Below are 57671 nucleotides of genomic sequence, written 5' to 3' on the forward strand. Positions count from 1 at the left end.
CCTGGTGGTGTTGGTTTTGTCGCTTACACACAGGTTCGGCGATTTTTTTCTGTTTCCTTCTATAAATTTTTTCTACACATAAAAAAGGGGCTGTCCCGTCGATAATATCGACTTATGGGACAGCCCCTTCTGTTTGATCGCAATTCGTTTTCGGAAATGGGCGATCGTTTATGTTGCAGGGGGAGAAGCTGCGACATGAGGACATCTGAATCCTGTATTGACGGACCGGGTCTGTTTCCCTATAATGCAGAGAGCTGTTTACTCTGCGGACGAAAGGAGCCTGCTGTTGAACTATTTTGTAAAACTTGCCATTATTGTTGCGGCTTCCATCCTGCTGGGATTTGCCTTCAACGTATTTTTACTGCCGCATGAAGTGCTGACAGGAGGAGTAACGGGTGTGGCCATGATCTTTGGTCTCATGACACCCGTAAATACGGGATTCTGGATTATTATCCTGAACATCCCGATTGTCATTTTGGGCTGGATGAAACTCGGAAAAGAGTTTATTATAAACAGTATTATCTCTGTCGCGGTCACATCGGTTTCGATGCTGTATATCCCGATCGTACAGATCACCGAAGACGCGCTGCTTTCCTCCGTGTGGGGCGGCGTTCTGACAGGTGTGGGCATCGGCTTGATTATCCGCTACTACAGTTCAACTGGTGGTTTTGACGTAGTCGGGATCCTGCTGATTAAAAAGTGGGACATTCCGCTCGGAGGGCTGATCTTTGCACTGAACTCCGGTGTCGTTGTCCTCTCCGGCTTTTTCTTCGGCTGGGAGCTGGCGCTTTACACGATGCTGTCGATTTATATTACCGGTATCGTGATTGACCGGATCCATACGCGCCATGTCAAACTCAATCTGATGGTTGTAACGAGTCACGGAGAAGAACTGCGCCGCGCCCTGCTGGAGAATCTCGTCAGAGGAATCACCGTGATCGACGGCCAGGGAGCGTATTCCCGAGAAGAGAAGAAAGTGCTGTATACGGTCATTACGCGCTATGAGCTGGAAATCATCCGAAATGTACTGAAAGAGATCGATCCGGATGCGTTTGTCAGCATCAGTCAGTCGATGCAGGTCATGGGGAATTTCAGAAAAGACGATTAGACCGGCAGCAAAGCCGGCATACAAGAGGGGGGAGTACCGGTGGAAGCTATCTCATCGGTTCAGAATCCACGAATTAAAGCATGGAAAAAACTGCAGAAGAAACGGGAGCGGGACCGTTCCGACCTCTTCCTCGTTGAGGGTGAGCATCTTGTTGAAGAGGCGCTGAAAGCTTCTGTAAAAGTAAAAGTGATCATCATCCGCGAAGACCGGGACATTCCTAAACGCTGGCTTGTAGAAGACGTGGAGCTCGTTTACGTAACGGAGCGGGTGATGGCAGAGCTCGCCGAAACGGAAACACCTCAGGGAATGATTGCGGTCTGTGAAAAGCCGGCCGCAGAAAACATTTTATTTGAATCCGGACGGTACTTGCTGCTCGACCGGATTCAGGACCCGGGCAACCTTGGCAGCATGCTCCGCACGGCAGAAGCTGCCGGGCTTGAGGGCGTTATTTTCGGTGAAGGCTGCGCGGATCCGTTTAACGGAAAGGTCGTGCGCTCCACGCAGGGAGCGATCTTTTACATTGATGTGCAGCAGATGGATCTGCACGATGCGGTGGACCGCTGCCGGGAAAACGGCGTACCCGTTTTTGGAACGAGCTTAAACGGCAGCACCTTTTCAGCGATTGAGCCGCAGGAATCATTTGCCCTGCTTATGGGAAATGAAGGGGCCGGGGTGGAACCGGGCCTTCTGGAGAAAACGGATCAGAATCTGTATATCCCGATTTATGGCGAGGCAGAGTCCCTGAACGTCGGGGCGGCAGCCGGTATTTTAATCTACCATCTGCGCGGAGATTAAAAAGCGATTGAAAAGCGTCCGCGATCCTTATATAATGAACATCAGATCGACTTATAGAGCGCGATGATGGAACGTAGTAAACGGATCTTTCTTTTTGCCAGGGAGACTGTGCCCGAGACTGCAAGCACAGTTCAAAAAGAACCGTTGAATTCACTCCTGAGCAGGTGCCGGAGTAAGCTGATCAGCTGAAAAGGCAGCCCGGAAGGAAGACCGTTATCTTCCTGTTTGAGAGAACAGAAGCGCCTGCTTCTGTTAACTAGGGTGGTACCGCGAAGTCTTTTCGTCCCTCGGTCCGGGGCGGGAAGGCTTTTTTTCGTGGAAGGACCGGCGGCAGAACAGGTGACTTGGTTTATATTTGAAGGAGGTAATGACAGCATGCTGGAACGTCTGCAGGAACTGCACGATGAAGCAGTAGTAAAAGTAGCAGAAGCACAGGATCTTGATTCCCTGCAGCAGGTACGGATATCCTACCTCGGGAAAAAGGGACCGATTACAGAAGTGATGAAAGGAATGGGCAAGCTCTCCAATGAAGAGCGGCCGGTTGTCGGCGCAAAAGCCAACGAAGTGCGTCAATCGGTTCAAAAGCTGATCGAGGAAAAGGAGCGCACGCTGCAGCAGGCAGCAGTTCAAAAGCAGCTTGCAGAAGAAAGCATCGACGTAACGCTTCCCGGCCGTCCGGTAGCACGAGGGGCCCGTCATCCGCTGACATCGGTCGTGGAAACGATTGAAGACATTTTCACGGGCATGGGCTTCCAGGTGGCAGAAGGTCCGGAAGTGGAAACCGATTATTATAATTTTGAATCACTGAACCTGCCGAAGCACCATCCGGCACGGGACATGCAGGATACGTTTTTCGTAACACCTGACCTGCTGCTGAGAACGCAGACGTCCCCGGTTCAGACGAGGACGATGGAGAAGCATGAAGGGAAGGGGCCTGTTAAAATCATCTGCCCTGGTAAGGTGTACCGCCGTGATGAAGATGACGCGACACACTCCCATCAGTTCATGCAGATTGAAGGCCTTGTCGTCGATAAAGGTATTCGCATGAGTGATCTGAAAGGCATGTTTGAAGCGTTCGTAAAAAGCTACTTTGGAGAAGACCGGAAAATGCGGCTTCGTCCAAGCTTCTTTCCATTCACAGAGCCGTCTGCTGAACTGGATGTTTCCTGTGCGATGTGCGGCGGAGAAGGCTGCAGAACGTGCAAGGGCACCGGCTGGATTGAAGTTCTGGGATCCGGTATGGTGCATCCGAACGTACTGAAAATGGGCGGATTCGATCCGGAGGTGTATTCCGGATTTGCTTTTGGCATGGGCGTTGAACGTTTTGCCATGCTGAAATACGGCATTGACGACATTCGTCATTTCTATACGAATGATACCCGATTTTTGGAACAGTTTATCAGAGAGTAGAAAACGGAAGGAGGAAGCAGCGTGCTTTTATCATATAAATGGCTGAGTGAATATGTAGATTTATCCGGAATCACGCCGGAAAAACTGGCTGAGGAGCTGACTCTCCACGGGGTGGAGGTAGACGCAGTCCAGGAGCTTGGAGCAGGTATTACAAACCTTGTTGTCGGTAGAGTTGTCTCCTGCGAGCAGCATCCTGATGCAGATAAGCTGAAGGTCTGCCAGGTCGATGTCGGAGAAGAAGAGTCCGTGCAGATCGTATGCGGGGCTCCGAACGTAGCGGAAGGGCAGTCAGTTGCCGTTGCCCGCGTCGGCGGCAGGCTTCCCGGGGGCATGAAAATCAAGCGTGCCAAGCTGAGAGGACAGGTTTCAGAAGGGATGATTTGTTCCCTGCAGGAGCTTGGCTTCGAAGGAAAGGTCGTTCCGAAAAAATACAGTGAAGGCATTTTCGTTTTTCCGGAGGAAGTCGTGCCGGGAACCGACGCAAAGGAGCCGCTCGGACTGGATGATACGGTGCTGGAGCTTGATCTGACACCGAACCGTTCTGACTGCCTGAGCTATCTGGGGGCTGCTTATGAAGCTGCGGCTGTTCTTAACCGGGACGTGTATATGCCGGAGCCAAGAATCGTTCCTGCAAAAGACCGGACGGAAGAATTCGTGAAGGTTAAGGTACAAGCAGATGAGTGGAACCCGTACTACGGTGCAACGATGATCCGCGGCGTCCAGGTGAGTGAATCACCGCTCTGGCTGCAGACAGCGCTCATGGCAAGCGGCGTCCGTCCGTTGAACAACGTTGTCGATATCACGAACTACGTGCTGCTTGAATACGGTCAGCCGCTGCATGCGTTTGACTTTGACCGGTTCGGATCCGACGAAGTGGTCGTCCGCCGCGCGGAGCAGGATGAAAAAATGACGACGCTTGACGGTGAGGAGCGTACACTGAGTGCCGAGCACCTTGTGATCACGAACGGCATCCGGCCGACTGCGCTCGCGGGCGTCATGGGCGGAGCAGACTCCGAGGTGGAATCAGCCTCCGAAAACCTGCTTTTGGAATCGGCATACTTTAAGCCGGAAACTGTCCGTAAAGCGCAAAAAGACCTTGGCATCCGCAGTGATTCCAGCATCCGTTTTGAAAAAGGGGTTGATCCAAACCGCGTGGCTTCAGCTGGTGAGCGAGCGGCATCGCTGATCCAGCAGCTGGCCGGCGGGGTCGTGTTAGCCGACCCGGTCGAGCATGATACGCTGAACCGCGATGAGCTGAAACTGGATGTGGAAGCAGACCGTATCAATGCGTCACTCGGAACCGACATGTCGGCGGCCGACATGTCGGCTGTGCTGGAACGTCTTCGATTTGGGGTGAAGGAAAAGAAGGGAACGCTTCATGTGACGGTGCCGACACGCAGGCAGGACATTTCGATCGAGCCTGACATCGTGGAAGAAGTCGCGCGTCTCTACGGGTATGATCACATCCCGGTGACGCTTCCGAATACGCCGTCTACGAAAGGCGGTCTGACTACCGCGCAAAAGCGGAAACGCCGGATCCGCCGTTTCCTGGAAGGAGCGGGCATGCACGAAGCCGTGAGCTATTCATTAACGACGGCGCAGAAGGAAGCGCATTTCCGCAGCGAAGAGGATCCGCGCGTCTCGGTATCACTACCGATGAGCGAAGACCGGAGCAGCCTGCGCACAACGCTGATTCCGCATCTTCTGGAAGCGCTGAGTCACAACCGCAACCGGAACCTGTATAACGTTTCGCTGTTCGAGCTTGGTTCTGTATTTCATACGGCTGAAACCGACGTAACAAAGCAGCCGGAAGAGAAGACGTATCTTGCAGGAGCGTTTACCGGAATGTGGGAAACGCATGAATGGCAGGGAGAAAAGAAGCCGGTTGACTTCTACGTCGTAAAAGGGGTAGTGGAAGGTCTGCTTGCTGAATTGAAAGCAGATGTCTCGTTTGAAAAAGCCGAGCGCCGCGGGCTGCATCCGGGGCGAACAGCTTCTGTCATTATTAATAACCGTCCGGCTGGTGTCATTGGCCAGCTTCACCCGGAAACGGCAAAGGCATTTTCGCTTGCGGAAACGTACGTGGTGGAGCTGGATCTCGATGCCCTGCTCCAGGCAGAAGAAAAGGCTGTGCGCTATCGTCCTATTCCGCGCTATCCTGCCGTCGACCGTGATATTGCGCTCGTCGTCGATCAGGCAGTGAGTGCCGCGGAACTGGAAGGAATTATTACAGAAAGCGGACAGCCGCTCCTGGATCGCGTTCATCTGTTTGATCTGTATGAAGGAGAGCATATTGCTCCCGGGAAAAAGTCGGCAGCCTTTTCACTGCGTTACCTGGACCGTGAAAAGACGCTTACCGAAGAGGACGTAGCTGCCGTGCATGGAAAAGTGCTCGACGCTCTGGAGAAAAAAGCCGGAGCACAGCTGCGCCAGCAGTAAAGACGGACTAGACAACTATAAAAACTTGCAAAGAGGGCTCTCCAATGCGGAGAGCCCTCTTTTCAAATCTTTAGCTTATCTATCTTTCTGCGGCAGATAAAAAATTATGAACGAATGACGCGGTCCGTATTGGAGAAGTGCCATTTCACGGACTGGCGCAGTGTTTCTTCACCGTGAAGGCGCAGGACGTCGCGGGCAGCCTGATCGACTCTCGGGCCTGCACCTTTGGGAACTGGAACACCAAGCTTTTTCGCCAGTTTGTCCATTTCCTGAAGGAACGCATAGCGTGCGAGGATGGAGCCCGCTGCGACAGCCGGGTGCATGTCTTCTGCTTTTGTTGCAAAATAGATCGGAATCGAATCAGGCCACTGCTTGCCGCTTTGCTTTAAATAGTTAAAATAGCCTTCCGGTTTGACGAACTGATCGATAAACACACCGTCATAAGAGATGCTGCTTTCCTGGAGCTTCCGGATCACGCCTTTGATCGCTTCGTGGTGAAGCAGTGCCTTCATCCGCCCCTGATTCATGCCCTGCTGCTGGAGCTCGTTGTATTTTTCATTTCGCAGAATCGTCAGGCTGTAGGTGCATTGCTTAAGCAGCTTTGGAGCGGTTTGACGGATTTCGGGGTCGGTAATCGTTTTTGAGTCGCGCAGGCCGAGTTCTTCTGTGTGCTGCAGCTGCTCTTTCGTTAAATGAACGGCTACGACCGTCATCGGTCCGAAATAATCTCCTGTTCCCGTTTCATCGCTGCCAATGACAGACATCGAACGAATGTCAGCCGGAGGCGCCCAGCGATGTGAGACCGGCGCCGTTTTTTTACGAACGGCTCCCGAGGAAGACCGTCCCCATTTTGAAGCTTCCGCGTCTGCCCGCTTTCCCTGAAACAGGACTTTGCCGGATTGATAGGCGGTCACCGTACAGCCGGATGTCTTCGCCTGAAAGACAGCGCCCTGAGGCGGTGACTGAATCGAGCCGGCATAATGCTTCTCCATGCTGCGTAAAAGCTGCCGGTCTGCTTGTATGACCTGCTGTCCCATGTATGTAACCCCCTTGATTGATATACCTTTTCGATTGTACCAGAAAGGCCGGCAGTGGATTCACATGAATTTATTTTTCATCTGTGCCACTGTCATGTTATGATAACAGATAGTCTATGCTGTCATGTCAGGGGGGACTATTGTGGAACAGGATGAGGAAAAAATCCGTACGATTGTGAAAATAGCGAATCAAACGTATACGGTTATCGGAAAGGAATCATCGGACCACGTGCGGGAAGCTTCCGAACTGGTTGATGCAAAAATGAAGCAGCTCCGCGAGTCCAATCCTTATCTGACATCGACACAGCTGGCTGTACTGGCTGCTCTTAACATCAGCAATGAATACGTATCGCTGAAGCGCCAGCAGGAGAACGAGACGAAAGACGAGGATGGGACAACATGATTCTGAGTTTATTTTTACTGCTAATGCTTGCCGTAAGCTTTTCTGTAGGATACCGGCGGGGTTTCATGCTGCAGATCGTACATATTGCAGGACTGGCAGCGGCGTTTATCGTCGCATGGCTGTACTATGAGCCGTTTGCAGAAATGATTCAGCTGTGGATACCGTTCCCCCAGCTGCCGGCTGAAAGCTCCCTTGAACTGCTGAATGAAGCATTCGGCACTGAAAGGGTTTATTATAACGGCATTGCATTTGTGATTATTTTTATTGTCGTCAAGATCATTGCGCAGATCATCGGTTCTCTGTTTGATTTTATTGCAAACCTGCCGATTCTGCACTTTTTCAATAACTGGCTCGGGGCTGTGCTCGGTCTGGTGGAGGGTCTGATCATCATCACGATTCTGCTTCATCTCGCTGCACTGATTCAGGTTGATTTCCTACAGGAAATTCTGCAGTCATCGTCAATTGCCCAATGGATTTTCTATTACACGCCGATCGTTTCCAATGAACTTCGCGAGCTCTGGCTCCAGGGAAGCTGGGACTGATAGGATGTCAAAAAAAGCCTGTTTTTCTGCGTTAGCGTAGGTGAAACAGGACTTTTTTATGTCGGGAGGAAGAAACCATGAATAAAAAAGATATCATTAAGACGCTTGAAACGATCGCCGTTTATCTGGAAGTAGAAGGTGCAAATGCCTTTAGGGTGTCTGCCTACCGGAAAGCAGCCGGCGCGCTGGAACGCGATGAGCGCAGTATGGAAGAGCTTGATGATCCCGCAGCATTATCCGGAATCGGAAAAGGGACAGCAGGCATCATTAATGACCTTCGGGAAACAGGTACTACCGAACTGTTAGAGGAGCTTCGGGAAAGCATACCTGAAGGCCTGATCCCGCTGTTAAAGCTTCAGGGCCTCGGCGGTAAAAAAATCGGCCGCCTTTACCGGGAGCTAGGTGTCACCAATGCCGCAGAATTAAAGGAAGCGTGCGAAGCGGGCCGGGTGGAAGAACTGAGCGGCTTCGGGAAAAAATCCCAGGAGAAAATTCTCGCCGCCGTCGAAGACATGGGAAAACGGCCGGAACGGCTGCCCGTAGCCGGTGTCATGAATGCTGTGCATGATCTGCATGCGAGGCTGCAGGCCGCAGATGCGGTCACCCGTTTTGAACTCGCTGGCAGCTTTCGAAGAGGCCGCGAAACGGTGAAGGATCTGGATTTTATTATCAGCACGGATAAACCGGAAGCAGTGAAGGAACTGCTGCTCGGACTCGGCAATATCCATGCCGTCATCGGCAGCGGGGATACGAAAATATCGGTTGAACTGTCGTACGATGATACGATTGTTCCGGCTGATTTCAGGCTTGTAGAGGACGGCGCCTTTGCCACAACGCTTCATCATTTTACAGGATCGAAGGATCATAACGTGCTCATGCGCCAGCTGGCAAAGGAACGCGGTGAAAAAATCAGTGAATACGGGGTGGAGGACGCTGACGGAAACGTGAAGCAGTTTGACACGGAGCAGGCCTTCTTTGCCCACTTTGATCTTCCGTTTGTGCCGCCGGAGCAGCGCGAAGGCAGAGATGAACTGGAGCAGTCGTTTGACGATCTTGTGGCGCTTGAAGACGTGAAGGGTGACCTGCACATGCACACGACGTGGAGTGACGGAGCGCAGTCGATTCAGGAAATGGCGGAAGCGTGCATCGCAAAAGGGTACTCCTATATGGCAATCACCGATCACTCGAAGTTTCTGCGCGTGGCAAACGGATTAAATGAAGAGAGACTGGCCCGGCAGCACGAAGAAATACGTGCAACCGACGCAGACATACAGATTTTTACCGGTACGGAAATGGATATCCTGCCTGACGGAACGCTCGACTTTGAAGATGCTATTATCGAAAGCGTCGACATGGTGATCGCCTCGATTCATTCTTCTTTTCAGCAGTCAGAGGAAGAAATCATGAAACGTCTGGAGGCTGCGTGCCGTAATCCTTACGTGACGATGATTGCACATCCAACGGGAAGGCTGATTGGTAAAAGAGAGGGGTACAAAGTCGACATGCAGCGACTGATTGAGCTGGCTGCAGAAACTGCCACCGTGCTGGAGGTAAATGCGAACCCGAGCAGGCTCGATCTGTCTGCAGAGCATCTGCGCATGCTGCTCGATTCTGATGTCCGTATCGCTATCAATACAGATGCGCATCATTTTGATATGCTGGAAGATATGGAATCCGGTGTGAAAACGGCTCGACGGGCAGGAATACCGGCTGAACGAATTATTAATACGTGGAGTGCAGACGATTTGAAGGCTTTTCTTCAAACATTCTGCACGCAGTCATAAGGAGAGAAAACCATGCAGGAACGCGTTCTACGAGTGTTGGAATACGACAAAATGAAAGAACAGCTGCTTCCGCACGCTGGATCGTCGCTCGGCAAACAGCGTGTCCGCAGTCTGAAGCCTTCCTACAGTCTGGAAGAGGTACAGAAGGAGCAGAGCCGCACGGCAGAAGCGGGAAAAGTGCTCCGGTTGAAAGGGAGTGCACCGCTCGGGGGCATCCGGGATATCCGGGCCTCCGTCAAGCGTGCAGAAATCGGCGGCAGCCTGAACGCTTCCGAACTGAATGATATTGCCTCCATGATCTATGCATCCAGAACGTTTAAAACGTTCGTGCAGCAAATGGTTGAGGATGAAATCGAATTGAATGTTCTGCCCGAACTGACAGAGGAAATCGTGCCGCTTACCGACCTTCAGCGCGAGATCAATCAAGCGCTCGATGACGATGGCCGTGTGCTCGATTCCGCCAGTGCTGAGCTGCGCACGATTCGCCAGCAGATCCGCTCTCATGAATCAGCTGTCCGCTCACGGCTTGAAGGCATCACCCGGTCTGCATCAGGCAGAAAGATGCTGTCAGATGCTATCGTGACGATCCGGAACGACCGCTACGTTATTCCCGCGAAGGCGGAATACCGGTCGCATTTTGGCGGGATCGTGCATGATCAGTCCGCTTCCGGGCAAACGCTCTTTATAGAACCGGAAAGCGTTGTGCAGACGAACAATCAGCTGCGTGAAGCAAAGACGAAGGAAGCGTATGAGATCGAGCGTATTCTGCAGGCTCTTTCAGCTTCTGTGAGCGGGTATACGTATGAACTCAGCTCGATTACAGATGTCATGACTGAAATCGACTTTATGTTTGCAAAAGCATTATATGCCCGTTCGATCCGGGCAAGTGAACCAAAGCTGAACGAAAACGGAAAGCTTCAATTAAAAGAGGCCCGGCATCCGCTGATTGCCGATGAAGAAATTGTTCCTATTGATGTATCCCTCGGGGAAGACTTTACGTCTCTTGTTATCACGGGACCGAACACGGGAGGAAAAACCGTTACACTGAAGACAGTCGGGCTTCTGACGCTGATGGCCCAGTCCGGACTGCAGATCCCTTGTATGGAAGGCTCTGAAGCAGCGGTGTTTGGAAGCGTGTTTGCCGACATCGGCGATGAGCAGTCCATCGAACAGTCGCTCAGTACGTTTTCTTCCCACATGACGAATATCGTCTCGATTCTGGAAAATGTGCGGCACGATTCTCTCGTCTTATTTGACGAACTCGGTGCAGGAACGGACCCGACTGAGGGGGCAGCGCTTGCTATTTCCATTCTTGACTTCGTTTACAGCCGCGGTGCCAGAACGATTGCGACGACGCACTACAGCGAGCTGAAAGGATACGCTTACAACCGTGAAGGCGTTATGAATGCAAGCGTGGAATTCAACGTGGAGACGCTCCGCCCGACTTACAGACTTCTGATTGGCGTGCCGGGCCGGAGTAATGCGTTTGCGATTTCAGAACGTCTCGGGCTGAGCCGGGAGGTCATCGACGCTGCTAAAGCCCAGATTTCCACGGAAACGAACAAAGTGGAAAACATGATCACCTCGCTTGAAGAAAGCCGCAAGAAGGCCGAACAGGAAATGGAGTCGGCAGCAGCGATCCGCATCGAAGCTGAACAGCTTCATCAGGAGCTTCAGGAGGAAGTCAGCCGCTGGGAAGCAGAAAAAGACCGGCTCCTGCAGAGCGCTCAGGATAAAGCATCCGGCTATGTACAGCAGGCGCGCGAGGAAGCAGATCTGATCATTGGTGAACTGCGGGAAATGCAGAAAAACAATCCTTCGATTAAAGAGCATCAGCTGATCGATGCGAAAAAACATCTGGAAGAAGCAGAGCCGGAGATAGCAAAACCGAAGCCGAAGCCAAAAAAGACAAAGCCGTCCGTTGATACGCTGCAGCCCGGGGATGAAGTAAAGGTAGAGAGCATCAATCAGAAGGGTCACATTGTAGAAAAAGCAAACGACAAGGAATACACGGTCCAGCTCGGTATGATGAAAATGAAGGTAAACAAAGACAATCTGCTCTACATCAGCCGGCCAAAGCAGGTGGAAACAAAGCCGCTTACAGCAGTCCGCGGCCGCAGCGCGCACGTAAAGACGGAGCTCGATCTGCGTGGAGAGCGGTACGAGGATGCCATGCTGCAGGTGGAAAAATATTTGGACGATGCTGTCCTGGCAGGCTATCACCAGGTTTCCATTATTCACGGTAAAGGAACTGGCGCGCTGCGTAAAGGCGTGGAAGCGCTGCTGAAAACACACCGGAACGTAGCAGAAACGAGACTCGGTTCACAAGGTGAGGGCGGCTCCGGGGTGACGATCGCCCAGTTAAGGTAGGTGCGCTATGACCGATTTGTTCAGCCATCCTTACATTTATACGGCAGGCTTGTACAGCCTGACGACGGCTGCCATTGTGTTTTCGCTCGTTATATTTGAACTTGTAACCAAGTATCAGACGTGGGAAGAAATTAAGCGGGGAAATGTCGCAGTGGCACTTGCCTCGTCAGGGAAAATATTCGGCATCGCCAACATTTTCCGCTATTCGATCGAAGCGAATGATTCCGTCATTGACATGCTCGGCTGGGGATTGTTTGGATTTCTGCTTCTGCTGCTCGTCTACTTTATTTATGAATTTTTAACGCCGGCATTTAATGTGGACGAAGAACTGGCAGCCGGGAATCGCGCCGCAGGACTAATCTCCTTCGTTCTCTCGGTGTCGCTTTCGTTTGTTATCGGAGCAACCATTTAACCCGGAGGTAATAGTATGGAACGACTTGCAAAGATTTTAATGGTATTCTGTGCCGTGTTCATGCTCGGCGGCGTCATCTACTGGCTCTTCTTTATTTAGGGGACCGTCGGCACTTCGGGCAGCGCGGCTGTGCACGAAAGGAAGAAACATTTTTAACGAATGCTAACCAGGAGCCGGCGATCGGATATGTGATCGCCGGCTCTTCATTATTCATGAAGTCTCCTAATGAGCTTACAGGCTGATGCTTCTGCCTTCGAAGGGCGCTTGCTGGAAGGAACGGGGCCCGGCTCTCTTTTCCTGCTTAAGAAGGGAGTCGCGGAGGGCTATGAAGGCTTCTATGTCTGTCTGGATGAGAGCAAGATCATCCTTGCCAGCCCCACAGGAGCGACGTTTTGGCGATACAGCGGGAATCCAAGCGCTCGAAGGGTATTTCAAAGGCAAAGCCTACTACTTAAAAGCTACCTAAAAAAAGCTCGATGATCATGTCTGACGCCTAGAGAATGAGTGTTCATTCATTTTTTTGACTGAATTTATGAAATCTTGTTTCTTTTTGGATGCGTTTTCATTACAATATTAGTAAGAGAGAATGTTTGACTATTCTGTGACAACAGAATACGGTCAGTGTCCGGCTGACAGGGAGAAGATAGACAAACAGGGAGGGAACTATCATGACTACATTGACGCAGAAGCCGTGGCTGGAGTCGTATCCGCAGGAAATACCGCATTCGATCCAGTACGAGGAAAAGACGCTGCAGAGCTATCTGAAGCGTGCTGCCGATGAGTTTCCTGATAAAGTCGCGTTCCATTTCATGGGGAAAGAAATGGCGAACAAGGCGGTTTATGAGGAAGCACTGAAGCTCGCAAACGAACTGCGCACACTCGGTGTGGAACAGGGAGACCGAGTCGCGATCATGCTTGCCAACACTCCGCAGGCTGTCATCAGCTACTACGGGGCGCTTTTGGCAGGCGCAGTCGTTGTACAGACGAATCCGCTTTACGTAGAGCGGGAAATCGAACACCAGATGATCGACTCCGGCGCCAAAGTAATGATCTGTCTCGACCTTGTCTATCCGAGAGTGGCGAAAGTAAAAGACCGGACGCCGCTGACGCATATCATCGTCACGGGAATCAAAGATTACCTGCCGTTTCCGAAAAACATGGTGTATCCGTTTATCCAGAAAAAGAACACGGGCATCAAAGTTGATCTGACGTATTCGGATACGCTCTTGTCCTTTACGTCGCTGATTGACAAAGGAAAAGCTGAAGAAATCGAGCTTTCAATTGATCCTAAGCAGGATCTGGCGCTTCTCCAGTACACTGGCGGAACGACCGGACCGGCGAAAGGGGTTATGCTCACCCACTACAACCTGACCGTCAACACGCAGCAGTGCGAGGAATGGATGTATAAAATGAATCCGGGTGAAGAGGTCGTCATGGCGGCACTGCCGTTCTTCCACGTCTATGGGATGACGACCGTAATGAACCTTGCTGTCCGCATGGCATTTAAAATGATCATCATGCCAAAGTTTGATCCTAAGGCGATTTTGAAATCGATTGAAAAGCATAAAGCAACGCTCTATCCGGGAGCACCGACGATGTATATCGGACTTCTTAATCACCCGGATATGAAAAAGCATGATTTATCCTCCATTAAAGCGTGCATCAGCGGATCAGCGCCGCTGCCTGTGGAAGTGCAGACGAAATTTGAAGAGCTTTCGGGGGGAAGTCTGGTAGAGGGTTACGGTCTGACAGAAACGTCTCCGGTTGCCATCGCAAACTTTATCTGGGGCCGGCGTAAGCAAGGCTCGATCGGCGTGCCGTGGCCGGATACCGATGTGAAGGTGCTCTCTGCTGAAACGGGAGAGGATGCTCGTCCGAATGAAGTCGGCGAGCTGATGATCAAAGGGCCGCAGGTGATGAAGGGCTACTGGAACCAGCCGGAAGCAACCCAGGCTTCTTTCCGGGAAGACTGGTTCTTAACGGGTGATATGGGATACATGGATGAAGAAGGCTTTTTCTACATTGTGGACCGTAAAAAAGACATGATCATCGCGGGCGGCTTTAATATTTATCCGCGTGAGGTCGAAGAAGTGCTGTACGAGCATGAGGCCATTCAGGAAGCGTGCGTCATCGGCGTTCCAGATCCATACCGTGGGGAGACGGTGAAGGCATTTATTGTGCTCAAAGAAGGAGCACAGGTGTCCGAAGAGGATCTTGATGAGCACTGCAGACAGGAACTGGCATCATTCAAGCTGCCAAAATACTATGAGTTCCGCGACGAGCTGCCAAAAACAATGGTCGGTAAAATACTGCGCCGCGTTCTGGTAGAAGAAGAAAAAGAAAAGCGCAACAACTGATCGGCCATGTTCCGGAGGAGTCATGCTCTTCCGGAACAGCTGTGAATGAGAGAATGTGATGCTGCCGGAAAGTCATCAGGGGGAATAGAGATGCTCACCGAAACGATTACCCAGCCTTGGCTGGAGCAGTACCCGCCAGAAATTCCGGCAAAGCTCGATTATGAGCGAAAGCCGCTTGAACAGTACTTAGCAGATGCGGCATTTGAAACACCGGATAAAGAGCTGCTCGATTTTCTTGGGAAATCGATGACCTTCCGCGAAGTGTACGAGGCAGCTGCTCGTTTTGCGGCTGCGCTGCAGCGAATGGGATTGAAAAAAGGAGACCGGGCTGCGATTATGCTCGCTAACACGCCGCAGTCCGTTATCAGCTATTACGGCATTCTGCTGGCAGGCGGCGTTGTCGTGCAGACAAATCCACTTTACGTGGAGCGGGAGCTGGAGCACCAGCTCGTCGATTCAGGTGCCGAGATTATCGTTTGTCTTGATCTTGTTTATCCGAAAGTAGAGGCCGTTAAGGAAAAGACGTCTCTGCGTCACGTGATTGTGACACGGATTAAAGACTACCTTCCGTTTCCGAAAAACATGATTTACCCGTTCATTCAGAAGAAGAATACGGGAATGAACGTGAAGCCTGCATATAACGAAACGTGTCATGACTTCGTCAAGCTGATCAAACAGGCGCCGGCGAAGCCCGATCCTGTAGAGGTAGATCCGGAAGAGGATCTCGCGCTGCTGCAATATACCGGAGGCACGACAGGAGCGGCAAAAGGGGTCATGCTCACGCATGCGAATCTCGTGGCGAATACAACGCAGTGTATCCGCTGGATGTATAACATTAACCACGGAGAAGAGGTCATTCTTTGTGCTCTGCCGTTTTTCCACGTTTACGGCATGACTGTCGGCATGAATTTTGCTGTAATGGACCGATCGAAAATGGTCATTCTGCCGAAGTTTGATACGAAACAGACGCTCGAGGCGATTCAAAATCAAAAAGTAACGATTTTCCCTGGAGCGCCTACGATGTACGTCGGGTTAATCAATGACCCGAACGTGTCGAACTACGATTTAAGCTCAGTCGAGGTTTGTATCAGCGGTTCGGCTCCGCTCCCTCTCGAAGTCCAGCAGAAGTTTGAGGAAATGACCGGCGGTAAACTGTCCGAAGGTTTCGGACTTACGGAAGCGTCACCGGTCACGCATTTTAATCTGATGTGGGGAAAACGGCCTCAGGGAAGTATCGGGCTCCCGTGGCCGGACACAGATGTAATGATACTCAGCGCCGAAACGGGAGAGCCTGCTGAACCGGAAGAAGTGGGGGAACTGCTCATCCGTGGCCCCCAGGTGATGCAGGGCTACTGGAACAGACCGGAGGACACAGCGCAGACACTTCAAAACGGCTGGCTTTATACCGGTGATATGGGCTACATGGATCAAGAAGGCTATTTCTACATCGTGGATCGCAAAAAAGACATGATCATCGCCGGCGGATTCAACATCTATCCGCGTGAAATCGAAGAAGTGCTTTACGAGCATGAGGCGGTCAAAGAAGCTGTGGCTGTCGGGATTCCGGATCCGTACCGAGGTGAAACGGTGAAGGCTTATATCGTACTGAAGGACGGCCGGGAAGCCGACGAAGCAGAGCTGGACACGTTCTGCCGCTCGCAGCTGGCGTCCTACAAGGTGCCGCGCTTGTATGAATTCAGGGAAGAGCTCCCGAAGACGATGGTTGGAAAAGTACTGCGCCGGGCCCTCCAGGAAGAGGAAAAAGCAAAGCATGCTGGTCAGACCAGTTCAAATAAGGTATGATACTGATAGAAAGAATTTCCGCTCCGGTCATTGACACACGGAGCGGAGTTCGATATGATTTGATTATGAATGAACAGTCATTCATTTTTGGCGGAGGAGTCGAAAGCCATGGCTAAAAAGCGCGGATTGAAATACGACAAAATTATAGATGCTGCCGTTAAAGTGATCGCACAAAATGGCTATCATCATTCACAGGTTTCCAAGATTGCGAAAGAAGCCGGCGTAGCAGATGGAACGATCTACCTCTATTTTAAAAACAAAGAGGACATTCTCATCTCGCTGTTTGAAGAAAAAATGGGTCAGTTCGTCGACTACATTAAGCATAAGCTGGAAGGTGTTACCTCAGATGAAGAAAAGCTGGCGATTTTAATTAATATGCACCTTGCTCAGCTTGAAAAAGACCATAACCTGGCACTCGTTACCCAGCTCGAGCTCAGGCAGTCGAATATCTCGATTCGCTTTAAAGTGAATGAAGTGCTGAAAGGCTATCTCGGTCTGATCGATTCGATTATCGAACAAGGGAAAGAGAATGGCTCATTTGATGAAGCAATCGACACGCGGATGATGAGGCAGGTCATTTTCGGATCAATCGATGAAGTGGTGACGAACTGGGTCATGAAGGATCACCGTTACGAGCTTGCCCCTTTGGCTGAGCCGTTGCACGCCTTTTTAATGAAAGGCATGATATCCCCGAAACGACTGGAGGAAAAACGATGAGCAGCTGGCAGTATGTTTCAGTAGAACAAGATGACTTTACAGCAGTGATTACGATGAACAAGCCGCCTGCCAATGCGTTGTCTAAAGACATGATTCAAGAGCTTGGCAGTGCAGTGGAGCAGATAATGGAAGATGACAGCGTTCGCGCGGTCGTGCTTCACGGCGAAGGTCGTTTTTTTGCAGCCGGAGCTGACATTAAAGAATTTACGGAGATTAAGCATGGGAGTGAGTTTGCGGACCTCGCGAGGGACGGCCAACGGATCTTCCGGCAGATTGAAACAGCTCAGAAGCCTGTTATTGCCGCGATTCACGGAGCCGCGCTTGGTGGCGGACTGGAGCTCGCAATGGCTTGTCACATGCGGATTGCCTGTGAGAACGCAAAGCTCGGTCTCCCGGAATTGAATCTGGGACTTGTCCCGGGATTTGCGGGCACGCAGCGGCTTCCCAAGCTTGTCGGAAGACCGAGAGCGATGGAAATGCTCCTCACTGGCCAGCCGCTGACCGCAGCTGAAGCAGAAGCGTGGGGACTCGTTAACCGGACTGTTCCGGAAGGAGCCCATCTGGATGAGGCTAAAAAGCTTGCAGAAGCAGCAGCCGGTAAAAGCGTCCGTTCCGTGCAGGCAGTCATGGAACTGCTGCAAAATGCGGAAACCGATCCAATTGAGCGAGGTCAGGAGAAAGAGGCCGTCCAATTTGGTGACGTTTTTGAAACAAAAGATGCAAAAGAGGGGATCACTGCCTTTCTGGAAAAACGAAAACCGAGCTTTAATCAACGATAATAAAGCTGTTCTTACAGCTTTTTTATACTAAAATTAATGAAAGCGCTTCACTGCAGCGCAGTATAAACAGGAGGGAAAACCATGAATATTTTTGTAGTTCTAAAGCGCACGTTTGACACGGAAGAGAAGATTCAGATCGAAAACGGCAAGATTGTGGAAGACGGTGCTGAATTTATTATTAACCCGTACGATGAGTACGCTGTTGAAGAGGCGATCCAGCTTCGGGATGAGCACGGCGGAGAGGTCACGGTTGTAACCGTTGGGGAAGAAGAGGCAGAAAAACAGCTTCGCACCGCACTTGCGATGGGAGCAGATAAAGCGGTATTAATCGAAGATGAAGATATCGAAGACGGAGACACGTTCACGACACAAGCGCTTCTCACGGCATACTTTAAAGATCAGGAAGCAGACGTGATTCTCGGCGGGAACGTAGCGGTAGACGGCGGTTCCGGCCAGGTCGGACCGCGGCTTGCCGACCAGCTCGGCATCAATCACGTGACATCGATTGTAAAGATTGATATCAGTGACGGGCGTGCCGTTATCGAAAAGGACGTGGAAGGGGACCAGATGATCGTGGAAGTACCGCTTCCGGTTCTCGTGACTGCTCAGCAAGGGCTGAATGAGCCGCGCTATCCGTCGCTGCCGGGTATTATGAAGGCGAAAAAGAAGCCGCTTGAAACACTCGACCTTGATGATCTGGACCTTGATGAAGAGGATGCAGAGCCGAAGACGAAGACGGTGGACCGCTATCTCCCGCCTGAAAAGCAGGCTGGCCGGATTCTCGAAGGTGACGTGGACCAGCAGGTTTCTGAACTCGTATCTCTTCTGAAAAACGAAGCGAAAGTTATATAAACGAAAAAAAACGGACAGGAAAGGGTGACTGGTAATGGCAAAATTTCTCGTGATTGGTGAAGTAAAGGACGGCGCGTTCCGTAACGTATCGTTTGAAGCAGTCGGAGCAGCAAAAATGATCGATGAAAGTGCAGAAACGGTAGGAGTTGTACTGGGAAGCGGAGTTACTGACGCAGCAGATACGTTTTACCAGTATGGCGTGGACCGCGTGCTTACAGTAGACGACGAGAAACTGGAAAACTATACGCCTGAAGGATGGACGCAGGCACTTTTGACCGTGATTGAGCAGGAAAATCCGGACGGCATCGTGATGGGACACACGTCTATCGGCCGTGATATTACACCGAAGCTTGCAAGCCGTCTCGGCTCCGGTCTCGTATCCGATGTCGTTGCAATCGAGGGCGGAGCGACGTTTATCCGGCCTATCTACTCCGGTAAAGCGTTTGAGAAGGTAGAAATCGAAGACGGTCTCACGTTTGTCACGATACGCCCGAACAATATTCCGGCTCCTGAGCAGGACAGCTCCCTTAACGGTTCCGCTGAAGCAGTTCAGGCAGAGATTAAGGATCTGGACACGGTTATTAAAGAAGTCGTGAAAAATACGACATCCGGCGTGGATCTTTCAGAAGCCTCGGTCATTGTAGCCGGCGGCCGCGGAATGAAAAATGAGGAGAATTTCAAAATACTCGACGAACTTGCTGAGGTGCTGAATGGCGCAGTTGGTGCGTCCCGTGGAGCATGTGACGCAGAATACTGTGACTACGCGCTGCAGATCGGACAGACAGGGAAAGTTGTTACACCGGATCTGTATATTGCAGTCGGTCTAAGCGGTGCTATTCAGCACGTAGCTGGTATGTCCAACTCCAAAATTATTGTCGCGATCAATAAGGATCCGGAAGCTGATATTTTCTCTATCGCTGACTACGGCATCGTCGGAGACTTGTTCGACATCGTGCCGAAACTCACCGAAGAATTTAAAAAAGCAGTCGTCTCAGGCTGATTATATGACCGGCCCGCATCGGCACTTTCTGATGCGGGCTTTCGCATTCTCTGAAAATCTATGTCGAATCAGTCCACATAGAACAAGCAGTTTTTTTGCATTTGAAAATATGGTACGCTACTATTGATGACAGCGAACCGGGACATCTGTGAGCAGACTGTTTTTCAACCCCGGGGAGTATCCGTTATACTGGATTTAACAGCTCAGGCTGATATATGAAGGAGGAGTTTTGAAATGGCAATTACAAACGTTACAGATGCAAACTTCGGTCAGGAAACAAGTGAAGGTCTCGTTCTCGCAGACTTTTGGGCACCTTGGTGCGGACCTTGTAAGATGATCGCGCCTGTTCTGGAAGATCTTGACGGCGACATGGGTGACGAAGTGAAAATCGTCAAGCTCGATGTAGACGAGAACCAGGAAACAGCAAGCAAGTACGGTGTGATGAGCATCCCGACGCTTCTCGTCATGAAAGACGGCGAAGTAGTGGACCAGGTAGTCGGCTTTAAGCCAAAGGAAGAGCTCGTAAACACACTGAACAAGCATAAGTAAGCATGGATAAGAATCATACGGCTGTCCGTCTTCCGAGACGGCAGCCTTTTTCTTTCCAAAAATCTCTGCGCAGGAGAGGAGGATGACGATGGATCCGCTTAAAGAAAAGCTGCAGCTGCTTCCGGATCAGCCCGGCTGCTATTTAATGAAAAATAAACAGGGCGGCATTATTTACGTCGGAAAAGCAAAGGTGCTCCGGAACCGGGTCCGGTCGTATTTCACCGGTTCCCACGATAAGAAAACACAGCGGCTCGTCAGTGAAATCCGTGACTTTGAATACATTGTCACCTCCTCTGATCTGGAAGCGCTCGTGCTTGAACAAAATTTAATAAAGAAGCATGAGCCCCGCTACAATATATTACTGAAGGACGATAAATCCTATCCGTTTCTGAAGATCACGAAGGAAGAGCACCCTCGTCTCATTACGACACGCAAGGTGAAGAAGGACGGGGCCAAGTATTTCGGACCGTATCCGAACGCGTCTGCAGCGAACCAGACGAAAAAGCTGCTCGACCGTCTTTATCCGCTGCGAAAATGCCGGACGATGCCGGATCGGGTCTGCCTGTACTACCATATCGGCCAGTGTCTGGCACCGTGCGAATTCACCGTGACGCAGGATCAGAATCAGCAGATGATTAAGGAAATTACCCGTTTTCTGAACGGGGGTCATCAGGAAATCAAGCAGAACATCGAAGCGAAAATGTATGCTGCCTCTGAAGAAATGGATTTTGAACGGGCGAAGGAATTTCGCGATCAGATCAAGCATATTGAAGCTGTTATGGAAAAACAGAAGATGACGTTGACCGAGCAGACAAACCGGGACGTTTTCGGATACTACGTTGATAACGGCTGGATGTGCGTCCAGGTCTTTTTCGTCCGTCAAGGAAAGCTGATTGAACGGGATGTTTCGATGTTTCCGGTTTATCAGGACCCTGTGGACGATTTTTATACGTTTCTTGGTCAGTTTTATCTCGAGGAGCATCACAAGCCGCCAAAGGAGCTGTTCATTCCTCAGGAGCCGGACGCTCAGGTTGTCGAAGAGTTTCTGCAGATAAAAGCGGTGCAGCCGAAGCGTGGACAGAAGAAAGAACTCGTCGAGCTGGCTGTAAAAAACGCAAAAATGGCTTTACGTGAAAAGTTCCAGCTGATTGAACGGGATGAGAAGCAGACCGTAGTCGCCGTTGAGAAGCTGGGGCAGGCGATGCACATCGACACACCGCACCGGATAGAAGCATTCGATAATTCCAACATTATGGGCGTTGACCCCGTCTCGGCGATGGTCTCGTTTCTGGACGGCAGGCCCGACAAGAAGAACTACCGTAAATACAAGGTTCGCTCTGTTCAGGGGCCCGATGACTATGAATCGATGCGTGAAGTGGTCAGAAGACGTTACAGTCGTCTTCTGAAGGATGAAGAACCGCTTCCGGATCTGATCGTCATTGATGGAGGAAAGGGCCAGATCAGTGCCGCTCAGGAAGTCGTGGAGCACGAGCTCGGGCTGGCCATCCCTGTCTGCGGTCTGGCAAAGGATGACCGGCACCGTACGTCACAGCTGATGATGGGAGATCCGCCGGTTGCTATCGAGCTTTCACGCACGAGTGAAGAGTTCTATCTTCTGCAGCGGATTCAGGATGAAGTACACCGGTTTGCAATCAGCTTTCACCGTAACGTCCGGAAAAAATCGATGTTTACCTCTGTTCTGGATGATATTGAAGGAATTGGAGAAAAACGAAAACGTATGCTGTTAAAGGAATTCGGCTCACTCAAACGGCTGAAAGAGGCGTCAGTGGAAGAAATCGAGAGAGTAGGCATCCCTCAGCCAGTTGCCCGCTCCTTAAGAGACCGTTTACAGGAAGATACCGCTAAATAGAGCTTAAAACGATTTGTCAATAAATCTGCCCTTTGTTACGCTTTTAAAGGTGTGAGAAATACCTGAGCAAAGGCGCAAATTCAGGTTTTCTTTTGGTGTAAAGCAGGTATTTAATAATCGAAGCTTTACGGCTTTAAAATTTGAAGGAGGCGTAAACTATTGGCTACGATCGTTCAGAAGTTCGGTGGTACTTCCGTCGGAGATACCGACAAAATTAAGCGAGTTGCAAAACGGATCAAGCAAGGTATGGATGAGGGACACAACGTGGTCACTGTCGTATCTGCGATGGGGAAATCAACCGATAAACTGGTGGAGCTTGCGGATGAGATTACAGACAATCCGGACCCACGTGAAATGGACATGCTTCTGACGACCGGTGAGCAGGTAACAATTTCGCTGGTGGTTATGGCGCTGAAGGAACTCGGCGTGGACGCTGTCTCCCTGACAGGCTGGCAGGCAGGCATCGTAACGGAAGAAGTTCATCAGGATGCACGAATTACCGATATCAACACGTCAACGCTGGAAGGACACCTCAATGACGGCAAGGCAGTTCTCGTCGCCGGCTTCCAGGGTGTCAGCGAAGATGGAAACATTACAACGCTTGGACGCGGCGGATCCGATACAACTGCCGTGGCACTTGCGGCTGCGCTGAAAGCAGAATCATGCTCGATCTTTACGGACGTGACTGGTGTGTATACGTCCGATCCCCGCTACGTAAAGAAAGCGCGGCAGCTCGGCAGCATCTCATACGATGAAATGCTGGAGCTCGCCCATCTCGGTGCAGGGGTGCTGCATCCCCGGGCAGTGGAATTCGCAAAAAACTATAATGTAAAGCTGGTCGTCCGCTCCAGCATGGAAAATGTAGAAGGAACGATTGTGGAGGAGGAAGCAACTATGGAGCAGAATTTAACAGTACGGGGCCTCGCGTTTGATAAAAACATCACGAAGGTCACCGTCGAACGTCTGCCAAATCATTACGACACCATGTCCAACCTGTTCAAGCTTCTTGCAGAGGAAGGCATTAACGTCGATATAATCATCCAGCAGATGACGGCGGATCACGGAGTAAACGTATCGTTCTCGATTGACTCCGGGAACCTCGGAAAAACGCTGGATCTGATTCACGGAGCGAAGGAAACACTGTGCTACAGCGAAGTCCGTCATGAAAGCTCTCAGTCAAAGGTGTCGATCGTCGGCTCGGGCATGATCTCTAATCCGGGTGTCGCTGCAGACATGTTCAAAGTTCTGGCTGAAGAAGAAGTCGCGATTAAAATGGTAAGCACGTCTGAAATCGCTGTTTCGGCTGTCGTACCGGAAAAGGACATGATCCGGGCTTCGGAAGCGCTGCACACGTATTTCGGACTCGACGAAAAGGAACAGGAAAAAATCGAACTTGCCAAGCAGGCATAAACAAAACCTCCGTCTTTCAGCAGACGGAGGTTTTCGTTTTGGTATGAAATGCGCAGGGGGGATAAGGTGCCCGTGCTGCGATGTTCGCTCTCGTTTCCCTCATGCCGTCTAATATCGAGCAGCTATGAGGCTTTCTTTGTCTGCACCGACTAGTCCGTTACTTCTTTTCCGGCGGCTTGAAGGGAAGCCAGTTGCTTTCACCGAATAAACGCACCATGAGCGGAATGAACAGCGGCAGCATGACGAATGCATAGAGCAGCAGGCCGGTCAGCACGAGCGTGCCGATTTGCACGAGCGAAAGGACACCTGAAGGCATCATGGCACCGAACGTTCCTGCGAGTATGACGGCCGCGGAGAGAATGACTGTACCGATCTTTGTCATAGCGTTTACGAGTGATTCCCGAACGTCCATCGTGCGCATGTTTTCCGTAAATCGTCCCATCAGGAAGATGGAATAGTCAACGCCGAGCGCCATGAGCATAACGAAGCCGAAAAATGGCACGGCCCAGCTGATGCCCGGATATCCGAGAATGGTAATGAAAATAAATTCTGTCACGGCCATGGAAATAATATATGTTCCGATCAGTGATGCGAGAATGTAAACCGGCATGATAAACGAGCGGAGCATGATAATCAGCACGATAAATATACCGCTCAGCATGATTAAAGCTGTTCTGTCAAAGTCCTGATCGGAGATGTCAGATAAGTCGGCGTTTACGGCAGGCAGCCCGCCGATGGAAAAAGTGACATCGTCCCAGTGGCTCAGTGCAGCCGCAGTCTGCTCATTTATCTCATCCGTAATCGCCATCGCTTCGGTGCTGTAAGGATCGACTGCGAGCACGATTTCCAGCACGGCGGCCTGACGGTTCGGTGACAAAAATGCATCGATCAAGTCATCTGTACCGTCTTCATTCCACGTTTCCTCCGGGACGTAAAAGCCTTCCAGCGGATGAGCAGGCTGAGAGGCTATTTCATCCAGCAGGTCGTGCACCTCTTCCAGTCCTTCCCGGATGTCCTCTACACCTTCGGCAAGGTCACCAGCAGCCTCGCCGATTTCATCAAATGCTTCAGTGGCTTCATCGAGCGCTTCAATTAACTCCGCCTGACCTTCCGCAAGCTCAGCCTGCCCGTCAGCTGTCTGCTCCAGACTCTGCTGCAGCTCTTCCTGACCGTCTGCGAGCGAATTTGTACCCTCAGCTGTTTCAGAGAGAGCTGCGGAAAGTTCAGCTAATCCGCCAGCACTTTCCGCCAGTAACCCAGCCGTTTGATCATCAAGTGCCGGATTCGCGGCGGCTTCTTCCAGTCCGGTCTGCACAGAGGAAAGCTCTCCGGCAATTTCCTGCTGAGCCTCCGCCAGGTCGGAAGCAGCTTCAGCTGCCTCCCCGGCGCCATCTGCCTGAGCCCGGATCCCGTCCTCTAATTCCACGGCGGCATCGGTCAGCTCAGAGGTGTCTTCGTCCGGCGTATCTGCAAGATCCTCCTCGAGTTCACGGAGTCCGTCTTCAATTTCCGTCAGGCCGTCATCTATTTCTTCCACGCCGTCGCGCAATTCACCTGCGAGCTCAGGGATCCGGAAATCCTCAATCCGCTCGCCGTCAGGTCTCGAAAAGCTGCGTACTTCTTCGACTCCCTCGAGCTGAGCAGCCTGCAGCGACACGTATTCGATAATTGGTATCCGGTCGGACTGATCCCATGCTTCCTCAGACTCAAGCACGATTTGAGCAGGGAAGGCAAAACCGGTGCCGAAACGTTCTCCTACAAGTTCAACAGCCTCAACCGATTCGTAGTCGCTGCTGATTTCATCAAGAGATTCAAACGACAGGCGCTGATCGTAAAAGAGGAAAGCGGGAACGAGCAGCACAAGCAGCAGCAAGGATGTCCAGCCAGGGCGGGCAATAGAAAAGACGCCGAGCCCTTTCCAGATTTTACTGTCAGTCGCATCCAGCGCCCGTTTGCTCGGCCAGAAGAGCTTTTCACCGAGCAGCAGCATCGCAGCTGGTACCCAGACACCGAGCGCAATCACGAGCAGCACGATTCCGACAGCTACACCGGAGGCCGACTGATAGAGATCAAAATCAGCCAGGCCGATCGCGGCGAAGCCGATAAAGCCGGTAAGGGCGCTGGCGAACACAGTCGGTCCGACTGCCCGGTACGTGCGGATAACCGCAGCTGTCCGGTCCGGTGAAACGGCAAGCTCCTCTTTGAAACGGTTCATGAGCAAAATGCAGTAATCCGTCCCAATCCCGAACAGGATGGCGACGATAAAGATCTGAGTGAAGTTTGAAACAGGGAAATCGACGCCTTCAATCAGGAAGGAGACAATGGGAACGGTCATAATATACGTCGCGCCTACTGTCAGCAGCGGCACAAATGGAGCGACAATCGAACGAAACACGAGCAGCAGGATACTGATGACGAAAATGACCGTGATGATTTCAGTCGTCTGCAGCCCTTCTTCCGAGCTGATAATGACATCATCCTCGATGATAGGCGAGCCGCTGACGAGCGTCCGGATGCCGTCCGCTTCAACGGCTTCTTCAATATGACTGCGAACGGCCGGGACATCATTCAGCGTCATATCAATGGTCAGCACCGTCATCATCGTCGTGTTGTCATCGCTGCGCAGCGCATCACCCCCTTCCCCGTCAAAAGGAGTCGCCGTGTCTTCAATGGCGAAGCCGTTCAGCTCGTCAGGAAGCGATGCGAAAATCTGCTCTACTTCCTCTTCCTGCTCCGTTGTTATCCCGTCTTCATCGAAGTAAACGACAAGTATTTCCTCTCCGGCAGCTGCTTCATTGCGTTCCAGGATGTCTGCCGTAACAGCGGTCGGATACGTATCCGGAATATCAAACTGGCCTCTTTCGCGTACAAGCTGGTCCAGATCCGGACTGACAACTGTAAGCCAGACCGCGACCACAGCCCAGATGAGCGGCAGTACATAAAAAAGTCGCTTCATGACAGTTCCTCCTTGAGCATGCGGTTTAATTTGCTGTAAACGCGCAGGAAGACTTCCAATTCGTGTTCATCGAGCTTGGAAAAATAAGGCGCGGTAAAGGCGATAATGGTCTTCATCCCTTCTGACAGCGCTTCTTCACCGACAGGGGTAAGGGCAATCAAAACGCTGCGGCGATCGCTGCTCTGGACGGTCCGCGTCACAAAATTCCGCTCCTCCAGACGTGCTACCTTTGCGGTGACGGCACTTTTATGTACATCTGTTTCTGCAGCGACCTGCTTGGCGGTCATCGGTCCTTTCTCATGAAGGACACGCAGGATACCGAACTGCTCCAGAGAGAGAGGCATCGCCTGATTGACAAGCTCACGGTCGAGCCGGGTCGTCGCAAATAAGTATACGTTGGCATATTCTTCTATAAGCTGGTGCAGTTTTGTTTCATTCATCGTTGTACCTCCAGTCAGCAATATGTAAGTAGTTTACCCTGTAAACTAAAAAGGAGCAATAAAAAAACCTCTCCATGATTAGTATAGAGAGGGTGGAGTGAAATCAGTCATCGCTGCCGGGAGCGGTAGGATCCTTTTTATCCCATTTCACCGTGACATGAAACGTCACCGGCTTTTTCTTTTTAATTTCATAGTTGGCTTCAGCAAGAAGTCCTTTTTCCAGCTCGGTTATTTGAGCAAGAAAACCGGTCTCCAGTGAATACGGCCGCTTTGGCTCGTAGCTGCTGGTCGTCACTTCGTAAATACGCTCAGCACGCTTTTCTTTAATGAGGCGGAGGTTTCCCCACTGCGCCGTACGAAACCATCGGACAAGCGCTTCTTCATCCGTCGTTTTTTTCTCGCGGGCAAGGCTTTTCCCGGCCCAGTATAATATGACTTCTTCATCTTCACCGAGAATAATCGGAAGGAGCTCGTGCCGCATGACATCATAGCCCGCTGCTGTTTCTGCTTGCTGCTGTTCTTCAGACATGTATCTCATTCCTTCTCTGCTGATTAAGTATGCTTTCAGTCTATCACATTTCGAAAAGGGAAGGTACGGGAGCATGGAACAGGTGCTGTAAAACAGCATAGAAGATTATGGGAGAACGTGATATACTAAGGCGCGATATGATTTGACTGGAAAGCCGGGTGTTTTGTATGAAGCTGGGCATGACGAAATTTCTCACGCCTTTTCGCGTTATTGTAATCTCTTATGTGGCAGCGATGTTTGTCATCAGCCTGCTGCTGTTTCTGCCATTCTCCACTCAGGATGGCATCTCCATTACATATGATGAAGCACTGTTTACCGCTGTGAGCGCCGTCAGTGTTACGGGCTTAACGGTCGTAAACGTGTCAGAAACCTACAGCTGGGCAGGTATTCTCTTTCTGGCGCTCGGTATTCAGCTTGGCGGAATCGGTGTCATGACGCTCGGAACGTTCGTATGGATGGTGCTGGGCCGTAAAATTCCGCTGTCGCAGCGGATGCTGATTATGGTTGACCAAAACCAGATTTCGTTTTCCGGACTCGTGCGGCTCATGAGGGGCATACTGCTGGCAGCCCTCGTCATTCAGCTGATCGGGGCTACTATACTTGGTACGTACTATTTAAACTACTTTGATACGACATTTGAAGCGTACTATCAGGGTGCTTTTTCTGCGATGACAGCCTTTACAAACGCAGGCTTTGACATAACGGGGCAGTCGCTTGTACCGTTCGTCGATGATTATTTCGTTCAGCTCGTCCACATGCTGCTTATTTTTGCCGGTGCGATCGGGTTTCCGGTGCTGCTGGAGCTGCGCGAGTATTTCTCGCCGAAAAATCCAAACTTCCGCTTCAGTCTTTTCACGAAAATTGCCACGTCAACGTATTTCATTGTTTTTGGGATCGGTGTAGCAATGCTGTGGATCTTCGAGCGGAACGCTTTTTATGACGGAATGCCGTGGCACTCCCAGCTGTTTTTCTCGCTGTTTAACTCTGCCACAGCGAGAAGCGGCGGTCTGTCCACGATGGACATGAATGAACTGACGCTTGCGAGCCTGCTTCTGATGTCCGGTCTTATGATCATCGGCGCGAGCCCCTCCAGCGTGGGGGGAGGGATCCGGACGACGACGCTTGCCGTCATGTTTCTGACAATTCGCAGCTTCGCCCTCGGACGTGATGACGTGAAAGTATTCGGACGCGAAATTCACGCGGAGGATAAACAGAAGGCCTTTATCGTCCTTTCGGTGTTTGCAGTCGGACTGTTCGGTGCGATCATGATGATCGCCGCCTTCGAAGGAACCGGAGAATTTGTACTGATGGCGATTTTATTTGAAGCAAGCTCCGCCTTCGGGACCTCCGGACTGTCGATGGGCATCACACCGGACCTGTCATTTCCGAGTCAGGTCGTGCTGATGATTCTCATGCTAGTGGGGCGGGTCGGACTCGTAGCCTTTCTCTTCTCGATCCGGGCGCAGGAAAAGAAAACGACGTATAAACATCCTACCGAGCGTATTATTATCGGATAAAAAGGTATTGCAAAAAAGCAGCGTGTGCATCGCTGCACAGTACCGGAAGGAGCTCGCCTCCTTCCGGTCTTATTTTTCGCGTATACGCCTGATCTCTGCATGATTCGACAAAATCAACGTCCGTTCAGGGACGTTCAGCTCGATTTGGATATATTTTGAGAAAACCCTTAAACCGTGTCGAAATTGTGGTACAATTTTATACGTTACATACGGAACGGCTGAATACGGAAAAACGTTTTTCTCTAAAAGCTTCTGTGAATCCGCTTTCTTGACTATGGCGCGAGCCGGGAGTAAAATGAAAATTGTCAAAAACCTTCTGACACCTTGGGGCGGCAAGACATCACGAGCTAAAGGAGGACAATGGACTTATCCGACTTCATCGTTCGAAATCATCGTTTTAGGGGGAAAGACAGATGTCATCTAACCGTGAGTTTTTGTACCGCAGACTTCATTCTCTGCTTGGAGTGGTGGCCATCGGGGCCTTCCTGGTCGTTCATCTGACAGTCAACTGGTTTGCTGTCCGCGGAGAGCAGGAATACAACCAGGCAGCAGCGTTCATGGAGTCGCTGCCATTTCGCTACGCACTCGAAATCTTTATTATTTTTCTTCCACTGATCTTCCACGCTGTCTACGGACTTTACATCGCATTTCAAGCCCGTAACAACACTTCCCGGTTCAGCTATTTCCGCAACTGGATGTTCCGCCTGCAGCGGATCTCAGGTGTTCTTGTTCTCATATTTGTCACCTGGCACGTCTGGGAGACACGGATCGCAGCTGCATTCGGCGCAGAAGTAAACTTTCAGATGATGGAAGAGATTGTAGCCAACCCAATCGCACTTATCGCATACATTATCGGTATCACAGCGACAACGTTCCATTTCGCGAACGGTCTGTGGTCATTCGCAGTAACCTGGGGGATTACGGTAACACCGAGATCCCAGCAGATTTCGACGTATGTGACAGCCGGTGTATTCCTTGCTCTCACATTTGTTGGAATCCGATCCATCCTGGCATTCGTAGGGGTATAGCATAAAAGAAGGAGTGACCAACTATGAGTAAAGGCGATATTATTGTTGTCGGCGGCGGCCTCGCCGGTTTAATGGCAACAATCAAAGCTGCCGAAAAAGGCAAGCACGTTAAATTATTTTCAATTGTTCCTGTAAAGCGTTCCCACTCCGTGTGTGCACAGGGCGGCATCAACGGCGCTCTTAATACAATGGGAGAAGGGGACTCGACGTGGGAGCATTTCGATGATTCCGTATACGGCGGGGACTTCCTTGCCAATCAGCCTCCGGTTAAAGCGATGGCAGATGCTGCACCAGGCATCATTCATCTGCTGGACCGAATGGGCGTTATGTTTAACCGTACGCCGGAAGGGCTTCTCTCCCTGCGCCGCTTCGGCGGGACGCAGCATCACCGTACTGCCTATGCTGGTGCGACGACCGGTCAGCAGCTGCTTTATGCTCTCGATGAGCAAGTGCGGCGCCACGAAGCAAACGGGCTCGTAACGAAGTATGAAGGATGGGAGTTCCTTCATGCGGTGCTGGATGACGATGGAGCCTGCCGCGGAATTACGGCGCAGAACCTCAACACGTCCGACATTGAATCATTCCGCTCAGATGCGGTTATTATGGCGACCGGCGGACCTGGTATCGTATTCGGCAAGTCAACGAACTCGATGATCAACACCGGCTATGCGGCGGCGGCTGTTTACGAGCAGGGCGTCTACTATGCAAACGGTGAATTTATTCAGATTCATCCGACAGCTATTCCTGGTGACGACAAGCTCCGTCTCATGAGTGAGTCTGCGCGCGGGGAAGGCGGACGCGTCTGGACGTACGACGAAGACGGCAAGCCTTGGTACTTCCTTGAAGAAAAGTATCCAGCTTACGGAAACCTTGTTCCGCGAGATATTGCGACGCGTGAAATTTTCCACGTCTGCGTGGACTTGAAGCGCGGCATCAACGGTGAAAACATGGTATATCTGGACCTTTCCCATAAAGATCCGAAAGAGCTTGACATCAAGCTCGGCGGCATCATGGAAATTTACGAGAAGTTCATGGGCGATGACCCTCGCAAAGTACCGATGAAGATCTTCCCGGCGGTGCACTATTCCATGGGCGGACTCTGGGTTGACTACGACCAGATGACAAATATCCCAGGCCTGTTTGCTGCAGGTGAAGTAGATTACTCGATTCACGGCGCTAACCGCCTCGGAGCAAACTCTCTTCTGTCATCCATCTACGGCGGTATGGTGGCAGGTCCGAACGCTGCCAAATATATCGACGAGCTGGAAACGTCTGCCGATGACCTCCCTGATTCTGTTTATGAGCACCAGGTGAACGAAGACAAAGCGTTCTTCGATCAGATCCTGAACATGAACGGCTCGGAAAATGCGTTTGAAATCCATCAGGAGCTCGGCCAGCTAATGACGGAAAACGTCACGGTTGTGCGTGAGAATAAAAAGCTCAAGGAAACAGATGAAAAAATTCAGGCACTCCTGGAGCGCTTTGATAACATCAACCTTGCAGATACGGCGAAATGGACCAACCAGAGTGCCATGTTTGTCCGTCAGCTGAAGTCGATGCTGAACCTGGCCCGCGTAATCACGATCGGTGCTTACAACCGTAACGAAAGCCGCGGCGCCCACTATAAGCCGGAATTCCCGGAACGTAACGACGAAGACTGGCTCAAGACAACGAAAGCGAAGTATAATCCGGACACGAAAGATCCGGAGTTCGAATATGAAGAAGTCGATACCTCGCTGATTAAGCCGCGTAAGCGCGACTATACTTCTAAGAAGAAAGCCGGTGAAAAAGTATGAGCACAGAAACAGCCTCAAAAACAATTGAGCTGATCATCGTCCGGCAGGAAGACCCGGACAGTAAACCGTTCGAAGAGAAGTTTTCGATTCCTTACCGTTCGAACATGAACGTGATCTCTGCGCTGATGGAGATACGCCGCAACCCGGTAAACGCAGATGGCGAAGACACGACTCCGGTCGCATGGGATGCAAGCTGTCTTGAAGAGGTTTGCGGAGCCTGTTCAATGGTTATCAACGGCAAGCCCCGGCAGTCCTGTACGGCGTTGATCGATAAGCTCGAACAGCCGATTCGGCTGGAGCCAATGAGCACGTTCCCGGTCATGCGTGACCTGACAGTAGACCGTTCCCGTATGTTTGACTCGCTCAAGCGTGTAAAAGCATGGGTGCCGATTGATGGTACGTACGATCTCGGGCCAGGACCGCGTATGCCGGAAGCGAAGCGCCAGTGGGCGTACGAGCTTTCCAAGTGCATGTCGTGCGGCGTCTGCCTCCAGGCATGCCCGAACGTAAACGACAAGTCCGAGTTTATCGGACCGGCAGCGCTGTCTCAGGTTCGTCTCTTTAACGCTCATCCGACAGGTGCCATGCACAAGGCGGAGCGTCTGCAGACGATTATGGACGGCGACGGCGGACTCGCAAACTGCGGAAACTCGCAAAACTGCGTGGAAGCCTGCCCGAAAGAAATTCCGTTGACAACGTCTATCGCTGCACTAAACCGCGCGACGACGCTGCAGTCATTTAAGAACTTTTTCGGATCTGACAACACAGCGTGATAACAAAAGGTGCAACCGGATTTCCGGCTCTGCACCTTCTTTACCACCGATAAATGAATGATCATTCATTTATGACGTATCAGTTGAACGTAAGCTCAAAGGAGGAGTGTGTGATGGGAAAACCGGCGTACATAGAAGATGAGAAGCAGTGGGCAGAGGAATTTACGTTTTTTGATGAAATCAGCGTCCGTTTTTCAGAAACGGATGCGTTTGGACACGTGAATAATACGGTAGCTTTTATTTATTTTGAGCAGGCGAGGATCCGCTTTTTCCAGCATGGCGGGTTGATGGATGAATGGGTGAACGGACCGTACATGATCGTAACAGGTGACCTGCAGTGTGATTATATCCGGCAGATCACGTTCGGTGAAACGCTCCGGGTTGGTGTAAAGGCCGCGGCAATTGGACGGACATCGGTCGATATTCATTATATGGTGTTGAACGAAAAAGACGAGGTGTGCATGACCGGACGTGGTCGAATCGTCCAAGTGGATAAACAAACAGGGAAGCCTGCCGCCTGGGAAAGCCATCTGCTGGAGAAAATGGAAGTATAACCTGCTTGCACAGGTCCTCTGCACTCGTTATGATAGTACAAGACGGTAGGAGGGTCCGGTATGAAGCAGGAATTTACGGTGCTGAAGGCACTGAACAATAACGTTGTCATCTGCCAGGCAGAGGAAGGCCGGGAAGCGATCTTCATTGGAAAAGGGATCGGCTTCGGTAAAAAACGAGGTGACCTCTTCAATGAAACATCGTACGATAAGGCGTATGCCCTTGTGACTGAATCGGAACGCGAGCAGTACGACCGACTGTTTGACCGGGAAACAGAAGACACGATGCTCGTCATTCACGATGCGATCGGAATCATTCAGCGGGGGATCGGAAAGCGTCTTAACGACCGGACGCTGTTTGCACTGACGCAGCACATCATTCTTGCGCTCCAGCGGACCCGGGATGATACGGAAATTCAGAATCCGTTTCTGACAGAAACGAAGTGGCTGTATCACGAAACGTACGTGATAGCGGAAGAGGTCGTCCGGTATATAGAGATCGAAACAGGGGTGCTGCTGCCTGAAGCGGAGATCGGATTTATTACGCTTCATATTCAAAGTGCGTTCGGCTACGTGGAACGTTCGGCCCCCGACATCATCACGCGATGCATCCATTACGCGGAAGAAAAAAGCGGTACCGGCTTTAATCGTGAATCGCCTGCATTCCGCCGGCTCGTCCAGCATCTGCGCCAGCTGATCGATCTGCCGCCGCAGCATCCTGAACAAAAAGTAGACCGGGAGATGTATTTACTGTTGAAACGATCCCATCCAGTATGCTATGATATTTCCCGAAACGTCATCCGCATGATGGAGAAAGCATCTGGCACGGAAGCGTCTAAACGTGATCTTGTCCAGACTGTGCTCACCTTTATGAGCGCAATAGAATCAGGCGAAAAGGTATTACGTGTAACTGATCCGATCAGGCATGAGTAATCCGCTGAATCGCTGTCTTTTTTGGACAGCGGCGGGCTGCTCATGCCTTTTTTGCGTCTTCTGCTTGCACGTATGCGTGTTCATTTGTATGATTAGTAGCATATGAGCATTACGCTTTCCCATAAGCGGGTAATAGACTATGAGTTTAAAACTTTTGAAGGAGTGTTTGAACATGGCAGAAAAAACGTACACAATCACAGCAGAAACAGGAATTCACGCTCGTCCGGCAACGCAGCTCGTCAACAAAGCAGGACAGTTTGAATCTGAAATTACGCTCGACTACAAAGGAAAGTCTGTTAACCTGAAGTCCATCATGGGTGTTATGTCCCTTGGTGTCGGCCAGGGAGCGGAAGTAACCATCAAGGCAGAAGGTCCGGATGAAGAGGAAGCAATCAGCTCCCTCGACGAAGTGATGAAGCAGGGGCTCTCCGAGTAATGAGCAACTCCCTTACCGGTATTGCAGCCTCAGCAGGGATTGCCATTGCGAAAGCATTCCGCTATGAAGAACCGGACCTGACTGTTGAGAAAAAGAGTGGTGTGGACGCAAAGGCAGAAATTCAGGCGTTTGACGCAGCGCTTGAGAAGTCACGCGCTGAACTTGAAGAAATTAAAGAGAAAACCCGCCGGGAGATGGGGGATGAGCACGCTGAGATTTTCTCCGCACACCTGCTCGTTCTGCAGGACCCGGAGTTTGTTGATGCAGTGAGACAGAAGGTGCAGGATGATGAAGTAAACGCGTCCTTTGCGCTGGATGAAAAAGCAAATGAGTTTATCATGATTTTTGAAAGCATGGATAACGAATACATGAAGGAGCGTGCGGCGGACATCCGCGACGTATCCAAGCGGGTCCTGGCACACCTTCTCGGCAAGCCGATCGTGTCCCTTGCTGAAATTAAAGAAGAGGTTATCGTCGTTGGTGACGATTTAACTCCGTCGGATACAGCGCAGCTGAACAAGGAATTTGTGAAAGGCTTTGCGACAAATATTGGCGGACGCACGTCCCACTCTGCCATTATGGCCCGCTCGCTGGAAATTCCGGCAGTTGTCGGCACGAAAACAGTGACGCATGACACAAAGCAGCATCAGTATGTCATCGTTGACGGTAACGACGGTACGGTTATCATTGATCCTTCCGATGACGAGCTTGCGGAGTACCGCAGCCGGCAGGAAGCATTCGAACAGCAAAAAGCCGAATGGGCGAAGCTGAAAAACGAGCCTTCCGTTTCAAAGGACGGCACGCACGTAGAGCTGGTCGCCAACATCGGCACGCCAAATGATCTGGAAGGCGTTCATAACAATGGAGCTGAAGGCGTCGGACTCTACCGTACTGAATTTTTGTACATGGGCCGTAATGAACTGCCGACCGAAGAAGAGCAGTTTGACGCTTACAAGCAGGTTGTGGAATCGCTTGACGGCAAGCCGGTCGTGATACGCACGCTGGATATCGGCGGAGACAAAGAGCTCCCGTATCTGGATCTGCCGGAAGAGATGAACCCGTTTCTTGGCTTCCGCGCAATCCGCCTCTGCCTGGAAATGAAAGACATGTTCCGCACACAGCTGAGGGCGCTTCTACGAGCAGGTGCATTCGGAAATCTGAAAATCATGTTCCCGATGATTGCGACGCTCGAAGAGTTCCGTGAAGCGAAAGCGCTCCTTGAAGAGGAGCAGCAGAAGCTTCATGCAGAAGGTGTGGAGACAGGGTCCGATATTGAAGTCGGCATTATGGTAGAGATTCCATCGACTGCCGTCATGGCACCTCAGTTTGCCAAAGAAGTAGACTTTTTCAGTATCGGCACAAACGATCTGATTCAGTATACGATGGCAGCAGACCGCATGAACGAGCGCGTCTCCTATCTGTACCAGCCATATAACCCGGCTATCCTTGGACTTGTTAAGTCCGTTATTGATGCGTCTCACGCAGAAGGAAAATGGACTGGCATGTGCGGTGAAATGGCAGGAGATCCGATTGCAGTGCCCCTGCTGTTCGGTCTCGGACTCGATGAGTTCAGTATGAGCGCGACATCTGTACTGCCTGCCCGCAGCCAGCTTTCAAAAATGACGAAACAGGAAGCGGCAGATACTGCGGCTGAAGCATTGAAGCTTTCGACAGCTGACGAAGTACAGCAGCTCGTGGAATCCCGTTTCCCGATGGCGTAGCAACTATTTCATGAATTTGTTAAACGAGCACACCCGAGCCGGCGTTCCTGAATGGAACGCCGGCTCGTTCTGTTTAAAAGAAGCACGGCAGAGCAGAGCCGGGTGCTAGATATCCCGTTATCGCCGCAGAGAAAGAGCGCTGTATTATTTTTTTCATGCCGGAAGTGCAACTTCTCCGCTCATTTGTCGTCCAAACAGAAAGACGAAGACCAGCTGCTTTTTTTGGCGAAGGCGATTTTTTTCTTTCGACTCTCTTGATATTTCCAGTCAAAGTGTGGACAATGAGTACTATATAGATGGCGGCTGCGTCAAAGAAAGGGAGAGGGTCATGACCAACAAACAGGAAGCGGTACCCGTTGAATTGGAGCAGGTAGCAAAGATTGAGAAATCACTGAGGATGATTGCAGATATCGTAAAGCAGAAGGGGCGGGAAATATTAAGCGATTTTCCGATTACACCTCCGCAGTTTATTGCTCTGCAGTGGCTGCACGAATTTGGCGATATGACGATCGGTGAGCTTTCAACGAAAATGTACCTTGCCTGCAGCACGACGACGGATCTTATAGACCGGATGGAGAAAAACGAGCTTGTGGAACGCGTAAAGGATACGAATGACCGCCGGGTTGTGCGCATTCACCTTTTAGATAAAGGCAAAACAATTATTCAGGAAGTTATTCAGCAGCGGCAGGTTTACCTGCAGGACGTACTGGAAGGCTTTTCGCAGGAGAACGTTGATTTTCTCGATCAAAGCTTGAATTACCTGTATGAGGAAATGAAAAAAGACGCAGAAACGTGGAAATCATTTTAACGAAGGAAGAAGGCATACAGCGTGAAGCATCAGCAGCAGACGGAGCAGCCCATCGGCGTAATTGATTCCGGAGTAGGCGGACTAACGGTCGCTTCCGAAATTATGCGGCAGCTGCCGAAAGAACAAATTATTTACATGGGTGATACGAAACGGTGCCCGTACGGTCCAAGGCCGGAAGAGGAAGTGCGCCAATATACGTGGGAAATGATCAATTACCTTCGTGCCAAATCGATGAAGATGCTTGTCATCGCCTGCAACACGGCAACAGCTGTTGTACTGGACGAAGCGAGAGAGGCGCTCGACATACCGGTGATCGGCGTGATTCATCCGGGTGCGGTTGCCGCGCTGAAAGCGACGAAGCTTCAGCACGTCGGCGTGATTGGAACGGAAGGCACGATTTACAGCGGTGCCTACCATAAGGAGCTGACTGATATTAACAGCAGCGTCCGCGTGGTCAGCTTAGCTTGCCCTCCGCTCGTACCGCTCGTGGAGTCGGGTGTCTTTGACGGAGAAACAGCTGAAGAGACAGTCCGTCACACGCTTGAACCGATGCTCGCTTACGATATTGACAGCCTCATTCTCGGATGCACCCACTACCCGCTGCTCGCCCCGGTTATCCGCCGGGTTGTCGGAAGCGGTGTGGAAGTAATTTCATCCGGGGACGAAACGGCGAGGGAAGTGAGCTCGCTCCTCTATCATCAGCATATGCAGTACAGCGGTGACAGAGAGCCTGAACACTGTTTTTATACGTCTGGGGAGGCAGAAACGTTTGCTGCAATAGCAGATGAATGGCTCGGACGAAAGCTGCCTGTCCGAGAGGTAGACCTGGAAAGAGCCGGTCAGAGTCTGTTCTCGACCCGCTGATTACAGCCGATTCATAAAAGCCGGTCTGAATGACGTTCAGGCCGGCTTTTAACGTTATCCGTTTTTGTCTTTTCCGTAGCAAGCCGCCTGCGAGAATTCACCGGTGAAAGCCGTCAGAATAATGCGAATCAGCCGCGGAGTTTGAAATCGCGCCGGCAACCGATTATGATGAAAGTGGGTAAGCATATAACTAAAGGAGCGTGACAGCATGAGAACAAATGAGCGCAGGCCGGATCAACTACGGCACGTAGAGCTCATTCCGGACTATATTAAACATCCGGAGGGATCCGTCCTCATCTCGTTCGGCGACACGAAAGTGATTTGTTCGGCGAGCGTGGAAGACCGGGTGCCTCCTTTTCTGAGAGGAAAAGGACAGGGCTGGATTACAGCAGAATATGCAATGCTTCCGCGGGCAACGACGCAGCGGAATATCCGGGAATCATCGAAAGGAAAGGTCGCAGGACGCACGATGGAAATTCAACGGCTGATTGGCCGTGCACTGCGCTCGGTTGTCGATCTGACGAAAATAGGCGAGCGGACCATCTGGGTGGACTGTGACGTTATTCAGGCAGACGGCGGAACAAGAACAGCTGCCGTAACCGGAGCTTTTGCAGCAGTGGCGCTGGCGGTAAGCCGGATGCTTGAGAAAGAGAAAATAAAGGAGAATCCGCTCACTGGCTTTCTCGCCGCAGTTTCTGTCGGTAAATCGGCAGATGGGAACGCACTGCTGGATCTTGACTTTAAAGAAGACTCCGCAGCTGATGTCGATATGAATGTCGTTATGAAAAGCGGCGGACGCCTCGTTGAAGTACAGGGCACCGGAGAAGAAGCGACATTTTCCCGTTCAGAGCTGAACGAGATGCTTGACCTTGCTGAATCAGGGATTGAAGAGCTTTTTGCCCTTCAGAAGGAAGTGCTTGGCGAGTTCGGGGAAGAACTGGCACAGCTTCAGGGAGCAACAGCCAATGCGTAAAATCTTCATTGCGTCTAATAACCAAGGTAAAATCAAGGAGTTTGCGGATTTTTTTCGCGAATATGATGCGGAAGTAAAATCGCTGGCCGACCTGCCTGAGCCGATTGACGTTGTCGAAGATGGGGCAACATTTGAGGCAAACGCGGTTATAAAAGCTGAGGAAATCGGACGTCGTTTTAATCAGGCAGTGCTTGCAGATGATTCCGGTCTGGAGGTGGACGCTCTTCACGGGGCGCCTGGTATTTATTCAGCCCGTTATGCTGGAGAAGCGAAAAGTGACAAGGCAAACAACGAAAAACTTCTGCATGAACTGAAGGATGCAGCTGACCGGAAGGCCCGGTTCGTTTGCGTATTAGCGCTGTATCGCCCCGGCCGTGACACGATCACGGTTCGAGGAACGGTTGAAGGGGAAATTGGTGCGGCGCTTCACGGCGATGGCGGATTCGGCTATGATCCGCTCTTTTACGTTCCTTCCGAGAAACGTTTCATGGCAGAGCTTTCAAGGGAAGAGAAGAACAGGATCAGCCATCGTGCTGATGCAGTCCGGAAGCTGCGGGAATTGCTGCAGCAGGAAGGAGGGAATCTTCTGTGAAGGTATTGATTATGAGCGACAGCCATGGCTGGACGAATGAAGTGGCTGAAGTGGTGGAAAGACACCGGGAAGAAGTCGAAGGCGTCATTCACTGCGGCGACTCTGAGCTTGAAGCTGAAGCCGAAGAGCTGAAAGGCACTGCGGTCGTTCGCGGCAACTGCGACATGCACAGCGGATTTCCGGAGGAACTGACGGAAGAGTTTGCAGGACTTCGCTTTTTTGCCGCTCACGGACATTTGCTGAACGTAAAAACGACAGAAATGAATCTGCTTTACAAAGCAGAGGAGCAGGAAGCTGATATCGTCTGCTTTGGCCATACACACGTTCCCGCTGCCGTTCAGGAGAAGGACACCATTCTTATTAACCCTGGCAGCATGCGTCTTCCGAGACAGTATTCGGATGGAACTTACGTGCTGCTGGAAAATGGCGGCTCGCAGGTAACGGTCACGTTTATGACGATGGACGGGGAACCGGTGGAGGAGCTCTCGAAAACTTTCACGATAAGAGGTTGACACCAGGGAAGGAATTGTTTTATATTTAATATTGTCGCTGAAGCGGCAGGCAATTCCTTCCGCCTTTACATAACAGACTGGTCCCAGTAGCTCAGCTGGATAGAGCAACAGCCTTCTAAGCTGTCGGTCGCAGGTTCGAATCCTGCCTGGGACGCCATATTGCATCGACTCAAACCCTTGTTCTGCAAGGGTTTTTCTGTTTTTTACAGGTGGAAATGCCGGCCGGACAGGAAGCCGGTTGGAGACCGGATTAACGGTAAAGCAGAGGCAGTCCTCTTTCTAACACAAAAGGGCGGCTGTTCTGAACATATTTCCCGATAAAGCAGGACACTCACTGCGTGCTGCTGCTTCAGCAGTACAGCCCCGGGAAACGGTTTACATATGCGCTGTGACGGGAATGAAGAGGGTTGACAGCGGAATTGAGTTTTGTGCAGAGTCCTGCTACACTGATACTAAAGAATCATATACAACCTGTTGAAGGAGGTGAACCAATGACGAACGAAGAGAATCGGGATAATGTTGTCTTATTTCCGGGCCTAATTTCCAGGCTGGTAGAGAGAGGCATGCAGGCACTGAAAGAGAAACGGTATTACGATGCACTTTCCTGCTTTCAGCAGACGACCGATCTTGAGCCAGGCCATCCGCAGGCGAGATACGGAATGGTGATCACCAACATCGAATTGAACAGAATGGAGCAGGCTGAGTCACACTGTCGTTCCATGCTGGATGAAGGCGTCGGCGATTATTATGAAATTTTGCAAGTTTACATATCTATTCTTGTTCAGCTCGGAGATTATGAAGAAGTCGTACATATGCTTGAATCTGTTATGGAAGAAGACCGGCTCCCATCCGACAAAGCAGAACATTTTTATCAGCTTCTGTCGTTCGCGAGGCAGATGACGGAAACCCCTATACATAAAAGCCAGGAAACTGAGTTTGAGCTGCCCCGCGGCGAGCTTGTGGAACAGCTGGAAAAGGGCACCGTTGATCAGCAGCTTGGCGCGATTCAGCAGCTGAGCCGCTATGATGTCAAAGCCGTGAAAGAAACGTACCGCCAGTTTTTAGCCGACCCTGGACAGAACCCGGTGTTAAAAAGCTATATTTTGCAGCTGTTAAAGGAGCTCGACTGCACGGAGACGTTCAGCGTGCATAAATTTGGCGAGACATATGAGGTTGACATCAGCAGTCTGGAAGCCGTGTTTCATGAACAATTCGGGAAAGCCGTGATCAGCGAGCTTGAGCAGGAGCTGGATCAGGAAAATCCATCGATGCTCGATATGATCGGGCAGATGTGGTGGCACTTTCTGTTCGCGCTTTATCCGAAATCCCCGCGTCCGATCGATGCACCGGTCTGGGCGGCAGCGCTCCACGCCACTGCAAGGCGGATGTTCGGGGAAGATCCGGGAGAGGTTACTGCGCTTTACGGTGCCCGCAAGGCGGATGTCGAACAGGCAGAAGAGCTGCTGCGGGAGCTGGAGTCGATCGTACTCCCGAGCGAAGAGGGACCTACATAAAGAATGAATGCTACCCGTTGAAATGAAATTGTGCTGTGTTATAATTGAATGGTTGTCAACAAGGAAAAAGAATGAATTGAACAAACATGTTGGAGGGAATAGATCCTATGGCAGTTAATTGGGAAAAGCAAGAAGGAAACACCGGCGTTTTGACGGTGGAAGTAGACAGCAAGCGAGTGAATGAAGCGCTCGACCAGGCATTCAAAAAAGTAGTGAAGTCGGTAAACGTACCAGGCTTCCGTAAAGGAAAAGTACCACGTCCGATTTTTGAGCAGCGTTTCGGCGTAGAAGCTCTTTATCAGGATGCACTGGATATTCTGCTACCACAGGCTTATTCAGAAGCTGTAGAGGAAGCAGGCATCGATCCAGTAGCTCAGCCGGATATCGACATCGAAGAGATGGCGAAAAACGAGCCGCTTACGTTCAAGGCAACGGTTACAGTAAAGCCGGAAGTAACGCTCGGCGATTACAAAGGGCTGGAAGTTGAAGCACCGGCTACAGATGTAACAGATGAAGAAGTCGATGAGGACATTAATCGTCTTCAGAACGAAAATGCGGAGCTGGTCGTGATTGAAGACGGCCAGGTTCAGGATGGCGATACAGTCGTGATGGATTTCAAAGGTTTCGTTGACGGCGAAGCGTTCGAAGGCGGCGAAGCAGAAAATCACACGCTCGAAATCGGATCCGGTCAGTTTATTCCTGGCTTTGAAGAAAAGCTTGTAGGTGCTAAATCCGGTGAAGAAACGTCCGTTGAAGTAGAATTTCCGGAGGAGTACCACGCGGAAGAACTCGCTGGTAAGCCTGCTACGTTTGAAGTGAAGGTTTACGACATTAAGCGTAAAGAGCTTCCTGAGCTGGACGATGAGTTTGCAAAAGATGTAGACGAGTCGTATGAGTCGTTTGACGACATGAAAAAAGCCGTTCGTGAGCGTCTTGAAAACGAGAAGCAGCAGCAGGCTGACATGACGATCAAAGATCAGCTCGTGGAGAAAGCATCTGAAAACGCAGAGATCGATATTCCGGAAGCAATGGTTGATACGGAAGTAGACCGCATGCTTCAGGAATTCGGACAGCGTCTTCAGTCTCAGGGAATGTCCCTTGACATGTACTATCAGTTCGCACAGACGGATGAAGAAGGCATGAAGGAACAGTTCAAAGAGGACGCGCAGAAGCGTGTACGCATGAACCTGACGCTTGAAGCTGTTGCACAGGCAGAAAACCTCGAAGCTTCTGAAGAAGACATCGAGCAGGAGCTTGAGAAGATGGCTGAAATGTATCAGCGTCCGGTCGATGAAATTAAGCAGCTGCTTGAGATGCAGGGCGGAACAGATATGCTGAAAGGCGATCTGCAGGTTCGCAAGGCGATCGAATTTCTTGAGGAAAACAGCAAGAAAGTAGCGCCAAAAGAAGACGCTGAAACGAACGAATAAGTCAATACCGGTCGGAGCTCATCTGACCGCCTCGGGTGTCCCGGATGACCATGCCGGGACACCTTCTTCTACATATTTGACATACTGCCTGCGCCTCCCGTATTCTTGTGAGGAAGTGCGGCAGCAAACCGCTTCTGATAGGAAGCGCAAACATAATGTGATACACTATGATTGTATATAAGAAGGACGGTTCGGGGTTCACTCCTCCTTTCGTTCTGCCGCAAGCTGTTTAACAGACCGGGATTTACTCGGCAGCCGGATGTTTTGTGTTCAGGCCGGACATATGATTCAATACTCTTTAAGAGGGGTGAAAGCGGATGTTTAAATTTAATGAAGAAAAGGGACAGCTCAAGTGTTCATTCTGCGGTAAGACGCAGGACCAGGTGCGCAAGCTTGTAGCCGGTCCGGGTGTGTATATATGTGATGAGTGCATTGAACTATGCACGGAGATTGTGGAAGAGGAGCTCGGCTCTGACGAGGAAGTAGAGCTCGAAGATATTCCGAAGCCGCAGGAGATCCGCAGCATTCTTAATGAATACGTCATCGGACAGGACCAGGCGAAAAAGACGCTTTCTGTTGCGGTGTATAACCACTATAAGCGTATTAATGCAAGCAGCCGTAATGATGAAGTTGAGCTTGCGAAAAGTAATATTTGTCTGATTGGCCCGACGGGAAGCGGGAAAACGCTGCTTGCTCAGACGCTTGCACGTATTCTTAACGTGCCGTTCGCGATTGCAGACGCCACGTCGCTTACGGAAGCTGGTTACGTCGGAGAAGATGTGGAGAACATTCTTCTGAAGCTGATTCAGGCAGCTGATTACGATGTAGAAAAAGCGGAGCGCGGCATTATTTACATTGATGAGATTGATAAAGTAGCGCGCAAATCGGAGAACCCTTCCATTACGCGTGACGTTTCCGGTGAAGGGGTGCAGCAGGCACTTCTGAAGATTCTGGAAGGTACAACAGCAAGTGTTCCTCCCCAGGGCGGACGAAAGCATCCGCACCAGGAGTTTATTCAGATTGATACGACGAACGTCCTGTTCATTATCGGCGGAGCGTTTGACGGCATCGATCAGATCATCAAGCGCCGTCTCGGTAAAAAGGTGATCGGATTCGGATCTGAAAATGAAACATCCCAGCTGGAGGAGCATCAGTATCTGTCCAAGATTCTGCCGGAAGACCTTCTGCGCTACGGTCTGATTCCGGAATTTATCGGCCGTATGCCGGTTATTGCATCTCTGGAATATCTGGACGAAGAGGCACTTGTAGAAATTCTCACGGCGCCGAAAAACGCACTCGTCAAGCAGTACAAAAAACTGCTCGAACTTGATGACGTCGAGCTCGAGTTTACAGACGAAGCGCTGAAGGAAGTAGCACGTCTTGCAATCGAGCGTAAAACCGGCGCACGCGGACTTCGGTCCATTATTGAATCACTCATGCTGGACGTGATGTATGATCTGCCGTCCCGTGAAGATATCGTTAAATGTGTCATCACTGGTGAAACGGTGCGCGACAACAAAGCTCCTACCCTCATCGATGAAGACGGAAGCGAAATTCAGCGCGAACCGAAAGAGAGTGCTTAATTAACCAGACGGAACCTGGTGTGCAGCTCCGGCGTGCAGCGGTACCGGGAATGTTTATTCCCGGCAGCGGCGCCGGACTGGACACTTTTTTTATGTGCAGGTTTCCCGACTTAGCCAGAAAGGGAACAGATACATACGCTTTCAAATCGTAAGCGATTCAACGGAGGTGCGAGACTATGTCAGAACGAATTAAACAGCTGCCGCTCCTTCCGCTCAGAGGGGTGCTCGTTTACCCGACCATGGTGCTTCATCTGGACGTCGGCCGTAAAAAATCGGTCAGCGCACTGGAACAGGCAATGGTGGAGGAAAACGAGATATTTCTGCTGACGCAGAAGGAAGTCGCTACAGAAGAACCGTCTGTAACGGATTTATATACGATCGGAACGTGCGCACACGTAAAGCAGATGCTGAAGCTGCCTAACGGTACCATTCGTGTGCTCGTGGAAGGACTGCAGAGAGGCAAAGTGCTGTCAGTCAATGAAAAAGACGAATACACAACGGTCGACATGGAGCCGATCGAAGAACGTCAGGAGGCCAATGTCGAGGAACAGGCACTCATGCGAAATGTACTGGATGAATTTGAGCAATATACGCAGCTTTCGAAAAAAATCTCCCAGGAAACGTTTGCGTCCGTTGCTGATATCATCGAGCCCGGCCGGCTGGCGGATATTGTCGCCTCTCATCTGCCGCTGAAGGTCGTACAAAAGCAGGAAGTACTGGAAACGCTCACACTTGAGGAACGGCTGAAGCTGATTTTGCGGATTTTATCCAACGAACGGGAAGTGCTCGGGCTCGAGAAAAAAATTGGACAGCGCGTGAAGAAATCGATGGAACGAACCCAAAAGGAGTATTACCTGCGCGAGCAGATGAAGGCCATTCAAAAGGAACTTGGCGACCGGGAAGGCAAAGAGGATGAAACCGAAGAACTGCGGGATAAAATTTACGCTGCAGGCATGCCCGACCAAATTGAAGAGAAGGCACTTAAAGAGCTGAAACGCTACGAAAAAATGCCTCCGAACGCAGCCGAGAGCTCTGTCATCCGGAACTACATCGAATGGCTCACGCAAATCCCCTGGTCGGAGGAAACAGAGGATCTGCTCGACATTCACCGTTCGGAAGAGGTACTGAATGAAGATCACTACGGTTTGGAAAAGGTAAAGGAGCGGGTTCTGGAATACCTGGCTGTCCAGCAGCTGACGAAAAAGCTGAAAGGACCGATCCTGTGTCTGTCCGGACCTCCGGGTGTCGGTAAAACGTCGCTCGCGCGCTCCATTGCCCGTTCACTGGATCGGCATTTCGTCCGCATGTCGCTCGGCGGAGTAAGAGATGAAGCGGAAATTCGTGGACATCGCCGCACGTATGTCGGCTCCATGCCGGGCCGCATCATTCAAGGCATGAAAAAAGCAGGTACCGTGAATCCGGTTTTCCTGCTCGATGAAATTGACAAAATGGCGAGCGATTTCCGCGGCGATCCATCGTCGGCACTGCTTGAAGTGCTTGATCCTGAACAGAACAATACGTTCAGCGACCACTTTGTCGAAGAGCCGTATGACCTTTCCAAAGTATTGTTTGTGACGACAGCGAACAATATCGGAGCGATCCCGCCCCCGCTTCGCGACCGGATGGAGATCATTCATATTTCCGGTTATACCGAAGTGGAAAAGCTGGAAATTGCTAAAGGCTATCTGCTGCCGAAGCAGATCGGCGAACATGGGCTGACGAAGAGCAGCCTGCAGGTCCGGGATGAGGCAGTGCTTTCGATTATCCGCCACTATACACGTGAAGCTGGTGTGCGAAACCTGGAGCGTGAGCTTGCCACGGTCTGCCGTAAAGCAGCGAAAATGATTGTATCTGGTGAGAAAAAGCGTGTCGTCGTTACCGAGAAAACACTGGAAACGATGCTCGGCAAGCGACGGTTCCGCTACGGGAAAGCAGAGCTCGAAAATCAGATCGGCGCAGCGACCGGCCTTGCCTACACGGCTGCCGGAGGTGATACGCTTACGATCGAAGTCGCTCTGACTCCCGGAGACGGAAAGCTGACGCTCACAGGAAAGCTTGGCGATGTCATGAAAGAATCCGCTCAGGCGGCTTTCAGCTATATTCGCACTAAAGCAGCAGAGCTGAACATTGATCCGGAATTCAACCGGAAAAATGATATCCACGTGCACGTACCGGAAGGCGCGATTCCGAAAGACGGTCCTTCCGCCGGGATCACGATGGCAACGGCGCTTATTTCCGCCCTTACCGGTCGTCCGGTTCGTAAGGAAGTCGGGATGACCGGTGAAATTACGCTGCGCGGACGCGTACTTCCGATCGGAGGACTAAAGGAAAAAGCAATGAGTGCGCATCGTGCCGGACTGACCCATATTGTTATGCCGAAAGACAATGAAAAAGATTTAGAAGATATACCGGAAAGCGTCCGGGAGGATTTAACCTTCATTTCCGTTTCTCATCTCGATGAGGTGCTGGAGCAGGCGCTCGTTCCCGAAAAGGAGAAATCATGAAAGTAACACAAGCAGAACTGACGATCAGCGCCGCCAGGCCTGACCAGTTCCCTAAAAACCCAGCCCCGGAGATTGCACTCTCCGGGCGTTCGAATGTCGGAAAATCGTCGCTTATTAACACGCTGCTTGCTCGAAAAGGGCTTGCGCGAACATCCCAGCGTCCTGGTAAAACACAGACGCTGAACTACTACTGGATCAACGATCGCTTCCATTTTGTGGATGTCCCGGGCTACGGCTACGCAAAAGTATCCAAAAAAGAACGGGAAGCATGGGGACGTGTCATGGAGACGTATTTTCAGGAGCGCGAGCAGCTAAAGGCTGTCGTGCAGCTGATAGATGCCCGTCATGATCCGACCGAAGATGACATCATGATGTACGACTGGCTGAAACACCATGAGCTGCCGGTGATTGTTATTGGAACTAAAGCCGATAAAGTACCGAAAAACAAATGGGACACGCATAAAAAGAAGATCAGGGAAGCGCTGGAGCTGGAAGAGGAAGATCCGCTGCTTCTGTTTTCGTCAGAAACAGGCTACGGCAAAGACAAAGCGTGGAGTCATATTCAGCGGGCGCTGTTTGACAGCTGAGTAAGGAGTTTAGGCAGATGATCCGTGTAGAAAACCTGAAGAAGTCGTTTGATGGAAAAAACGTGCTGCATGATATCAGCTTTACGGTGGAAGAAGGCGAAGTCGTTTGCGTCATCGGAGCAAGCGGATCTGGTAAAAGCACGATGCTGCGCTGCCTCAATTACCTGGAGCAGAAGGACAGCGGGACGATTGAGATCAGCGGAAGCGTGATCGAGGGACGCCGTGCAGAAACCGAGCTTCGTCAGAAAGTCGGCATGGTGTTTCAGCATTTCCATCTGTTTCCGCATAAAACAGTGCTGGAAAACGTAATCGAAGCTCCGGTTCACGTCCTCGGCAGGAAAAAGGATGAAGCCGTGGCTGAAGCGATGGTACTGCTGGAGAAGGTCGGTATGAAGGAAAAAGCCGATGACTATCCGGCCTCGCTCTCAGGCGGCCAGCAGCAGCGGGCTGCGATTGCCAGGGCACTTGCCATGAAGCCTGACGTTATGCTGTTTGATGAGCCAACGTCTGCGCTTGACCCGGAGCTTGTCGGTGAGGTGCTGGAAACGATGAAGCAGCTGGCGGCAGAAGGGATGACGATGATGATCGTTACGCACGAAATGAATTTCGCGCGCGAGGTATCGGATCGTATGATGCTGCTGCACGAAGGCCGCATTGTAGAAGACCGGCCATCCAAAGAGCTGTTCAGTTCCCCACGTGAAGAGGCAACCAAAGCCTTTCTCCGCCGAGTACTCGGAAGTACAGCGGCAGAATAAGTCAGCAAAAACAAGCAGGTTCCTTTTGAAGGGAACCTGCTTGTTTTTTTACAGGATAGACAAACGCACAGGATTAGCAAGCTGATGCCTGTCAGAACGTCCTTCGCTCCAGCAAATACAGGCGGGTGCTGAATTAGTTACCAGGAAGACGTTTTCGGCATACTGAGAGCAGGTGCCAAAGGGCACCTGCTTTGTTAAAAAATAGACGCTGGTATGTAAAAACAGGTTTAGCGGCGCCTGAAAAAGAGGAAATAAACGCCCAGTAGTATAAAAATCACCGGCCAGTAGGTCAGGAGTCCCCCAAGCTGATTTTCAACTGCCGGCATCAGCCTGGCAGAGAAGATAGCTGCGGCTGTAACGGCCAGCAGGATCAGTCCGGTTCCAAGGCCGTCGCGCCGCCCGAACACGTATTTGAGAATGAAGGCAGTGCCGATGACGAGCGTAAAGTAGGGCCATTCATAGCCCCAGAGTCCAAGCGTATGGACGCCGTGGAATAAAACGCCCAGCCCGGCGAGAATGCTGCCGGAAAAAAGACGCTGATCGTCCCGGTTTGAAAACCCCTGCCACATAAGTACTAGGCCGATACCGAGCAGAATGCTCTGCCACGTCAGCAGCAGCTCTACATAAGGGATGGACCATCCCAGCTCGTCGATCAGAAAATAAAGGCCGATCACCAGCATGATTAGTCCCGGCAGTGCATAAGTTGATTTCACTTTCCACGTCCCCCAATTTTGTCAGGTCGTCACAATTTCTTCAAATGTACAGAGTTCTTCCAGTGACGAAGCCAGATTAAAAATGTTATAATGTAGAACGAATGAAGAAAGAGCGGGACGAATGTGTAACATTGTCACGTTCCGTATGATCGTGTAAAATAGATAACGGTTGAAATCAGGGGGGTGTACCCGCAGCATGCATATTTTAGTTACCAGTTTGAATTATAAATCAACTCCGGTTGAAATTCGAGAGAAATTTACGTTTACCGGAGATCTTTCACCTGCGCTGAAAACGCTGCGGCAGTCTAAGAGTATTCTGGAAAGCGTCATCGTTTCCACGTGCAACCGGACCGAGCTGTACGTAGTGGCAGATCAGCTCCATACCGGACGCTATTATACGAAATTATTTTTACAGGAATGGTTTGAGGTGCCGAAAGAGGACTTCAGCCACTACCTGCAGGTACGTGAAGACGAGCATGCGATTGAACATCTGTTCCGTGTCGCGTGCGGACTCGATTCCATGGTGCTCGGCGAAACGCAGATTCTCGGTCAGGTGCGCCAGAGCTTTGATCAGGCGCGTGAACTAGGCACGACTGGTACGATTTTTAATCATCTGTTCCGCCAGGCTGTCACGCTGGCAAAGCGCGGCCAGTCAGAAACGGCCATCAATGAAAATGCTGTCTCCGTCAGCTACGCAGCGGTGGAGCTCGGTCGTAAAATCTTTGGTGGATTCGATAACAAAAAAGTGCTCGTTATGGGCGCCGGTAAAATGAGTGAACTGACGGCGAAGCATTTGTCGTCAAGCGGAGTTACGGACATTACGGTGATGAATCGGACGAGAGAAAAGGCGCAGGAGCTTGCAGAACGCTTTTTCGGCCGTGCAGAAGGCATGGATACACTCTATGAATCGCTTGCCGAGTCTGATATTCTGATCAGCTCAACCGGTGCAACGGATTATGTCGTTCGTCAGGAAGAAGTGAAAAAACTTCTGAAAAAGCGCCGCGGCCGGCCGCTGTTCCTCGTAGATATTGCAGTGCCGCGTGATCTGGATCCGGCGCTTGCTGAGCTGGACAACGTTTATCTGTATGATATTGATGATCTGCAGGGTATCGTGAATGCGAATCTGGCAGAGCGTAAAAAGGAAGCAGAAAAGATTGAACTGATGATCGAAGAGGAACTCGTTGCATTCAGTCAGTGGCTCGACACGCTCGGTGTCGTGCCGGTTATTTCTGCGCTGCGTCAAAAAGCGTCTGTCGTGCAGGAACAGACGATGGAAAGCCTGGAGCGAAAGCTTTCCAGCCTTTCTGAGCGGGAAAAGAAAGTGATCCGCAAGCACATGAAAAGCATCGTCAATCAACTGCTCCGTGATCCGGTAACGGCTCTGAAAGAAATTCCTGACGAAGAGGACCCGGAAAAGCTGCTTGAATATATGACAAAAGTGTTTGGGCTGGAAGAGGAAATCCGCGACAGCGGCTCTCCGCTCACTCACGATATACAGATCAATAAAGCAGAACGGGAGTGGAGTATTGAACAACGGCGCTCCAGGATGGAAGCAGCAATACAGGAGCCAGCACGGACGTATCTTTCATGAGCCTCCTCTATGTGCTGATCCTGGCGCTGTATTCGATCAGCATCCTTGGCTATTTTATTGATTTTATGCAGAACAACCAGAAAGTCAATCGCTTGGCTTTCTGGTTGCTTTCTATTGTCTGGGTGCTGCTCGGTCTTTTATTTGCCTGGCGATTTATTATGTTTGACCGACTTCCGCTCATGACTGCTTTTGAGGGGATGTTTGTCTACGCTTGGATGCTCGTCAGTCTTTCTCTTGTACTTAACCGGTTTGTGCGCATGAACGTGCTGATGCTGCTTCTGAATACAATTGGTTTTATTATGCTTGCCTTCAGTATGGCAGCACCGGATGCAGGGGTATCCGAGGAGCTGAACCGGGTGCTGATCACCGAATTTCTCGTCGTCCACGTCATTCTTCTCTTGCTGTCCTATGCGGCGTTTACAATCTCGTTTGCGTTCTCCTTGATTTATCTAATCCAGCACCGCTTTCTAAAACAAAAGAAATGGCTTAAATGGATGCAGAAATTTGGTTCGCTCTCTACGCTGGAGCGCAACTCTTATGCCGCTTCTCTCATCGGAGTTCCACTGCTGCTGACGGGCCTCATTCTCGGAATTATCTGGGCATCGATCACTGTCGGCGGTGTGCCGTGGGCCGACTGGAAAGTGCTGACGTCGTTTCTCGTGCTCGGAGCCTATGCAGTCTATTTGATTCAGTATCAGATTTTTAAACGGCGCGGCTATAATATTGCACTTTACAACACAGCTGCGTTTCTGCTTCTTTTAATCAACTACTTTCTGTCGGGGGCTCTCTCCGATTTTCATATTTGGTAAGATCCCGCTCTTCATCCTGATGAAGGAAGCGGATTCCGGCCGCTGCATGTTACAATAGTTGCGGACCGGATCATGCCGAAGGAGGATTTTGTTTATGCGAAAAATAGTAATTGGATCACGCCGGAGCAACCTGGCGATGACTCAGACACGATGGGTGATCGACCAGCTGGAGAAGCTCGGGCTTCCATATGAATTTGAAATTAAGGAAATTGTTACGAAAGGGGATCAGATCCTCGATGTGACGCTGTCTAAAGTAGGAGGAAAGGGACTGTTCGTCAAAGAAATCGAGCAGGCTATGTACGACAAGGAAATTGATATGGCGGTCCATTCTATGAAGGACCTTCCGTCTGAGATCTCCCCCGGGTTAACTGTCGGGGCTGTACCGGAGCGGGAAGATCCCCGGGATGCCTTTATTTCAAACAGCGGCGCAAAACTGATGGACCTTCCGGAAGGAGCTGTTGTCGGTACGAGCAGCCTGCGCCGCGGTGCGATGGTGCTCATGCAGCGGCCTGATCTGACGATTCACTGGATCCGCGGCAATATTGAAACGCGCCTGCGAAAGTGCCGCGAGGAAGGCTTTGACGCTATTATTTTAGCTGCAGCCGGCCTGAAGCGTGTCGGCTGGGATGAATCAATCGTATCGGAATTTCTCGCACCTGAAGTGAGCATACCTGCAGTTGGACAAGGGGCACTCGGGATTGAGTGCCGGGAAGACGATCAGGATCTGCTGGATCTGCTTGCGAAAATTAACGATCCGGTCACAGCGCGGACGACAGCTGCCGAGCGGGCGTTTTTAAACAAAGTAGAGGGAAGCTGCCAGGTGCCGATTGCAGGCTATGCTGAGCTGACGGAAGATAATCAGGTTTCGCTCACCGCGCTCGTTTCTTCTCCAGATGGAAAAGAAGTCTTTAAGGAGCACATTGTCGGGGAGGATCCGGTTGCGATTGGCCATCACGTAGCCGAAAAAATGCTGTCTGAAGGCGCGAAAGAAGTCCTGGACCGCGTGAAGGCAGAGCTGGACGGACAGTAGCACATGAAAAGGCCGCTGCGTCTTCTCATTACGAGAGCTGCCCATCAGCAGCAGCCGGTCGCAGATCTGATTAAAAATGCCGGTATGGAGCCTGTTTTACTGCCGCTCATCCGCATTCAGATGCTACCGGCAGATATGCCGGATCCGGATGGGAGCTGGGTTGCGTTCACGAGCGTAAACAGTGTCGCATGGTGGAAGAACAGCGGCCTTCCTGACCCGGAAAAAACGGCCTGTGTCGGAGAAAAAACGGCTCGTGCCTGCCGGAAAGCTGGCTATCCGGTGACGCTTGTTGCGGACGTTTACGATGCGGAGCATCTAGCTTCCGCCCTTGAAGGGGCTACTGGTAAGGGGGACGTAGTACTTTATCCTCGGAGTGCAAAAGCGAGAACGTACCTCATCGATTACTTAACAAATCGCGGCAGAACGGTGATCGATCTGCCGGTTTACGATACGGTACCGGACGAAGCAAGCCGTTCATCGCTTCAGCAGCTGCTTCCTGAGCTGGACGGGGTGCTGTTTTTCAGTCCGACTGCTGTACGGGCATTTTTTGAGCTTGGAGGCAGGGATACCGGTCTCTTTTTCGGCTGTGTCGGAAGAAAGACGGAAGAAGAGCTGCGCCGCTTCACGGGTGCAGAAGCACTGACACCGGACACCTATACGGCGGAAGCGCTGATTGAGTTGATTTCATTACGCAAAGGAGTACGATAGCATGCAGTCATTTGACCGTCACCGCCGTCTGAGAACGTCGGCTGGAATGCGCGATCTCGTTCGTGAAACACACCTTCACACAGAGGATTTGATTTATCCGCTGTTTGTGATGGAAGGGGAAGACATTAAAAACCCGGTAAAATCGATGCCGGGGGTTTATCAATGGTCGCTGGACCGTGTCGATACCGAAGTGCAGGAAGCGGTCGATCTCGGCATCCGGTCGATCATTCTGTTCGGCGTCCCGGCTGAAAAGGATGCAGTCGGCTCCAGCGCCTATGATTCTGAGGGAATTGTACAGAAAGCAGTGCGCCAGATAAAAGCGGCATATCCTGACTTTACTGTCATTGCGGACACGTGCCTGTGTCAGTTCACCGATCACGGTCACTGCGGTGTGGTGGAGAATGGCGAAATTCTCAATGACGAATCCCTCGATCTGCTCGTGAAAACAGCTGTTTCCCAGGCGGAGGCAGGAGCAGATATCATTGCGCCGTCTAACATGATGGACGGATTTGTAACAGCGATTCGCTCAGGGCTGGACGAAGCCGGATTTAAGCACGTGCCGGTGATGAGCTACGCAGTAAAATACGCGTCTGCTTTTTACGGTCCGTTCCGGGACGCTGCCCACTCTTCACCGCAGTCCGGGGACCGGAAGACCTATCAAATGGACCCGGCGAACCGCCGCGAGGCGTTCAGAGAAGCCCGGTCTGATGTGGAGGAAGGGGCAGACTTTCTAATCGTGAAGCCGGCTCTTTCCTACCTGGACATCATCCGCGATATTCGGGAGCGCGAGCAGCTGCCGATTGTAGCCTACAACGTAAGCGGGGAATACTCGATGATCAAAGCGGCCGCGGAAAACGGCTGGATCGATGAACAGGCCGTCGTGCTTGAAAAAATAACGAGCATGAAGCGTGCAGGCGCTGATTTGATCCTCACGTACTTCTCTAAGGATATCGCACGCTGGCTGCAGAACTAATTTTATTGCGGGGTGAAAACATGAACTGGAACAAATCATCAGAAGCGTTTGAAGAAGCAAAGCCGCTTATGCCGGGGGGCGTGAACTCGCCGGTACGGGCGTTTAACTCGGTCGGACGCGACCCGGTTTATTTTGAAAAAGGAAAAGGCTCGAGGCTCTGGGACGTCGACGGTAACGAATACATCGACTACGTGCTTTCCTGGGGGCCGCTCGTGCACGGTCACGCGGATGATCAGGTGATCGACGCGGTGAAAGACATGGCGGATAAAGGCACGAGCTTTGGCGCTCCCCATGAAATGGAAACGAAGCTTGCGGAGCTTGTAATTGAGCGCGTTCCTTCTGTCGAGGTAGTCCGCATGACGAGCTCCGGCACGGAAGCGACGATGAGTGCACTCCGGCTTGCACGCGGGTTTACCGGCCGAAGCAAGATCGTCAAGTTTGAAGGCTGCTACCACGGGCACGGAGATTCCCTGCTGATTAAAGCAGGCTCCGGGGTCGCGACACTCGGACTTCCGGACAGTCCCGGCGTACCGGAGGAAGTAGCAGCAAACACGCTGACAGTTCCTTATAATGATCTCGAAAGCCTGAAGCTGGCATTCGAAAAGTTTGGCGATGAGATCGCTGGTGTTATTTTAGAGCCGGTGACAGGAAACATGGGCGTTGTCCGGCCGGAGGAAGGCTATCTCGAGGGCATTCGGGAGCTTACGAACGACTACGGGTCTCTGCTTATTTTTGACGAAGTGATGACCGGCTTCCGCGTCGGCTACAACTGTGCTCAGGGAGAACTTGGCGTTACGCCTGATCTCACGTGCTTAGGAAAGGTCATCGGCGGCGGTCTGCCTGCAGGAGCGTTTGGCGGACGTCGCGACATTATGGAGCAGATTGCACCCGCTGGCCCGATCTACCAGGCAGGGACACTGTCCGGAAATCCGCTTGCTATGACGGCAGGCTTTGAAACGATCCGCCAGCTGACACCGGAGAGCTACGACTACTTCGACCGGATTGGCGATAAGCTTGAAAAAGGGCTGGCAGCAGCAGCGGAGAAGCACGGTATCCCGCACTGGACAACACGTGCAGGCTCCATGGTCGGCTTTTTCCTAACCAATGAAAAGGTGAAGAACTTTGAAACGGCGAAAACGTCGGATCTCGACATGTTCAGCCGTTTCTTCAACCTGATGCTTGAAAACGGCGTATCGCTGCCGCCATCCCAGTTTGAGGGGCTGTTTCTTTCCACGAAGCATACGGAAGAAGACATCGACCTGACGCTGGAAGCAGCGGAAAAGGCATTTCAGACAATCGCTGCAGAACGCAGCTAGGATAAGGTTTGGAGAGCGGTCTGCGCGTCAGCAGGCCGCTTTGCAGCATACAGGGCTTATGGGAAGCACTTGGCAAAGAACGGATAAGTTGCACGGTGTGCGACTCGTCTGCTGAAAAAGGTGCTGGCCCTTTCCCTGCGTGAAACGGGTCGAAGGACAGAAGGGAGAACCTGCATGAGCTACGTGAAACGAATACGGGAGAAGGTCGGTCAGGAGACGTTGCTGCTTCCCGGATCCGCCGTCATTTTACATACCCCGGATGGAGAAATTCTGCTGCAAAAGCGGGAGGATGGCGACTGGGGACTGCCCGGCGGTCTGATGGAGCCTGGAGAAAGCTACGAAGACACGGCCGTCCGCGAAGTGAAAGAAGAAACGGGCGTCACGCTTCGAAAGCAGGAGCTGCAGCTTTACAACGTCTTTTCAGGCGAAGACTATTTTGTAGAGGCACCGAATGGAGATCCGTATTATGCAGTGACCGCGCTGTATACGTGCGCCGATCCTGCGCAGCCGCTGTCGGACGGGGATGAAGAGACGCTGGAGCTCCGCTACTTTCCGCTCACTGCACTGCCCGAAAAGCTGAGGCGTTCCCACCGTTATTTTCTCGGACTGTTTGCTGAAAATGAAGCAGGCTATAAACGAGGTTGATTCCCGCAGCGGACCGTTGTAGAATAAAATCAGAATGCACCGATGGAGAAGAGTAGGATGGAAATTCCGCCAGAGAGGAAAGCCGGCCGTTTTGGCCGCTGCGAGGTTTTCCCGGAAGGAACATCTGAAGGTCGCTCCGGAGCAGCCGCGTGGAAACACACGGACGAATCAGCCGCGTTAAGGCCGTGAGTGTACCGGGGGAATGCTCCGGTGAACAAAGGTGGTACCGCGGGAGACAGCCCTCTTCGTCCTTTCAGACAAGAGGGCTTTTTGTATGCGCATATAACTGTAAGAGAGGATGGTTTACATGGATGAAAAACAGGTTTCCATGCCGCCGAAATACGATCCGCAGGCGGTTGAATCAAAATGGTACAGCTACTGGGTGGAGGGAAAGTTTTTTGAGGCAGGCAAAAATCCGGAAGCAACGCCTTACACGGTAGTTATTCCGCCGCCGAACGTAACGGGAAGGCTGCACCTCGGCCACGCCTGGGACACGACGCTGCAGGACATCTTGATCCGCACGAAGCGCATGCAGGGATACGATGCCCTCTGGCTTCCGGGTATGGATCATGCCGGAATTGCGACACAGGCGAAGGTAGAAGGCAAGCTGCGCGAGGAAGGCATCAGCCGTCATGATCTCGGCCGCGAAGCATTTCTTGCTAAAAGCTGGGACTGGAAGGAAGAGTACGCGTCATTTATCCGTGATCAGTGGTCAAAAATGGGGCTTTCCCTCGACTATTCTCGTGAGCGGTTCACCCTCGATGACGGCTTGTCGGATGCTGTAAAGGAAGTGTTCGTCCGCCTGTATGAAGAAGGCCTGATTTACCGCGGCGAATACATTATTAACTGGGATCCATCGACGAAAACAGCCCTTTCGGATATTGAAGTCATTTACGAAGATGTGAAAGGCGCGTTTTATCATATGCGCTACCCGCTTGCCGATGGGGAAGGTTCGATTGAGGTAGCCACGACGCGGCCGGAGACGATGCTCGGAGATACGGCTGTCGCTGTGCATCCGAAGGACGAGCGTTATGCACATCTGATTGGCAAAACGGTAAAGCTTCCAATCGTCGGACGGGAAATTCCGATTGTGGCAGACGACTACGTTGATCGTGACTTCGGTTCCGGTGCGGTTAAAATCACGCCGGCGCATGACCCGAACGACTTTGAGATCGGCAACCGCCATGACCTTGAACGTGTTCTTGTAATGGACGAAGGCGGCGTGATGAATGAAAATGCCGGACGTTACGAAGGGCTGGACCGGTTCGACTGCCGCAAGCAGATTGTACAGGACCTGCAGGCAGACGGTATTCTGTTTCAGATCGAAGACCATGATCACAGCGTCGGCCACTCTGAGCGCAGCGGCGCGGTCGTAGAGCCGTATTTGTCCACGCAGTGGTTCGTTAAAATGGGGCCGCTTGCTGAGCAGGCGATTGAGCTGCAAAAA

Annotated in this window: 50 protein-coding genes, 1 tRNA gene and 2 other annotated features (1 of these 53 running past the window's edge); of the genes, 46 read left to right on the top strand and 5 right to left on the bottom strand. The window is 51.4% G+C overall.

Annotated features, from left to right (window positions below; translation table 11 throughout):
• Positions 1 to 244: 244 nt before the first annotated feature.
• From HCN83_RS03760 to pheT, 4 genes are all read left to right on the top strand, one after another.
• Complete coding sequence (locus HCN83_RS03760; RefSeq protein WP_205774495.1) at positions 245 to 1108, top strand: YitT family protein; 864 nt, start codon at positions 245 to 247, stop codon at positions 1106 to 1108.
• 39 nt (positions 1109 to 1147) lie between these two features.
• Positions 1148 to 1903: a TrmH family RNA methyltransferase gene (locus HCN83_RS03765; protein ID WP_168004988.1), complete on the top strand. Its 756-nt coding sequence runs from the start codon at positions 1148 to 1150 to the stop codon at positions 1901 to 1903.
• Between the two features lie 54 nt (positions 1904 to 1957).
• Positions 1958 to 2194: a binding site (T-box leader), on the top strand.
• Between the two features lie 84 nt (positions 2195 to 2278).
• Positions 2279 to 3313, top strand: coding sequence for a phenylalanine--tRNA ligase subunit alpha (pheS, locus tag HCN83_RS03770; protein WP_168004989.1), 1035 nt, complete (start codon positions 2279 to 2281; stop codon positions 3311 to 3313).
• Positions 3314 to 3334: 21 nt separating this feature from the next.
• The gene (gene pheT / locus HCN83_RS03775; protein WP_168004990.1) at positions 3335 to 5752 is read left to right on the top strand and encodes a phenylalanine--tRNA ligase subunit beta; all 2418 of its coding nucleotides are present in this window, start codon (positions 3335 to 3337) and stop codon (positions 5750 to 5752) included.
• 104 nt (positions 5753 to 5856) lie between these two features.
• Here pheT and rnhC read toward each other — a convergent pair whose 3' ends face one another.
• Positions 5857 to 6789 (bottom strand): ribonuclease HIII, encoded by a 933-nt coding sequence (gene rnhC, locus HCN83_RS03780; protein ID WP_168004991.1) that lies wholly within the window; start codon positions 6787 to 6789, stop codon positions 5857 to 5859.
• 142 nt (positions 6790 to 6931) lie between these two features.
• Between rnhC and zapA the strand changes: the two genes are divergently transcribed.
• From zapA to HCN83_RS03850, 14 genes are all read left to right on the top strand, one after another.
• Positions 6932 to 7192, top strand: a complete 261-nt coding sequence (zapA, locus tag HCN83_RS03785) for a cell division protein ZapA (protein WP_168004992.1) — start codon at positions 6932 to 6934, stop codon at positions 7190 to 7192.
• Positions 7189 to 7734: a CvpA family protein gene (locus HCN83_RS03790; protein WP_205774496.1), complete on the top strand. Its 546-nt coding sequence runs from the start codon at positions 7189 to 7191 to the stop codon at positions 7732 to 7734. Before zapA ends, HCN83_RS03790 begins: the two co-directional genes overlap by 4 nt.
• 77 nt (positions 7735 to 7811) lie before the next feature.
• Positions 7812 to 9518, top strand: coding sequence for a DNA polymerase/3'-5' exonuclease PolX (gene polX, locus HCN83_RS03795; protein WP_168004993.1), 1707 nt, complete (start codon positions 7812 to 7814; stop codon positions 9516 to 9518).
• A gap of 12 nt (positions 9519 to 9530) precedes the next feature.
• Positions 9531 to 11888 carry an endonuclease MutS2 gene (locus HCN83_RS03800; protein WP_168004994.1) on the top strand — a complete coding sequence of 786 codons (2358 nt, stop codon included), beginning with the start codon at positions 9531 to 9533 and terminating at the stop codon, positions 11886 to 11888.
• Between the two features lie 7 nt (positions 11889 to 11895).
• Positions 11896 to 12300, top strand: a complete 405-nt coding sequence (locus HCN83_RS03805; RefSeq protein ID WP_168004995.1) for a DUF350 domain-containing protein — start codon at positions 11896 to 11898, stop codon at positions 12298 to 12300.
• A 668-nt stretch (positions 12301 to 12968) separates the two neighbouring features.
• On the top strand, positions 12969 to 14657 hold the full coding sequence (locus HCN83_RS03810; protein ID WP_168004996.1) for an AMP-binding protein: 1689 nt from the start codon (positions 12969 to 12971) through the stop codon (positions 14655 to 14657).
• 90 nt (positions 14658 to 14747) lie between these two features.
• On the top strand, positions 14748 to 16460 hold the full coding sequence (locus tag HCN83_RS03815; RefSeq protein ID WP_205774497.1) for an AMP-binding protein: 1713 nt from the start codon (positions 14748 to 14750) through the stop codon (positions 16458 to 16460).
• A gap of 108 nt (positions 16461 to 16568) precedes the next feature.
• Complete coding sequence (locus HCN83_RS03820; protein ID WP_168004997.1) at positions 16569 to 17177, top strand: TetR/AcrR family transcriptional regulator; 609 nt, start codon at positions 16569 to 16571, stop codon at positions 17175 to 17177.
• Positions 17174 to 17956 carry an enoyl-CoA hydratase gene (locus tag HCN83_RS03825; protein WP_168004998.1) on the top strand — a complete coding sequence of 261 codons (783 nt, stop codon included), beginning with the start codon at positions 17174 to 17176 and terminating at the stop codon, positions 17954 to 17956. The genes HCN83_RS03820 and HCN83_RS03825 overlap by 4 nt, the downstream gene beginning before the upstream one ends.
• 81 nt (positions 17957 to 18037) lie before the next feature.
• The gene (locus HCN83_RS03830) at positions 18038 to 18808 is read left to right on the top strand and encodes an electron transfer flavoprotein subunit beta/FixA family protein (protein ID WP_168004999.1); all 771 of its coding nucleotides are present in this window, start codon (positions 18038 to 18040) and stop codon (positions 18806 to 18808) included.
• Between the two features lie 34 nt (positions 18809 to 18842).
• Positions 18843 to 19808: an electron transfer flavoprotein subunit alpha/FixB family protein gene (locus HCN83_RS03835; RefSeq protein WP_168005000.1), complete on the top strand. Its 966-nt coding sequence runs from the start codon at positions 18843 to 18845 to the stop codon at positions 19806 to 19808.
• 234 nt (positions 19809 to 20042) lie between these two features.
• Positions 20043 to 20357, top strand: a complete 315-nt coding sequence (trxA, locus tag HCN83_RS03840) for a thioredoxin (RefSeq protein ID WP_168005001.1) — start codon at positions 20043 to 20045, stop codon at positions 20355 to 20357.
• An 88-nt stretch (positions 20358 to 20445) separates the two neighbouring features.
• Complete coding sequence (gene uvrC, locus HCN83_RS03845; RefSeq protein WP_168005002.1) at positions 20446 to 22227, top strand: excinuclease ABC subunit UvrC; 1782 nt, start codon at positions 20446 to 20448, stop codon at positions 22225 to 22227.
• Between the two features lie 159 nt (positions 22228 to 22386).
• Positions 22387 to 23637 (top strand): aspartate kinase, encoded by a 1251-nt coding sequence (locus HCN83_RS03850; protein ID WP_168005003.1) that lies wholly within the window; start codon positions 22387 to 22389, stop codon positions 23635 to 23637.
• Positions 23638 to 23794: 157 nt separating this feature from the next.
• On the opposite strand, the gene HCN83_RS03855 is transcribed toward HCN83_RS03850, so the two are convergent.
• From HCN83_RS03855 to HCN83_RS03865, 3 genes are all read right to left on the bottom strand, one after another.
• A complete protein-coding gene (locus HCN83_RS03855; protein WP_168005004.1) occupies positions 23795 to 26593 on the bottom strand; it encodes an MMPL family transporter in 2799 nt (932 codons plus the stop codon).
• A complete protein-coding gene (locus HCN83_RS03860) occupies positions 26590 to 27033 on the bottom strand; it encodes a MarR family winged helix-turn-helix transcriptional regulator (RefSeq protein WP_168005005.1) in 444 nt (147 codons plus the stop codon). Before HCN83_RS03860 ends, HCN83_RS03855 begins: the two co-directional genes overlap by 4 nt.
• Before the next feature lie 103 nt (positions 27034 to 27136).
• Positions 27137 to 27562 (bottom strand): DUF2507 domain-containing protein, encoded by a 426-nt coding sequence (locus HCN83_RS03865; RefSeq protein ID WP_168005006.1) that lies wholly within the window; start codon positions 27560 to 27562, stop codon positions 27137 to 27139.
• 167 nt (positions 27563 to 27729) lie between these two features.
• Here HCN83_RS03865 and HCN83_RS03870 point away from each other — a divergent pair, with 167 nt between their 5' ends.
• The 20 genes from HCN83_RS03870 (at position 27730) to HCN83_RS03965 (ending at position 48439) form a co-directional block, all read left to right on the top strand.
• A complete protein-coding gene (locus HCN83_RS03870) occupies positions 27730 to 29079 on the top strand; it encodes a TrkH family potassium uptake protein (protein WP_168005007.1) in 1350 nt (449 codons plus the stop codon).
• A gap of 413 nt (positions 29080 to 29492) precedes the next feature.
• Positions 29493 to 30107 (top strand): succinate dehydrogenase cytochrome b558 subunit, encoded by a 615-nt coding sequence (locus HCN83_RS03875; protein ID WP_168005008.1) that lies wholly within the window; start codon positions 29493 to 29495, stop codon positions 30105 to 30107.
• 23 nt (positions 30108 to 30130) lie between these two features.
• Positions 30131 to 31903, top strand: coding sequence for a succinate dehydrogenase flavoprotein subunit (sdhA, locus tag HCN83_RS03880; protein ID WP_168005009.1), 1773 nt, complete (start codon positions 30131 to 30133; stop codon positions 31901 to 31903).
• Positions 31900 to 32676 carry a succinate dehydrogenase iron-sulfur subunit gene (sdhB, locus tag HCN83_RS03885; protein ID WP_168005010.1) on the top strand — a complete coding sequence of 259 codons (777 nt, stop codon included), beginning with the start codon at positions 31900 to 31902 and terminating at the stop codon, positions 32674 to 32676. The genes sdhA and sdhB overlap by 4 nt, the downstream gene beginning before the upstream one ends.
• Positions 32677 to 32789: 113 nt before the next feature.
• Positions 32790 to 33230, top strand: a complete 441-nt coding sequence (locus HCN83_RS03890) for an acyl-CoA thioesterase (RefSeq protein ID WP_168005011.1) — start codon at positions 32790 to 32792, stop codon at positions 33228 to 33230.
• A gap of 60 nt (positions 33231 to 33290) precedes the next feature.
• Positions 33291 to 34160, top strand: a complete 870-nt coding sequence (locus tag HCN83_RS03895; protein WP_168005012.1) for a PRD domain-containing protein — start codon at positions 33291 to 33293, stop codon at positions 34158 to 34160.
• A gap of 172 nt (positions 34161 to 34332) precedes the next feature.
• Entirely contained in the window at positions 34333 to 34596 is a 264-nt protein-coding gene (locus HCN83_RS03900; protein ID WP_168005013.1) for a phosphocarrier protein HPr, read from the top strand.
• Positions 34596 to 36317 (top strand): phosphoenolpyruvate--protein phosphotransferase, encoded by a 1722-nt coding sequence (ptsP, locus tag HCN83_RS03905; RefSeq protein WP_168005014.1) that lies wholly within the window; start codon positions 34596 to 34598, stop codon positions 36315 to 36317. The genes HCN83_RS03900 and ptsP overlap by 1 nt, the downstream gene beginning before the upstream one ends.
• A 328-nt stretch (positions 36318 to 36645) precedes the next feature.
• Positions 36646 to 37125, top strand: a complete 480-nt coding sequence (locus HCN83_RS03910; protein ID WP_168005015.1) for a MarR family winged helix-turn-helix transcriptional regulator — start codon at positions 36646 to 36648, stop codon at positions 37123 to 37125.
• A gap of 21 nt (positions 37126 to 37146) precedes the next feature.
• On the top strand, positions 37147 to 37989 hold the full coding sequence (racE, locus tag HCN83_RS03915; protein WP_168005016.1) for a glutamate racemase: 843 nt from the start codon (positions 37147 to 37149) through the stop codon (positions 37987 to 37989).
• Positions 37990 to 38197: 208 nt separating this feature from the next.
• Positions 38198 to 38962: a ribonuclease PH gene (rph, locus tag HCN83_RS03920; protein ID WP_168005017.1), complete on the top strand. Its 765-nt coding sequence runs from the start codon at positions 38198 to 38200 to the stop codon at positions 38960 to 38962.
• Positions 38955 to 39554 (top strand): XTP/dITP diphosphatase, encoded by a 600-nt coding sequence (locus HCN83_RS03925; protein ID WP_168005018.1) that lies wholly within the window; start codon positions 38955 to 38957, stop codon positions 39552 to 39554. Before rph ends, HCN83_RS03925 begins: the two co-directional genes overlap by 8 nt.
• Entirely contained in the window at positions 39551 to 40066 is a 516-nt protein-coding gene (locus tag HCN83_RS03930; RefSeq protein WP_168005019.1) for a YfcE family phosphodiesterase, read from the top strand. Before HCN83_RS03925 ends, HCN83_RS03930 begins: the two co-directional genes overlap by 4 nt.
• 80 nt (positions 40067 to 40146) lie before the next feature.
• Positions 40147 to 40223: transfer RNA gene (locus HCN83_RS03935), tRNA-Arg, on the top strand.
• A 334-nt stretch (positions 40224 to 40557) separates the two neighbouring features.
• Complete coding sequence (locus HCN83_RS03940; RefSeq protein WP_168005020.1) at positions 40558 to 41580, top strand: tetratricopeptide repeat protein; 1023 nt, start codon at positions 40558 to 40560, stop codon at positions 41578 to 41580.
• 107 nt (positions 41581 to 41687) lie between these two features.
• Positions 41688 to 43010 carry a trigger factor gene (gene tig, locus HCN83_RS03945; RefSeq protein ID WP_168005021.1) on the top strand — a complete coding sequence of 441 codons (1323 nt, stop codon included), beginning with the start codon at positions 41688 to 41690 and terminating at the stop codon, positions 43008 to 43010.
• Positions 43011 to 43327: 317 nt separating this feature from the next.
• Positions 43328 to 44593: an ATP-dependent protease ATP-binding subunit ClpX gene (gene clpX / locus HCN83_RS03950; protein ID WP_168005022.1), complete on the top strand. Its 1266-nt coding sequence runs from the start codon at positions 43328 to 43330 to the stop codon at positions 44591 to 44593.
• A 176-nt stretch (positions 44594 to 44769) separates the two neighbouring features.
• The gene (lon, locus tag HCN83_RS03955; RefSeq protein WP_168005023.1) at positions 44770 to 47097 is read left to right on the top strand and encodes an endopeptidase La; all 2328 of its coding nucleotides are present in this window, start codon (positions 44770 to 44772) and stop codon (positions 47095 to 47097) included.
• Complete coding sequence (gene yihA / locus HCN83_RS03960; RefSeq protein ID WP_168005024.1) at positions 47094 to 47684, top strand: ribosome biogenesis GTP-binding protein YihA/YsxC; 591 nt, start codon at positions 47094 to 47096, stop codon at positions 47682 to 47684. Before lon ends, yihA begins: the two co-directional genes overlap by 4 nt.
• Before the next feature lie 17 nt (positions 47685 to 47701).
• A complete protein-coding gene (locus tag HCN83_RS03965; protein ID WP_168005025.1) occupies positions 47702 to 48439 on the top strand; it encodes an amino acid ABC transporter ATP-binding protein in 738 nt (245 codons plus the stop codon).
• 227 nt (positions 48440 to 48666) lie between these two features.
• Here HCN83_RS03965 and HCN83_RS03970 read toward each other — a convergent pair whose 3' ends face one another.
• On the bottom strand, positions 48667 to 49152 hold the full coding sequence (locus tag HCN83_RS03970) for a LiaF transmembrane domain-containing protein (RefSeq protein WP_168005026.1): 486 nt from the start codon (positions 49150 to 49152) through the stop codon (positions 48667 to 48669).
• 196 nt (positions 49153 to 49348) lie between these two features.
• Here HCN83_RS03970 and hemA point away from each other — a divergent pair, with 196 nt between their 5' ends.
• The 8 genes from hemA to HCN83_RS04010 all read left to right on the top strand — a co-directional run.
• Positions 49349 to 50743: a glutamyl-tRNA reductase gene (hemA, locus tag HCN83_RS03975; RefSeq protein ID WP_168005027.1), complete on the top strand. Its 1395-nt coding sequence runs from the start codon at positions 49349 to 49351 to the stop codon at positions 50741 to 50743.
• A complete protein-coding gene (gene ccsA, locus HCN83_RS03980; protein WP_168005028.1) occupies positions 50740 to 51552 on the top strand; it encodes a cytochrome c biogenesis protein CcsA in 813 nt (270 codons plus the stop codon). Before hemA ends, ccsA begins: the two co-directional genes overlap by 4 nt.
• Positions 51553 to 51646: 94 nt before the next feature.
• Positions 51647 to 52582 carry a hydroxymethylbilane synthase gene (gene hemC, locus HCN83_RS03985; RefSeq protein ID WP_168005029.1) on the top strand — a complete coding sequence of 312 codons (936 nt, stop codon included), beginning with the start codon at positions 51647 to 51649 and terminating at the stop codon, positions 52580 to 52582.
• 3 nt (positions 52583 to 52585) lie between these two features.
• Complete coding sequence (locus HCN83_RS03990; protein ID WP_168005030.1) at positions 52586 to 53290, top strand: uroporphyrinogen-III synthase; 705 nt, start codon at positions 52586 to 52588, stop codon at positions 53288 to 53290.
• A gap of 1 nt (position 53291) precedes the next feature.
• On the top strand, positions 53292 to 54263 hold the full coding sequence (gene hemB / locus HCN83_RS03995) for a porphobilinogen synthase (RefSeq protein ID WP_168005031.1): 972 nt from the start codon (positions 53292 to 53294) through the stop codon (positions 54261 to 54263).
• A 20-nt stretch (positions 54264 to 54283) separates the two neighbouring features.
• Complete coding sequence (hemL, locus tag HCN83_RS04000) at positions 54284 to 55579, top strand: glutamate-1-semialdehyde 2,1-aminomutase (protein WP_168005032.1); 1296 nt, start codon at positions 54284 to 54286, stop codon at positions 55577 to 55579.
• A gap of 174 nt (positions 55580 to 55753) precedes the next feature.
• Entirely contained in the window at positions 55754 to 56224 is a 471-nt protein-coding gene (locus tag HCN83_RS04005) for an NUDIX hydrolase (protein WP_168005033.1), read from the top strand.
• Positions 56225 to 56254: 30 nt separating this feature from the next.
• Positions 56255 to 56480 (top strand) — a binding site (T-box leader).
• A 51-nt stretch (positions 56481 to 56531) separates the two neighbouring features.
• A protein-coding gene (locus HCN83_RS04010; RefSeq protein WP_168005034.1) for a valine--tRNA ligase crosses the window boundary here: on the top strand, positions 56532 to 57671 show its 5' end (the start). 1500 nt of this gene lie beyond the right edge of the window; 1140 of the gene's 2640 nt are visible here — the first part of the coding sequence; the start codon lies at positions 56532 to 56534; the stop codon falls past the right edge of the window.

This window comes from Alkalicoccus luteus, assembly GCF_012034335.1.
Classification (GTDB): domain Bacteria; phylum Bacillota; class Bacilli; order Bacillales; family Salisediminibacteriaceae; genus Alkalicoccus; species Alkalicoccus luteus_A.

Coding starts and splice junctions, on each gene's coding strand:
- HCN83_RS03760 (WP_205774495.1), top strand. CDS start 245: ATGCAGAGAGCTGTTTACTCTGCGGACGAAAGGAGCCTGCTGTTGAAC.
- pheS (WP_168004989.1), top strand. CDS start 2,279: ATGCTGGAACGTCTGCAGGAACTGCACGATGAAGCAGTAGTAAAAGTA.
- rnhC (WP_168004991.1), bottom strand. CDS start 6,789: ATGGGACAGCAGGTCATACAAGCAGACCGGCAGCTTTTACGCAGCATG.
- HCN83_RS03790 (WP_205774496.1), top strand. CDS start 7,189: ATGATTCTGAGTTTATTTTTACTGCTAATGCTTGCCGTAAGCTTTTCT.
- polX (WP_168004993.1), top strand. CDS start 7,812: ATGAATAAAAAAGATATCATTAAGACGCTTGAAACGATCGCCGTTTAT.
- HCN83_RS03800 (WP_168004994.1), top strand. CDS start 9,531: ATGCAGGAACGCGTTCTACGAGTGTTGGAATACGACAAAATGAAAGAA.
- HCN83_RS03805 (WP_168004995.1), top strand. CDS start 11,896: ATGACCGATTTGTTCAGCCATCCTTACATTTATACGGCAGGCTTGTAC.
- HCN83_RS03810 (WP_168004996.1), top strand. CDS start 12,969: ATGACTACATTGACGCAGAAGCCGTGGCTGGAGTCGTATCCGCAGGAA.
- HCN83_RS03815 (WP_205774497.1), top strand. CDS start 14,748: ATGCTCACCGAAACGATTACCCAGCCTTGGCTGGAGCAGTACCCGCCA.
- HCN83_RS03820 (WP_168004997.1), top strand. CDS start 16,569: ATGGCTAAAAAGCGCGGATTGAAATACGACAAAATTATAGATGCTGCC.
- HCN83_RS03825 (WP_168004998.1), top strand. CDS start 17,174: ATGAGCAGCTGGCAGTATGTTTCAGTAGAACAAGATGACTTTACAGCA.
- HCN83_RS03830 (WP_168004999.1), top strand. CDS start 18,038: ATGAATATTTTTGTAGTTCTAAAGCGCACGTTTGACACGGAAGAGAAG.
- HCN83_RS03835 (WP_168005000.1), top strand. CDS start 18,843: ATGGCAAAATTTCTCGTGATTGGTGAAGTAAAGGACGGCGCGTTCCGT.
- trxA (WP_168005001.1), top strand. CDS start 20,043: ATGGCAATTACAAACGTTACAGATGCAAACTTCGGTCAGGAAACAAGT.
- uvrC (WP_168005002.1), top strand. CDS start 20,446: ATGGATCCGCTTAAAGAAAAGCTGCAGCTGCTTCCGGATCAGCCCGGC.
- HCN83_RS03855 (WP_168005004.1), bottom strand. CDS start 26,593: ATGAAGCGACTTTTTTATGTACTGCCGCTCATCTGGGCTGTGGTCGCG.
- HCN83_RS03860 (WP_168005005.1), bottom strand. CDS start 27,033: ATGAATGAAACAAAACTGCACCAGCTTATAGAAGAATATGCCAACGTA.
- HCN83_RS03865 (WP_168005006.1), bottom strand. CDS start 27,562: ATGTCTGAAGAACAGCAGCAAGCAGAAACAGCAGCGGGCTATGATGTC.
- HCN83_RS03870 (WP_168005007.1), top strand. CDS start 27,730: ATGAAGCTGGGCATGACGAAATTTCTCACGCCTTTTCGCGTTATTGTA.
- HCN83_RS03875 (WP_168005008.1), top strand. CDS start 29,493: ATGTCATCTAACCGTGAGTTTTTGTACCGCAGACTTCATTCTCTGCTT.
- sdhA (WP_168005009.1), top strand. CDS start 30,131: ATGAGTAAAGGCGATATTATTGTTGTCGGCGGCGGCCTCGCCGGTTTA.
- sdhB (WP_168005010.1), top strand. CDS start 31,900: ATGAGCACAGAAACAGCCTCAAAAACAATTGAGCTGATCATCGTCCGG.
- HCN83_RS03890 (WP_168005011.1), top strand. CDS start 32,790: ATGGGAAAACCGGCGTACATAGAAGATGAGAAGCAGTGGGCAGAGGAA.
- HCN83_RS03895 (WP_168005012.1), top strand. CDS start 33,291: ATGAAGCAGGAATTTACGGTGCTGAAGGCACTGAACAATAACGTTGTC.
- HCN83_RS03900 (WP_168005013.1), top strand. CDS start 34,333: ATGGCAGAAAAAACGTACACAATCACAGCAGAAACAGGAATTCACGCT.
- ptsP (WP_168005014.1), top strand. CDS start 34,596: ATGAGCAACTCCCTTACCGGTATTGCAGCCTCAGCAGGGATTGCCATT.
- HCN83_RS03910 (WP_168005015.1), top strand. CDS start 36,646: ATGACCAACAAACAGGAAGCGGTACCCGTTGAATTGGAGCAGGTAGCA.
- rph (WP_168005017.1), top strand. CDS start 38,198: ATGAGAACAAATGAGCGCAGGCCGGATCAACTACGGCACGTAGAGCTC.
- HCN83_RS03925 (WP_168005018.1), top strand. CDS start 38,955: ATGCGTAAAATCTTCATTGCGTCTAATAACCAAGGTAAAATCAAGGAG.
- HCN83_RS03940 (WP_168005020.1), top strand. CDS start 40,558: ATGACGAACGAAGAGAATCGGGATAATGTTGTCTTATTTCCGGGCCTA.
- tig (WP_168005021.1), top strand. CDS start 41,688: ATGGCAGTTAATTGGGAAAAGCAAGAAGGAAACACCGGCGTTTTGACG.
- clpX (WP_168005022.1), top strand. CDS start 43,328: ATGTTTAAATTTAATGAAGAAAAGGGACAGCTCAAGTGTTCATTCTGC.
- lon (WP_168005023.1), top strand. CDS start 44,770: ATGTCAGAACGAATTAAACAGCTGCCGCTCCTTCCGCTCAGAGGGGTG.
- yihA (WP_168005024.1), top strand. CDS start 47,094: ATGAAAGTAACACAAGCAGAACTGACGATCAGCGCCGCCAGGCCTGAC.
- HCN83_RS03965 (WP_168005025.1), top strand. CDS start 47,702: ATGATCCGTGTAGAAAACCTGAAGAAGTCGTTTGATGGAAAAAACGTG.
- hemA (WP_168005027.1), top strand. CDS start 49,349: ATGCATATTTTAGTTACCAGTTTGAATTATAAATCAACTCCGGTTGAA.
- ccsA (WP_168005028.1), top strand. CDS start 50,740: ATGAGCCTCCTCTATGTGCTGATCCTGGCGCTGTATTCGATCAGCATC.
- hemC (WP_168005029.1), top strand. CDS start 51,647: ATGCGAAAAATAGTAATTGGATCACGCCGGAGCAACCTGGCGATGACT.
- HCN83_RS03990 (WP_168005030.1), top strand. CDS start 52,586: ATGAAAAGGCCGCTGCGTCTTCTCATTACGAGAGCTGCCCATCAGCAG.
- hemB (WP_168005031.1), top strand. CDS start 53,292: ATGCAGTCATTTGACCGTCACCGCCGTCTGAGAACGTCGGCTGGAATG.
- hemL (WP_168005032.1), top strand. CDS start 54,284: ATGAACTGGAACAAATCATCAGAAGCGTTTGAAGAAGCAAAGCCGCTT.
- HCN83_RS04005 (WP_168005033.1), top strand. CDS start 55,754: ATGAGCTACGTGAAACGAATACGGGAGAAGGTCGGTCAGGAGACGTTG.